This is a genomic window from Lysobacter enzymogenes (genome assembly GCF_023617245.1).
GTDB lineage: Bacteria > Pseudomonadota > Gammaproteobacteria > Xanthomonadales > Xanthomonadaceae > Lysobacter > Lysobacter yananisis.
The window spans coordinates 1,692,608-1,750,278 of record NZ_CP067396.1 but is presented as its reverse complement, the minus strand read 5'-3'; the positions used below and the strand labels follow the sequence as shown (position 1 = coordinate 1,750,278).

Annotated in this window: 41 protein-coding genes and 1 pseudogene (2 of these 42 running past the window's edge); 22 read left to right on the top strand and 20 right to left on the bottom strand. The window is 70.0% G+C overall.

Going from position 1 to position 57,671, the window contains the following annotated elements:
• The 3 genes from JHW41_RS07485 to JHW41_RS07475 form a co-directional block, all read left to right on the top strand.
• A protein-coding gene (locus JHW41_RS07485; RefSeq protein ID WP_250449504.1) for a non-ribosomal peptide synthase/polyketide synthase crosses the window boundary here: on the top strand, positions 1-2,764 show its final stretch. Its footprint begins 19,448 nt before the window's first position; only the last 2,764 of its 22,212 coding nucleotides appear in the window; its start codon lies beyond the left edge, outside the window; its stop codon occupies positions 2,762-2,764.
• A 99-nt stretch (positions 2,765-2,863) separates the two neighbouring features.
• Entirely contained in the window at positions 2,864-3,082 is a 219-nt protein-coding gene (locus tag JHW41_RS07480; RefSeq protein WP_057948463.1) for an MbtH family protein, read from the top strand.
• A 346-nt stretch (positions 3,083-3,428) separates the two neighbouring features.
• Positions 3,429-5,642: a TonB-dependent siderophore receptor gene (locus JHW41_RS07475; RefSeq protein ID WP_250449503.1), complete on the top strand. Its 2,214-nt coding sequence runs from the start codon at positions 3,429-3,431 to the stop codon at positions 5,640-5,642.
• 238 nt (positions 5,643-5,880) lie between these two features.
• On the opposite strand, the gene JHW41_RS07470 is transcribed toward JHW41_RS07475, so the two are convergent.
• The 7 genes from JHW41_RS07470 to JHW41_RS07440 all read right to left on the bottom strand — a co-directional run bounded on the left by JHW41_RS07470 (position 5,881) and on the right by JHW41_RS07440 (position 12,192).
• A complete protein-coding gene (locus JHW41_RS07470; RefSeq protein WP_057948465.1) occupies positions 5,881-6,162 on the bottom strand; it encodes a hypothetical protein in 282 nt (93 codons plus the stop codon).
• A 391-nt stretch (positions 6,163-6,553) separates the two neighbouring features.
• The gene (locus JHW41_RS07465) at positions 6,554-7,066 is read right to left on the bottom strand and encodes a hypothetical protein (RefSeq protein ID WP_250449502.1); all 513 of its coding nucleotides are present in this window, start codon (positions 7,064-7,066) and stop codon (positions 6,554-6,556) included.
• Positions 7,067-7,334: 268 nt separating this feature from the next.
• Complete coding sequence (locus JHW41_RS07460; RefSeq protein WP_250449501.1) at positions 7,335-7,601, bottom strand: hypothetical protein; 267 nt, start codon at positions 7,599-7,601, stop codon at positions 7,335-7,337.
• A gap of 48 nt (positions 7,602-7,649) precedes the next feature.
• Positions 7,650-8,063: a hypothetical protein gene (locus JHW41_RS07455; protein ID WP_250449500.1), complete on the bottom strand. Its 414-nt coding sequence runs from the start codon at positions 8,061-8,063 to the stop codon at positions 7,650-7,652.
• Positions 8,064-8,467: 404 nt separating this feature from the next.
• Positions 8,468-8,704 (bottom strand): hypothetical protein, encoded by a 237-nt coding sequence (locus JHW41_RS07450; RefSeq protein ID WP_250449499.1) that lies wholly within the window; start codon positions 8,702-8,704, stop codon positions 8,468-8,470.
• A 265-nt stretch (positions 8,705-8,969) separates the two neighbouring features.
• The gene (gene uvrA / locus JHW41_RS07445; RefSeq protein WP_250449498.1) at positions 8,970-11,603 is read right to left on the bottom strand and encodes an excinuclease ABC subunit UvrA; all 2,634 of its coding nucleotides are present in this window, start codon (positions 11,601-11,603) and stop codon (positions 8,970-8,972) included.
• Between the two features lie 82 nt (positions 11,604-11,685).
• On the bottom strand, positions 11,686-12,192 hold the full coding sequence (locus tag JHW41_RS07440; protein WP_250449497.1) for a dihydrodipicolinate synthase family protein: 507 nt from the start codon (positions 12,190-12,192) through the stop codon (positions 11,686-11,688).
• On the opposite strand from JHW41_RS07440, the gene JHW41_RS07435 reads away from it, so the two are divergent.
• Entirely contained in the window at positions 12,191-12,346 is a 156-nt protein-coding gene (locus tag JHW41_RS07435) for a cupin domain-containing protein (RefSeq protein ID WP_250449496.1), read from the top strand. The genes JHW41_RS07440 and JHW41_RS07435 overlap by 2 nt on opposite strands.
• A 96-nt stretch (positions 12,347-12,442) precedes the next feature.
• Here the strand turns inward: JHW41_RS07435 and JHW41_RS07430 are convergent, their stop codons facing one another.
• Complete coding sequence (locus JHW41_RS07430; protein ID WP_250449495.1) at positions 12,443-14,929, bottom strand: BNR repeat-containing protein; 2,487 nt, start codon at positions 14,927-14,929, stop codon at positions 12,443-12,445.
• 122 nt (positions 14,930-15,051) lie between these two features.
• The gene (locus JHW41_RS07425; protein ID WP_057948474.1) at positions 15,052-15,414 is read right to left on the bottom strand and encodes an ArsR/SmtB family transcription factor; all 363 of its coding nucleotides are present in this window, start codon (positions 15,412-15,414) and stop codon (positions 15,052-15,054) included.
• A gap of 41 nt (positions 15,415-15,455) precedes the next feature.
• Here JHW41_RS07425 and arsH point away from each other — a divergent pair, with 41 nt between their 5' ends.
• From arsH to JHW41_RS07400, 5 genes are all read left to right on the top strand, one after another.
• On the top strand, positions 15,456-16,250 hold the full coding sequence (arsH, locus tag JHW41_RS07420; protein ID WP_250449494.1) for an arsenical resistance protein ArsH: 795 nt from the start codon (positions 15,456-15,458) through the stop codon (positions 16,248-16,250).
• 7 nt (positions 16,251-16,257) lie between these two features.
• Positions 16,258-16,689 (top strand): arsenate reductase (glutaredoxin), encoded by a 432-nt coding sequence (gene arsC / locus JHW41_RS07415; protein ID WP_250449493.1) that lies wholly within the window; start codon positions 16,258-16,260, stop codon positions 16,687-16,689.
• Positions 16,690-17,225: 536 nt separating this feature from the next.
• The gene (locus JHW41_RS07410; RefSeq protein ID WP_250449492.1) at positions 17,226-19,421 is read left to right on the top strand and encodes a catalase; all 2,196 of its coding nucleotides are present in this window, start codon (positions 17,226-17,228) and stop codon (positions 19,419-19,421) included.
• Positions 19,422-19,496: 75 nt separating this feature from the next.
• Positions 19,497-20,255, top strand: a complete 759-nt coding sequence (locus tag JHW41_RS07405; protein ID WP_250449491.1) for a DNA-formamidopyrimidine glycosylase family protein — start codon at positions 19,497-19,499, stop codon at positions 20,253-20,255.
• Between the two features lie 282 nt (positions 20,256-20,537).
• On the top strand, positions 20,538-20,918 hold the full coding sequence (locus JHW41_RS07400) for a hypothetical protein (RefSeq protein ID WP_250449490.1): 381 nt from the start codon (positions 20,538-20,540) through the stop codon (positions 20,916-20,918).
• An 85-nt stretch (positions 20,919-21,003) separates the two neighbouring features.
• Here the strand turns inward: JHW41_RS07400 and JHW41_RS07395 are convergent, their stop codons facing one another.
• The 6 genes from JHW41_RS07395 to JHW41_RS07370 form a co-directional block, all read right to left on the bottom strand.
• Positions 21,004-21,351: a hypothetical protein gene (locus JHW41_RS07395; RefSeq protein ID WP_250449489.1), complete on the bottom strand. Its 348-nt coding sequence runs from the start codon at positions 21,349-21,351 to the stop codon at positions 21,004-21,006.
• Positions 21,352-21,362: 11 nt separating this feature from the next.
• Positions 21,363-21,848, bottom strand: a complete 486-nt coding sequence (locus JHW41_RS07390) for a pyridoxamine 5'-phosphate oxidase family protein (protein WP_250449488.1) — start codon at positions 21,846-21,848, stop codon at positions 21,363-21,365.
• A 225-nt stretch (positions 21,849-22,073) separates the two neighbouring features.
• The gene (locus JHW41_RS07385; RefSeq protein ID WP_250449487.1) at positions 22,074-22,985 is read right to left on the bottom strand and encodes a Ku protein; all 912 of its coding nucleotides are present in this window, start codon (positions 22,983-22,985) and stop codon (positions 22,074-22,076) included.
• A gap of 83 nt (positions 22,986-23,068) precedes the next feature.
• Positions 23,069-25,711: a DNA ligase D gene (gene ligD / locus JHW41_RS07380; protein ID WP_250449486.1), complete on the bottom strand. Its 2,643-nt coding sequence runs from the start codon at positions 25,709-25,711 to the stop codon at positions 23,069-23,071.
• Between the two features lie 288 nt (positions 25,712-25,999).
• The gene (locus tag JHW41_RS07375; RefSeq protein ID WP_250449485.1) at positions 26,000-26,980 is read right to left on the bottom strand and encodes a mechanosensitive ion channel family protein; all 981 of its coding nucleotides are present in this window, start codon (positions 26,978-26,980) and stop codon (positions 26,000-26,002) included.
• Positions 26,981-26,990: 10 nt separating this feature from the next.
• Positions 26,991-27,437 carry a hypothetical protein gene (locus JHW41_RS07370; protein WP_250449484.1) on the bottom strand — a complete coding sequence of 149 codons (447 nt, stop codon included), beginning with the start codon at positions 27,435-27,437 and terminating at the stop codon, positions 26,991-26,993.
• 341 nt (positions 27,438-27,778) lie between these two features.
• On the opposite strand from JHW41_RS07370, the gene JHW41_RS07365 reads away from it, so the two are divergent.
• From JHW41_RS07365 to JHW41_RS07355, 3 genes are read left to right on the top strand one after another with little or no spacing between them, the layout of a single operon-like run.
• Positions 27,779-29,185 (top strand): sigma-54-dependent transcriptional regulator, encoded by a 1,407-nt coding sequence (locus JHW41_RS07365; RefSeq protein WP_250449483.1) that lies wholly within the window; start codon positions 27,779-27,781, stop codon positions 29,183-29,185.
• The gene (locus tag JHW41_RS07360; RefSeq protein ID WP_250449482.1) at positions 29,182-29,451 is read left to right on the top strand and encodes a hypothetical protein; all 270 of its coding nucleotides are present in this window, start codon (positions 29,182-29,184) and stop codon (positions 29,449-29,451) included. Before JHW41_RS07365 ends, JHW41_RS07360 begins: the two co-directional genes overlap by 4 nt.
• 2 nt (positions 29,452-29,453) lie before the next feature.
• Positions 29,454-32,720 carry a hybrid sensor histidine kinase/response regulator gene (locus JHW41_RS07355; protein ID WP_250449481.1) on the top strand — a complete coding sequence of 1,089 codons (3,267 nt, stop codon included), beginning with the start codon at positions 29,454-29,456 and terminating at the stop codon, positions 32,718-32,720.
• A 299-nt stretch (positions 32,721-33,019) separates the two neighbouring features.
• On the opposite strand, the gene JHW41_RS07350 is transcribed toward JHW41_RS07355, so the two are convergent.
• The 4 genes from JHW41_RS07350 to JHW41_RS07335 all read right to left on the bottom strand — a co-directional run bounded on the left by JHW41_RS07350 (position 33,020) and on the right by JHW41_RS07335 (position 36,619).
• Complete coding sequence (locus JHW41_RS07350) at positions 33,020-34,471, bottom strand: BON domain-containing protein (protein WP_250449480.1); 1,452 nt, start codon at positions 34,469-34,471, stop codon at positions 33,020-33,022.
• Positions 34,464-35,327 (bottom strand): SDR family oxidoreductase, encoded by an 864-nt coding sequence (locus tag JHW41_RS07345; RefSeq protein ID WP_250449479.1) that lies wholly within the window; start codon positions 35,325-35,327, stop codon positions 34,464-34,466. The genes JHW41_RS07350 and JHW41_RS07345 overlap by 8 nt, the downstream gene beginning before the upstream one ends.
• A 249-nt stretch (positions 35,328-35,576) precedes the next feature.
• A complete protein-coding gene (locus tag JHW41_RS07340) occupies positions 35,577-36,236 on the bottom strand; it encodes a UdgX family uracil-DNA binding protein (protein ID WP_250450824.1) in 660 nt (219 codons plus the stop codon).
• Positions 36,237-36,238: 2 nt separating this feature from the next.
• Entirely contained in the window at positions 36,239-36,619 is a 381-nt protein-coding gene (locus tag JHW41_RS07335; protein WP_250449478.1) for a VOC family protein, read from the bottom strand.
• Positions 36,620-36,922: 303 nt separating this feature from the next.
• Here JHW41_RS07335 and otsB point away from each other — a divergent pair, with 303 nt between their 5' ends.
• From otsB to JHW41_RS07300, 7 genes and pseudogenes are all read left to right on the top strand, one after another.
• On the top strand, positions 36,923-37,678 hold the full coding sequence (gene otsB / locus JHW41_RS07330) for a trehalose-phosphatase (protein WP_250449477.1): 756 nt from the start codon (positions 36,923-36,925) through the stop codon (positions 37,676-37,678).
• Position 37,679: 1 nt separating this feature from the next.
• A pseudogene (locus tag JHW41_RS07325) lies at positions 37,680-39,038 on the top strand (alpha,alpha-trehalose-phosphate synthase (UDP-forming)); the annotation flags it as partial.
• 158 nt (positions 39,039-39,196) lie between these two features.
• A complete protein-coding gene (locus JHW41_RS07320; RefSeq protein ID WP_250449476.1) occupies positions 39,197-40,264 on the top strand; it encodes a glycosyltransferase family 4 protein in 1,068 nt (355 codons plus the stop codon).
• Between the two features lie 16 nt (positions 40,265-40,280).
• Positions 40,281-42,398, top strand: a complete 2,118-nt coding sequence (locus JHW41_RS07315) for an amylo-alpha-1,6-glucosidase (RefSeq protein WP_250449475.1) — start codon at positions 40,281-40,283, stop codon at positions 42,396-42,398.
• Between the two features lie 237 nt (positions 42,399-42,635).
• Positions 42,636-42,875, top strand: coding sequence for a hypothetical protein (locus JHW41_RS07310; RefSeq protein ID WP_250449474.1), 240 nt, complete (start codon positions 42,636-42,638; stop codon positions 42,873-42,875).
• Positions 42,876-42,903: 28 nt separating this feature from the next.
• Positions 42,904-43,086: a DUF3606 domain-containing protein gene (locus JHW41_RS07305; RefSeq protein ID WP_057948494.1), complete on the top strand. Its 183-nt coding sequence runs from the start codon at positions 42,904-42,906 to the stop codon at positions 43,084-43,086.
• Positions 43,087-43,101: 15 nt separating this feature from the next.
• Entirely contained in the window at positions 43,102-44,796 is a 1,695-nt protein-coding gene (locus JHW41_RS07300) for an ABC1 kinase family protein (protein ID WP_057948495.1), read from the top strand.
• 208 nt (positions 44,797-45,004) lie between these two features.
• Here JHW41_RS07300 and ssb read toward each other — a convergent pair whose 3' ends face one another.
• Complete coding sequence (ssb, locus tag JHW41_RS07295) at positions 45,005-45,598, bottom strand: single-stranded DNA-binding protein (RefSeq protein WP_250449473.1); 594 nt, start codon at positions 45,596-45,598, stop codon at positions 45,005-45,007.
• A gap of 292 nt (positions 45,599-45,890) precedes the next feature.
• Between ssb and JHW41_RS07290 the strand changes: the two genes are divergently transcribed.
• From JHW41_RS07290 to JHW41_RS07280, 3 genes are all read left to right on the top strand, one after another.
• Positions 45,891-46,175, top strand: coding sequence for a DUF6959 family protein (locus tag JHW41_RS07290; RefSeq protein WP_250449472.1), 285 nt, complete (start codon positions 45,891-45,893; stop codon positions 46,173-46,175).
• A 239-nt stretch (positions 46,176-46,414) separates the two neighbouring features.
• Positions 46,415-54,166 (top strand): hypothetical protein, encoded by a 7,752-nt coding sequence (locus JHW41_RS07285; protein ID WP_250449471.1) that lies wholly within the window; start codon positions 46,415-46,417, stop codon positions 54,164-54,166.
• 210 nt (positions 54,167-54,376) lie between these two features.
• Positions 54,377-57,671, top strand: the start of a protein-coding gene (locus JHW41_RS07280) for a putative Ig domain-containing protein (protein WP_250449470.1). Its footprint extends 3,413 nt past the window's final position; only the first 3,295 of its 6,708 coding nucleotides appear in the window; the start codon lies at positions 54,377-54,379; its stop codon lies beyond the right edge, outside the window.

Genomic DNA, 57,671 nt, shown 5'->3' with positions numbered 1-57,671 from the left:
CGGCCTCGCCCGCGGCTACCTCGGACGGCCCGAATTCACCGCCGAGCGCTTCGTCGCCAATCCCTACGCGCCGGCCGCGCATCGCGGCGAACGCATGTACCGCAGCGGCGATCTGGTGCGCTGGCGCGAGGACGGCCGGATCGAGTTCATCGGCCGCAGCGACCAGCAGGTCAAGCTGCGCGGCTTCCGCATCGAGCCGGGCGAGATCGAGAACGCGCTGCAGAACCATCCGGCGGTCGCGCAGGCCATCGTGCAGGTGCGCGAGGACGTGCCGGGCCACAAGCAACTGGTCGGCTACGTGGTGCTCAAGCAGGGCGGCGGCCGCCGCGACACGGCGCAGGAGACGCGCCAGGTCGACGAGTGGGAATCGCTGTACCAGGATCTCTACGACGCCGACACCGTCGACGAGGCCGCGCCGGAGTTCGGCGAGGACTTCCGCGGCTGGAACAGCAGCTACACCCAGGCGCCGATCCCGCTGGAGCAGATGCGCGAATGGCGCGCGGCGACGGTGCGGCGCATCCTCGCCCTGCGCCCGCGCCGGGTGCTGGAGATCGGCGTCGGCAGCGGCCTGATCCTGGCGCCGGTGGCGCCGCAGGTGCAGGTTTACCACGGCACCGACCTGTCGCGCGCCACGGTCGAGCGCCTGCAGCGCCAGATCGCGCAACGGCCGGAACTGGCCGACAAGGTGCAGTTGCTGGCGCTGCCCGCGCATCGCACCCGCCAAGTCGCCGATGCGTTGCCGGTCGGCGAGGGCTACGACGCGATCGTGATCAACTCGGTGCTGCAGTACTTCCCCAGCAGCGATTACCTGCAAGAGGTGATCGAGCAGGCGATGGAACTGCTGGCTCCGGGCGGCGCGCTGTACCTGGGCGACGTGCGCAACCTGCAGCTGCTGCGCAGCTTCGTCAACGCCGTGCAGCTGCATCAGGCGAGCGGCGACACCGACGCGAACACCCTGCGCCGCCGCATCGACCAGACCCTGCTGACCGAAAAGGAACTGCTGCTGGCGCCGGAGTTCTTCACCCAGTTGCCGCAACGCATCGGCAGCATCGCCGCGGTCGACATCCAGACCAAGCGCAGCCGCCACGACAACGAACTGACTCGCCATCGCTACGAGGTAGTGCTGCGCAAGCACGGCCCCGGCGTGCGTTCGGCCGCCGATCTGCCGGCGCAGCCGTGGTCGCCGGCGCTGCTCGATTCCGGCGCCCTCGCCGCGCGGCTGGCGGCGCACCCCGAGGGCCTGCGCATCGTCGACGTGCCGCATCCGCTGCTGCAACCCGAGCTCGACGCGCTGCACCAGTTGCAGGCGGGCCGCCGCATCGCCGAGGTGCGCGCGCGCCTGCTGGCGGCGCAGGGCGGCGAGCTACCGCCGGCCGAAGTCCTGCATGCGCTGGGCGAAGCGCTGGGCTGGGAGGTCGCGGTGACGTGGTCGGATTTCGAACGCGGCCTGGAGCTGCTGTTCCTGCCCAGGCACGACGGCCAGGCGATCTGGACCGACATCCACCGCCCCGCCCACCCGCGCGACTTCGACGCCAGCGCCAACAGCCCCGGCAGCTTCGACCGCCTCGGCGAGTTGCGCGAGCACGCGCAGAAGCACCTGCCCGAGTACATGCAGCCGCTGCTGGTGCCGCTGCCGATGCTGCCGCTGACCCCGAACGGCAAGGTCGACCGCAAGGCCCTGCCCGCACCGGACTTCACCTCCAGCCAGCGCCGCGCGCCGACCACGATGCAGCAACAGGCCTTGTGCGAACTGTTCGCCGAAGTGCTGGAACTGGCCGAGGTCGGCATCGACGACGACTTCTTCGAACTCGGCGGCCACTCGCTGCTGGCCACGCGTTTGGTCGGGCGCATCCGCAACACGCTCGGGGTGGAGGTCTCGGCCCGGCTGCTGTTCGAATCGCCGACCATCGCGGCCCTGTCCGAGCGCATGGCCGAACCGCTGCAGGCGCTGACCGCGTTGGAGCCGATCGTGCCGATCCGCACCCAGGGCCAGTTGCCGCCGCTGTTCTGCCTGCCGCCGGGCGGCGGCCTGGGCTGGTGGTACCGCGGCCTGACCCGCTACCTCGATCCGCAACGGCCGATCTACGCCCTGCAAAGCGCGAGCCTGATCGATCCCGACGCCGCGCTGTCGGGCAGCGTCGAAGAAGACGTCGAAGCCCACCTCGCGCAGATCCGCGCGATCCAGCCCGAAGGCCCCTACCACCTGCTCGGCTATTCCTACGGCGGCGCCACCGCCCTGGAAGTCGCGGTGCGCCTGCAACAGGCCGGCCACGACGTCGCGCGCCTGGTGATCCTGGACTCGTGCATCCGCACCTCGATGCCCGGCTTCGACTCCGACACCGTGCCCAAGGGCGACTACCACGCCAGCATCCTGCAAGGCTTCCTGCAGAACATCGCCGGTTGCGAGCTGGGCGACTTCGACCCCGAATCGCTGGACTACGAACGCGCGACCGAACTACTGAAGTACAGCGTGTTCTCCGGCTTCGACGCCGCCCTGCTGCAGCGCTTCGTCGCCACCCAGAACAACGAAGCCAACCTGCTGAACTACTACCGCCCGAGCGCGAAATTCGACGGCAGCATCGTGTATTTCGTCGCCACCGAAGACCTGGGCGCCGAGGCCTACGTGCTCGAACCGGCGACGTTCAAGCACAACATCACCGGCGAACTGCGCAGCTACGACATCGACTGCCGTCACGACCAACTGACCCACCCGCAGAACCTGTCGCGGATCGGCCGCATCCTGGCGCAGGAGTACCGCCTGTGACGTGACGCGCATAACACCGCCGGAAACACGACTGCGGCACCATCGTCGCAAGCCCGTTCCCATCCCCGCATCGCCATTCATATTCAACCGGAGTACGCCATGACCAACCCCTTCGAAGACAACAACGGCACCTTCCTCGTCCTGGTCAACGACGAAAACCAGCACTCGCTGTGGCCCGAATTCGCCGAAGTCCCCGCCGGCTGGCGCACCGTTTTCGGGCCGGAGCAGCGGCAGGCCTGCCTGGATTACGTCGAGCAGAACTGGACGGATATGCGGCCGGCCAGTCTGGCGGCGCTGGACGACGCGCGGGTGGGTTGAGCGCGGCCGAGCGGCTCGCAATCCCGATCGGCTAGATTGGAAAGACGAAGGGCCTGCTTCTGGCAGGCCCTTTTTGTTGGTGGGCGCGGCCTGGGCGCGAGTACCGACTTCGCCATCGGCATCCGGGATCGAACGGGGCGGCTCGCCTCGCAACCCTCGCCCCCAGGGAAGATAGCCCTGGGCAGCGGCGAGCCCCAGCCCAGCCTGCCGAGGCCGGGATTTGCGATGGCTTCGGCGCTTGGCCTATGATTCGCGCGCCGCGCAACCCGCGCGGCGCATCCACGCACACGTGCCCGGCGGCCTCAGGCCCGAGCGGCAGACGGCGCTTTCCTTCTCGGAGCCCGTCATGCGTCTGTCCCTTTCCCATCCGTTCGCCGCGACCATTCCCGTGGCGCCCAAGGCGCGCGCACGCGCGCGGCTGGCTGCGAACACGCGCCGCGGCAGCGCGCTCGCGCTCGCCTTGTCCACCGCCTTGGCGCCGGGCCTGCGCGCCCGCGCCGCCGAGGCCGAAGTGGCGCCCGCCGCCGACGCCGCGACCGGCACGGCGGTCACCCTCGACGAAGTGGTGGTGCGCGGCCAGCGCCGCCGCGAGGCCGGCGCCGCGCTCAAGCTCGATGCGCCGGCGCTGGAAACGCCGCAGGCGGTGTCGACCGTCACCCGCGAAACCCTCGACGCGCAGGGCGCGCGCCGCCTCGGCGAAGCGCTGCGCAACGTCGCCGGCGTCACCAGCAACGACGTCTACGGCTTCTTCGACGGTTTCAATATCCGCGGTTTCAATGCCTCGGCCGACGCGACCTATCTGGACGGCCTGTTGTGGTCGAATTCGATGGCGACGACCGAGCTCAGCGGCTTGGATCGCGTGGAGGTGGTCAAGGGGCCAGCTTCGGGCCTGTATGGGCAAGGACCGCTGTCGGGACTGGTCAATCTGGTCAGCAAACGGCCGCAGGAGCAGCGCTTCGTTACGCTGGATCTGGCCGCCGGCTCCTACGGCCTGCGCGAAGTCGGCATCGACGCCAACAGCCCGCTCGATCGCGACGGCCGGGTGCTCGCGCGCTTGAACGCCGTCTATCGCGACCAGGATTTCTTCGTCGATTTCTCCGGTGCGCAGCGCAAGTATCTGGCGCCGTCGCTGACCTGGAACATCGGCGAAGCGACCTCGATCACCGTGCTCGGCACCTGGCAGCGCGACCGGATCAATCCGTGGTCGCCGATCCCCGCCTACGGCAGCGCGCTGGCGAATCCCCACGGCCGTCTGCCGCGCCACCTCGCGATCAACGAGCGCGACGCGCCGGCGGAGCAGAACCGCGATTACGACGCGCTGGGCTACAGCTTCGAACACCGTTTCAGCGAGCGTCTGGTACTGCGCCAGTCGGTGCGGTACTCCGAATTCCACGACCGCTGGGACCATTGGCTGTTCGTCGCCGGCGTCAGCCCGGACCTGCGCACGTTCGGACGGTTCTATTACGGCCCGTATGAGGAGCGGGGCCACGATCTGCGCTCCGACACCAGCCTGTCCTGGACCATGAGCACGGGCGCGGTGGAGCACCGCTGGTTGCTGGGCTACGACTACAGCGAACGCCGTTCCAGCTACACCAACACCTTCGATCCGGGGCCGTACGACCTGGACGTGTTCGCCCCGGTGTACGGCCGCAGCGGCTTGCGGCCGGCGTTCGTCGACGACACCCGCTACGATCAGGCCGCGCGCCAACGCGGCATCTATCTGCAGGATCACGCCAAGATCGGCGAACGCACCACGCTGACCTTGGGCGGGCGCTGGGACGTCGCCTCCAGCGGCGTCGGCGCCGGCCGCGTCGAAGATCGCCAGTTCAGTCCGCGCGCCGGCCTGACCTACGCCTTGCGCCCGGAGCTGGCGGTGTATCTCAACCATTCGCGTTCCTTCGCGCCGCAAGGCAGCTACCGCAGTTTCGACGGCAGCGCCTTGCCGCCCGAACGCGGCGTCAACAACGAGATCGGCCTCAAGCTGGCGCCGCACGACGGCCGCATCGTCGCGATGCTGTCGATGTTCGAGCTGACCCGCCAGGACATGGCCAGCGAAGATCCGCAACATCCCAATTTCTATGTGACCCGCGGCGAGCAGCGCAGCCGCGGCCTGGAACTGGAAGGGCAATGGCGGCCGCGCGCCGATTGGGAATTGAGCTTCGCCTATGCCTGGACCCAGGCCGAAATCGTCCGCGATCAGGCGCTGCCCGCGGGCGCGCGCCTGGCCGGCGTGCCGCGCCACAGCGCCAATCTGTGGGCGCGCTATACCGTGCCTGCCGGCCCGCTCAGCGGCTTGGGCATCGCCCTGGGCGCGCACGCCGAGAGCGAGCGCCTGGCCAACAACTACGAACCGCTCGATCCGGTGTACCAGCGACCGTTCCGGCTCAAGGGCTACACCACCGTCGACGCCGCGCTCTCGTACGAGGCCGCGCGCTGGGATGCGCGCCTGAACTTCAAGAACCTGTTCGACAAGCGCTACATCCCCGGCGGCGCCAGCAGCGACCGCACCGCGTTCGGCGAGCCCAGGACGGTGGTGGCCAGCGTGCAGTGGAAGTTCTGAGAACCGCGGCGCCCGGGTGTTGCCCGGCTCACCGCGCTTGCCGAGGCATGACGTCATCGGGGCCGGCCTTGCGATTCCCGCGCAGCGAGTCCTTGCTTGTCCACGTCCGTGGAGAAACCGTTGGCGCCCACGGGTGGCCGCACAAAGAACAGGCCCAGGCGGATTCAGCCGCCTGGGCCCGGGCCGGACGCTATCTGGCTTGCCGCGGCCTTCCGACGAATCGAGTCGGATCGCGCGCTCAGTCGTCCGAGAAGCAACCCAGGGACAGCTTCACGTACCAGTAGCCGCTCGACGGCTGGAATTCCTCGACCAGGATGGTCTCTTCCTGGGTGGACTCGCCCCAGCCCAGGTAGCAGCTGCGGTTCGCGTAGTAGGAGGCGGCTTCATAGGCTTGGTCGCGGTCGTGACCATAGCCCTCGCCGATGACTTGATAGTGGTGCCGGGCCGCGAGCGCGGCACCGCTGAACACCATCGACATCAGAACGGCGGCGCCGACGGCGCGATACTTGTTCATCTTCATACATGCTCCTTGCAGGTGAAGTTCGAAGGCTGCGGAGTAAACGTGACGGACGTATTAATCCGATCGATGCAGATGGCGTAAACCGAGACCCATGCCGCGATCTGCTGCGTTTCGCCCGAATGCGGGCGCGGCTTTCGTATCGTTGCGCCAGATCGGTCGACGACGGACGGGGCGGCCATCGACGAACGGGATCGTGTTCTCTCCGCGCTGGAACCGTAGCACGTGCTGCGATCCCGAGGATGCCCCTATCGCTTCTTCCCGCGCGTGACCAAAAGCCGCTCAGGCCTCGCCTGCAACTCATCGTCGTGATGGGATGATGCGGACCCCAGCATGGGCGGAGGCCTTACTTGCACCTGCTGCGCACTCTGCGTCAGCTAGCGCCAATCTCGCCTCAAGTAATCCGTGGGCTCCCACCGACTCGCATCGCGGGGTCTATGCCGAGCGCGATCATGGAAAGAAGGAGTTCGAACTCATCAGCCAATTCCAGACTATTGGCCGACTCGGGCAGAAACGGCGCGGAATTCCGTATCGAATCCCTTGCGCCGACCAGGCTCGCCAACACCTGCTTCGAAACCACGTATTCGTCGGCAAGCAGAGAGGCCTTTCTGCTGATGTGCGCAAACAGCAACGAGAACGCCTCAGCATCAAAGACCTCCGCCGCTCGCAAGCGATGCACCGATCGCTCGAAAAGCTCATTGAGTTCCAGGTCGAATTCGTGCATCTCTTTGCCTTCGCTTCGGTTGCGCATAGGGTTGCCACCAGCGCGCACGGGGCCGTTTTTGGCATACTCGGCGCCATCGATTTCGCATGGACACTGAGAAGAATGACGGACGATAGAAGTTGGTACGGGCCGACAATAGCGATACTGTACTCGCTGCTTTTCGTAAGGGATCTGGAAAAGCATCTCCCGAGAACTTTGCACATGGCCCGGACAGGCTTCGGCAAGTTCTCGCCCGAAGATGTGAAGCTAGCCATCGAGAGGGTGCTGAACTCTTCGGTCGACCTAGCTGAACTGGCCGACGGATTGGGCGACCTGCCTTATTCCAACGCAACTCTTCGTGAGTATTTCGCAAAGGTCTTGCAGAACCTCTAGGCGGGCGACAAGGCGCAACCGGGGATGGCAAGGGGACGTGCGAGGGGAAAAATTCGCAGCCCCGGACCAAACCAGGCGATCAATCCGGAAGGTGCTCCAGGACCTTCGAAAAATATCGGCGGATATCCTCGTCCGAGTGAAGGACACCTTCGAGCTTTGTCAGATCCTCCGATGAGTTGAGCGCCATCTCAATCGCGTGCCGCATCTCCTCCGGGGAAAAAATAATCCCCTCCCCATTCTTCACCTTGGCAAGAGTTCTTGGAAAGAAGCTTTCGAGATCTCTAACACCGATAAGACCATACACCAGCAAGGTAAAGATCCCTCGCCATCTTTCTTCAGTGCGCATCACCACCTCCCGTCCGTTAAATTACGGCCACAAATGAATGACTGGGCTTCATTCCCGGAACCATGCCGACTCGAAGCTGCGCTCCGGATTCCGGACGAGAAAATCAGCGGAGTAGGATCTGGCGAAGTCCAGCCAAGCATCGAAGCCTGCAAACTCTCGGTAATATCTAAATCTCTCGTCGGATTCCCAAGGATTTGCAAGCACCACCCTGGAACCGCCGTCTGCGACGAAATAGGCAAGCAAATCCTGCTGCACAGCCTGCGCGAAAGGCACCAGGGCCAATCCGAACATGTCCAGTGATTCCTGGGCCGCCCAAGCCAGATTGCCAGAGAATATCCATGGCGGAAGGCCCGGTATGGCTGCGACATCCGGGGGGCATGCATCCACGAGAGCTCTGTACGCGGCGGGATAGATAAATCCGACCGGCAGTTCACTAACCGCAAGGTAGTGGCGATTTTCCATGAGCCGGCCGCCTGAGCAAGGCCGAGTCGCAAAGCGGATTCGGCTTGAATGAATCGTCAGGCCTTAGCTTGCCCTGGCAGCACGTGAGAGCGCAACTCTTGATCAAGCCAATGGCTGACGCTGAAATAGCGCGGCAGCTGACCAGCCACGCTGCGTGAAGCCTCGCGTTATATCCGCCAGGTCTCCGAAGCCGTACTCGCTGGCGCCCGACATCGCGCGTGGCGCCTCCCGCATCCACGTGTTTCGGGGGCGCGATGGAAGCGCTGTCTCAGGCCGACTTGGCCGAACCGTCATGAGGAACGCCCGAATGAGGATCGGATCCGAGTATAGGAGAAGGCCGGATTCGGGTTCGCCACGCCATACTGCCGCTAGCAACGCCTGCAGAATCAAGACGGCTCAAATAATCAGTTCGAAAGGCCCCGCAAAATCCTGGAGAAAAAGTCCCGAAGAACCTCGTCTGAATGCGGCAATCGCCCCCAAGCCTGCAGGTCTTCCGAAGATCGAAGCGCTTCCTCTATGGCAAACTTCAACTCCTCCGGAGAATAGATGATGCCAGATCCGGTTTTGACCATATGCAGAGTTTTGGCGTACTGATCATCCCAAGACCGTACAAAATTGAGCGTGTAGAGAAGCAGAATCATCGGCCCTCTCCATTTCGTGTCACCCATGATCAGCTTCCCCTATTTCAATTCGAGTTTTGCGAACGCCCATCAAGCCTACACCGATCGACTCCAGGCACTGCCTCCCGACATACATTTGCCCACACGATCAAGCGCTTGCGCATGAGACAAAAAAAATCGAGCCGCCGGTCGCGCCCGACACCCAGCGCTCGGACCTCGCAGAACTCCAAATGATGGTCAGCGAAGAACAGCGCCACCTCCCGCGATTCCAGCCGGCGCCCCACCCTCACCCCGTCGCACGCAGCAAGTAAGGCCCCGTCCGACTGGCGCCGATCCGCGCAACCTCCTCAGGCACCCCAGCCGCCACGATCGCCCCACCCTCCTCGCCCGCGCCCGGCCCCATATCGATCACCCAATCGCTATCGGCCACCACCCGCATCTCGTGCTCGATCACCACCACGGTGTTGCCGCCGTCGACCAAGCCGTGCAACTGCGCCATCAGCTTGTCGACGTCCGCCGCGTGCAGGCCGGTGGTCGGCTCGTCGAGCACGTACAAGGTATGCCCGCGCTGGCTGCGGTGCAGTTCGGTCGCGAGCTTGATGCGTTGGGCTTCGCCGCCGGAGAGTTCGGTCGCCGGTTGGCCCAGGCGCAGGTAGCCCAGGCCGATGTCGCGCAGCACGGTCAGCGGGCGGACGATGCTGTCTTCGTCGTGGAAGAACGCCAGCGCTTCGGCCACGGTCATCGCCAGCACTTGCGCGATGTTGCGTTCGCGCCAGGTCACTTCCAGGGTTTTTTCGTTGTAGCGCTGGCCGTGGCAGGTCGGGCACGGGGCGTAGACGGTCGGCATGAACAGCAGTTCGACCTGGACGAAGCCTTCGCCTTCGCAGGTTTCGCAGCGGCCCTTGGCGACGTTGAAGGAGAAGCGGCCGGCGTCGTAGCGACGCGACTTGGCCAGTTGGGTCTGGGCGAACAGCTTGCGCACCGGATCGAACAGGCCTGTGTAGGTGGCGAGGTTGGAGCGCGGGGTGCGGCCGATCGGTTTCTGGTCGACGTTGACCAGGCGCTTGATCGCGTCGGCGCCGCGGCCCAGGCGCCCGGCGGTGGGGCGCACTTCGCTGGGTTGCGGCGGGCCGTCGTCGCTGGCTTCGTCTTCGGGCTCGTGGCCCAGGCGCGCGCCCATCAGTTCGACCAGGGCCTGGCTGATCAGGCTGGATTTGCCCGAACCCGATACGCCGGTGACGGCGGTCAGCACGCCGAGCGGGATGCGCGCGTCGATGCCGTGCAGGTTGTTGCGGTGGATGCCGTGCAGTTCCAGCCATTGCGCCGGCGCGCGCCGCGCCTGGGCGCGCTCGCGGGTTCGTTCGCCGAACAGATAGCGCGCGGTCTGCGAATTCGCGACCGTGCGCAGGCCGTCCGGCGGGCCGCTGTAGAGCACTTGCCCGCCCTCCTCGCCCGCGCCGGGGCCGACGTCGACGATCCAGTCGGCGCGCCGCATCATCTCCAGATCGTGCTCGACCACGAACACCGAGTTGCCGGTGCCCTTGAGCTGGTCCAGCGCGTGGTGCAGCGCTTCGCTGTCGGCCGGATGCAGGCCGGCGGAGGGTTCGTCGAGCACATAGACCACGCCGAACAGATTGGAGCGGATCTGGGTCGCCAGACGCAGGCGCTGCAGTTCGCCGGGCGACAGCGTCGGCGTGGTCCGGTCGAGCGCGAGGTAGCCCAGGCCCAGCGCCTGCAGCGCGGCGATGCGCTCGACCAGATCGTGGGCGATGCGTTGCGCGGCGATGCGCTTTTCCTCGGACAGGTCCGGCGTGCGGCGCACGTCGGTGCCGCCGGCATGGGCGGAACCGCCGCGGGCGACGCGGCGCGCGGTGTCGCCGCGGCTGGCGGCGCGGCTGCGGGTGGCGCCGCGCGCCGGCGCGTCGAAACGACCGGCCGCGGCCGGCGCCAGGGTCTGCGCGATCGCGTTCAACGACAGCCGCGACAGGCTGCCGATGTCGAGGCCGGCGAAGGTCACCGACAGCGCTTCGGGTTTCAACCGGCGCCCGTCGCACACCGGGCAGGCCGCGCCGGTCATGAAGCGGGCCACGCGCTTCTTCATCAGCGCGCTCTGGGTGGTGGCGAAGGTGTGCAGGATGTAGCGGCGCGCGCCGGTGAAGGTGCCCATGTAGCTGGGCTCGGCCTTGCGCCGCAGCGCGGCGCGGGTCTGCGCCGGGGTCATGCCGGCGTAGACCGGCGCGACCGGCTGCTCTTCGGTGTAGAGGATCCAGTCGCGGTCTTTCTTCGGCAGCTCGCGCCAGGGGATGTCGACGTCGTAGCCCAGCGTCACCAGGATGTCGCGCAGGTTCTGCCCGTGCCACGCCGGCGGCCACGAGGCGATCGCGCGTTCGCGGATGCTCAGCGACGGGTCCGGCACCATCGAGCGCTCGGTCACTTCGTAGACGAAGCCCAGGCCATGGCAGTTCGGACACGCGCCCTGCGGCGTATTGGGCGAGAAGTCCTCGGCGTACAGCATCGGCTGGTTCGCCGGATAGGTGCCGGCGCGCGAGTACAGCATGCGCAGCAGGCTCGACAGCGTGGTGACGCTGCCGACCGTGGAGCGGACGTTCGGCGTGCCGCGCTGTTGTTGCAGCGCGACCGCCGGCGGCAGGCCCTGGATCTCGTCGACGTCGGGCACGCCGACCTGGTCGATCAGCCGCCGCGCATACGGCGACAGCGATTCCAGGTAACGGCGCTGGGCCTCGGCGAACAGCGTGCCGAAGGCGAGCGAGGACTTGCCCGAGCCGGAGACGCCGGAGAACACCACGAACGCGTCGCGCGGGATGCGCACGTCGACGTCCTTGAGGTTGTGTTCGCGGGCGCCGCGCACGCGGACGAAGGCGGCGTCGCCGGTTTGCGGGGAACGGGAATTGGAGGCCATGGGCGGTGGCGCGACAGCGCGTTGCATCGGGGGCGCATAGTGTGGACCCAACGACGTCGACGCGGCATCGCGCCGTGCCCTTTCACGCCGCCGAACGCGCCTCGCCGGACGCGACCTGGCCCAGGATCGTCGCCAGCGCGCGGCATCCGGCCTCGTCCAGCGGCAGCACCGGATGCCGCGGCGCGCCGACGTCGAGCCCCTGCAAGCGCAAGCCGGCCTTGACCGTTTTCGGCAGCCCGCCCTTGAGGATGAACTGCAGCAGCGGCAGTTGCCGGTAGAACGTCTGGCGCGCGGCGGCCAGATTGCCGGAGCGCACCGCGGCGTACAGGCTCAGGGTCTGCTCGGGGATCAGGCAGGCGGCGGCGGTGCACCAGCCGGTCGCGCCGGCGGCGAAGGCTTCCAGCGCCAGCGGATTGCTGCCGTTGAAGAACGGCACCGTGCCGCCCGACAGCTCGTGGATGCGGTGCATGCGCTGGATGTCGCCCGAGCTCTCCTTGATCATGCAGACGTTGTCGATCTCGCGGACCATGCGGATCATCAGCTCCGGCGACATGTCGATGCCGCTGGTGGCCGGATTGTTGTAGGCCATGATCGGCAGCCGCGTGGCCGCGGCGATGCGCGCGTTCGGCGACAGCCTCTATTTCGACGCGCAGATCCCGCACCGGGTCCGCAGCGCCGGCGCGCAGCAGGCGCAGGTGCTGATCGTCGTGCACGATGCGCAGGCGGAGGCGGAGCGCGACTGAAGCGCGGCGGCGGGACGACGGCGGCGCGTCGGCGGCTTCGCGACATGTCCGCTGAGACTCGCGCGGCCTTGCTTCACCCGCGCGATGTCGCGGCGCTCAATCGCAAGCGCCGCCGGCGCCGACCGGGCGCTTGAACATCAACATGAAAGCGTCCAGCCGCGCACCGCTTTCCCGCCCGGCGAGCTTCAAGGCCAGCGCGCCGGGTTCCAGCAGCAGGTTGTCGCCGCCTTGCGCGATGCGCCAGGTCCACTCCGCGCCGTTGGGCAGGTTCCAGGTCTGCGCCGGAGCGTAGGCCGAATCCTGCGGCCGCTGATAGGACAGATAGAAGCTGTCGGCCGACGGGTTCGGCGCCTGGGTCCTGCCGAGCAGCGCATAGCAGCCGCGCACCGGAACCGGCAGGCGGTAGCTGGCCACGCCGGTGTTGGCCGCACTGCCCTGCGGCAAGCCGACCGCGTGGCCTGACACCGCGCGGATGTCGGGCGTCTCGACGAAACCGTCGGCGATCTCGCTGGCGCCGTAGCTGGGCGGCAACTTGTTCCGGCCGACCTTGCTCAGCCACAGGTATTCGAGCTTCGCCCCCGGTTCGCGCGCGTACACGCGCAAGGTGTGGGTCGCGTCGCCGGACAGCGCGAACGCGGTCGCGGCATGGGTGGGGCCGGCGCTGACCGGTTCGTAGTTCCAGACGTTGCGGCCGGTCAGGTGCCAGTCCAGCAGCGGCCCGCCGTCGATCTGGACATAGAAGCTGTCGTCGTTGGCCGATTGCGCGAACGCGGCGCCGCCCAGGGCGTAGTCGCCTTTTTGGCCCGAGGCGATGTCGAACGTCCAACTGGCGACATTGGCCGGCGCATAGCCGGCGGTACTGACCAGATGATCGCCGAAGGCGCCCGCGTCCGTCCGCCGCGTCATGCTGCCGGACAGGGTCGCCGCCGAGGGTTTGAACATGAAACCCAGCACCTCGTTGCCGGCGTTCACCGTCGGCGCGACCCGGCCCGACGCCGTCGGCCGCGGAAACTCGCACGCGGTCCGGTACAGCAGAAGATCCGAAGCGGGCGGCAGGATTTCCGAGCCGTCTTGCGTCGTCCTGGCTGTATCGCCTTTCGACGGCAGCGTTTCCCAACGCAGGTAGTAGTGGAGCCTCGACAGGACCGGGTAGTTGTGCACTTCGGCCGGCGGCGGATAGACGATGGGGCTGCGCCGCACCAGCATCTTGGCCGGGGTCGGCTCCGGCGTTTGGTAGGTGCTGGCCGAATCGTTGCTGTCGCCGGTGGCCGGTCCGCTGACGCACAACGGGGTGTTGGGCGCGGTGTAGATCAAAATCGAGCCCGGCGGCGAAAACAACGGGGTCAGGGTCGTGTCGTCGATGATGTACGGGCCGCTGCTCGGATCCTTACCGTTCGATGTCTCGATCTGCACGTCGACCGTGCTCACGCCGTCCAGCGGATCGTCCGTGGCGAAACTGTTGTCGGCCTTGTTGGCTTCGCTACTGATCGTGCCGCCGCCGCTGAACTGCCAGCGCGAGACCGAACGGGTCAGCTGCACGCTGCGCCAGGCGCCGGTCGCCGCGACCGGACGCGCGACATGGATCTGCGATTTTCCGCCGGCGTCGTACTTGTGGTACGCGAGCATCGGCACGCCGTTGCGATCGAACGACAGCGCCGGCTGGCCGTTGGCGAGGCCGCCCTTGCGCGGGATGTCGTCGACCGTCGTCAGCGTCGTGGCGGGCGTCACCGGCAACGCCACGGATCGACCGAACGCGTCGGTCCAGTTCGCCAGATCGGCGGTGCGCATGTAGGACAGCCGATAGTTGTCTTCGGCCAGACCGATGTCGCCCTTGTCGGTCAGCCCGCGCCACATGAAGAAGCAATGCAGGTAGCCGCCGTGGGCGACGCATTCGGGATAGGCGCTGTACGCGCCGCTCCACGAAAACAGCGCGGGGCCTCCGGTCGCCGAGGAAAAGGTGCGGGTCGCGGCGTCGTAGCGCGCCAGGTACAGGCTTCCGGCCTTGAGGCCGACGTCGCTGTGGTTGCGATAGGAAAACAGGAACTCGCCGTTCGGGCCGGTCAGGAAGGTCGGATAGGTCAAGCGGGTTTCCTGCGCGGGGTTCAGCACGCTCGCAACCCGCTGCATGAAGCCCGCGCCGATCTGCGCAGCCGCCGTCATCGGCTGCGCGGAGCGGTAATAGATCATCGTATCGGAGTAGTGCATGTTGCCCGACAAGTGCACGTAACCGGCCGAATCGATCTTCACCGCCAGATAGTTGTGGCTGTCCCAGCCGACCGCGCGGGTGTCGCTCAGCGTGGTGCGGGACCAGGTATCCGAATCGAGATCGCGGGCCGCGAGCGTGATGCGCCGGTCGACGCCGTTGTAATAGGCCGCGAGCTGGAACGTCTGCGTGGTGACCAGGGCGAAGCCGACCGGATGCCCGGACCACACCGTGTCGACCGGCGTGGCCAGGCGCTGGTTCTTGCCGAGCACATCGTCCGGGAAGTCGCCGCTCGCCGAAGCGGATGCGGCGAACAGGCCGGCGCACAGCGCCGCCGCCAGTACCCGCCACCGACGGCGGACGGATCGATGACGCGTCATGCAACACCTCCCTGGCGATCGTGCCGGTCGCGGGCGGCGAACGCCCGTCCTCGCTCGATACTATGCCAGCCGGCGCCCGAACGACCGCACCGCGGCCCGCGGCGATGCCGCGCCGGCCCGGTTCAGCGCTGCGACCGCGCTTTCGCGGCCGCCGCCCGACGCGGCGGGCGCGCCGGCGCCGCGGTCCCGCAACCTTGCGCATCGCCCGCGCAACAGTTGCGGGTGAGGAAGGCGATCAGCTCGTTCATCGCGGAAAAATCGGCGCGGTAATTGACGTAACGGCCTCGCGCTTCGCCGAGGATCAACCCCGCGGCGACCAGTTCCTTGAGATGGAACGACAGCGTGGCGCCGGGCATCGACAGCGCCTGCGCCAGTTCGCCGGCCATGCGGCCGCCGTGCCCGGCTTCCACCAACTGCCTGAAGATCGCCAAGCGCGAAGCGTGGCCCAGCGCGGCCAGCGACCGGCTTGCGTTCAATATTTCCATATTTCTAGAATAGTAGAACAACAGACCGCGAGCAATCCGCCATGACCCCGCCGCCCCTGCCCCTGCTCGACCCCGCCGCGCTGCAGATCCCCGAGCCCGCCCGCCTCGGCGCCGCCGCGCACGCGCCGCGCATCCTGATCCTGTACGGCTCGCTGCGGCCGCAGTCCTACAGCCGCAAGCTGGCGTTGGAGGCGCAGCGGCTGCTGCAGCGCTTCGGCGCCGACGCACGCGTGTTCGATCCGCACGAACTGCCGATGCTCGACAGCGTCGCGGCCAGCCATCCCAGGGTGCAGGAGCTGCGCGAGCTGTCGCGGTGGTCCGAAGGCCAGGTCTGGGTCAGCCCGGAGCGGCACGGCGCCGTCACCGCCGTGTTCAAGAACCAGATCGACTGGCTGCCGCTGGAAGACGGCAGCGTGCGCCCGACCCAGGGCCGCACCCTGGCGGTGATGCAAGTCTGCGGCGGATCGCAATCGTTCAACGTGGTCAACGCCTTGCGCGTGCTCGGGCGCTGGATGCGCATGATCGTCGTGCCGAACCAATCGTCGGTGGCGAAGGCGTGGCAGGAGTTCGACGAGGACGGGCGAATGAAACCTTCGTCCTACTACGACCGGGTGGTGGACGTGATGGAGGAACTGGTCAAGTTCACCCTGCTCACCCGCGGCCACAGCGATTACCTCACCGATCGCTACAGCGAGCGAAAGAACGACGCGGCCGCGCATCGGCTCGCCGCCGCGGCGGGCGCCATCGAAGCGACCACGGCGAACGCAACGACCCTGCCTGCATCCGCTCCCGCACCGACCGCCAAAACCGCCTGCTGCGCGGGCGCTTGCACCTGAGGCTCGTATGCGCGCCGTCATCTATCACAACCCCGACTGCGGGACCTCGCGCAATACGCTGGCGCTGATCCGCCATGCCGGCATCGAGCCGCAGGTGATCGAGTATCTGCGCCATCCGCCCGAACACGGCCGCCTGCTCGAACTGATCGCGGGCGCCGGGCTGAGCGTGCGCGAGGCGATCCGCACCAAGGGCACGCCGTATTTCGAACTCGGGCTGGACGACCCCGACGCGACCGACGCTGCCCTGATCGATGCGATGCTCGCCCATCCGATCCTGATCAACCGCCCCTTCGTGCAGACCGATCTGGGCATCCGCCTGTGCCGGCCTTCGGAAGCGGTGCTCGCGCTGCTGCCGCCGATCGTCGCCCCGTTCGCCAAAGAGGACGGCGAAATCGTCATCGACGGGCACGGGCGACGCCCGCTGCGCGAAGAACCGTGAGCGCAATGGGCGCGGCCGGCGCGGTCGACGTCCCACGGACCAGCCGCTGCCACGGAGGCATGCGCCACGCGCGCTTGAGATGGCCGGCCCTCGCGGTCCACGCCGCACCGGCATATCCGCCGACGCCTGCGTTGCGGCAGCGGCGATCGATGCGCATGTCCGCGGTCTCGCGATAGCGCTACCCCTGCTCACGTCGCCGCCAACCCGCCGACGGATCCTCGCTGCCCTGTTCGTATTCGAACGGCCATTGCATGTGCGCCGCACCTGACCGCATTCGATCCGGCCGCGATTCGTTGTACGGCCGTGAGTTTTCGCCGACGCATCGCCGACGCATCGTTAACCGATCAGCCCGCACTGTCTGGATAAGCATCCGATATTCGTCGCCCCGCTACGCCGCGCGTGCACGCTCGTGGGTTCGCGCCCGCGCGGCGTCGTGGCGAACGCACGCCGCACCCGGAACCGGGCGCTCCGCCGGACTTCGAGGCTCTGCCGGTCGCTCGAGCCACCTCATAGCCAGCCGCTACAGGATCGTCCCCATGGCCAGCAAATCCCGCTCCACGCCACGTCACCTCGGCGCCGCCAGCAAGACAGGCAAGCGCTCGCCCGCAGACGCGAACGCCGCACGATCGACCGCGACGCACGACTCGACGAAAGCGCCGGATCGCCGCCCCGCCGCCGGCAAGCGCGCTGATTCGCGCGGCACTGGCGACGAACTGCACCAGCAAGCCGCTGGCGAACACCAGACCTTGACCACCAATCAAGGCGTGCCGTTGTCGGACAACCAGAACTCGCTGCGCGCGACCGAGCGCGGTCCGACCCTGCTGGAAGACTTCATTCTTCGCGAGAAGATCACCCACTTCGACCATGAGCGGATTCCAGAGCGCATCGTCCACGCGCGCGGTTCGGCCGCGCACGGCTACTTCGAGCTAACCCGTTCGCTCAAGAAGCACACCACCGCGCGCATTCTGACCGAAGTCGGCGAGCGCACTCCGGTGTTCGTGCGTTTTTCCACCGTGGCCGGCGGCGCCGGCTCGATCGACACCCCACGCGATGTGCGTGGGTTCGCGGTCAAGTTCTACACTCAGCAAGGCAACTGGGATCTGGTCGGCAACAACATTCCGGTGTTCTTCATCCAGGATGCGATGAAGTTCCCGGACGTGGTGCACTCGGTCAAGATGGAGCCCGACCGCGGGTTTCCCCAGGCCGCCAGCGCCCACGACACGTTCTGGGACTTCATCTCGCTGACGCCCGAAGCGATGCACATGATCATGTGGGCGATGTCCGACCGCGCCATCCCGCGCTCGTTGCGCATGATCGAAGGCTTCGGCGTGCACAGCTTCCGGCTGGTGGACGCGAAGGGGCGATCCACCTTCGTCAAGTTCCACTGGCGGCCCAAGCTCGGCCTGCAGTCCACGCTGTGGGACGAGGCGGTCAAGCTCGCCGGCGCCGATCCCGACTTCCACCGGCGCGACCTGTTCGAAGCCATCGAACGCGGCGATTACCCCGAGTGGGAACTGGCGGTGCAGCTGTTCGACCAGGAACAGGCCGATGCGCTGCCGTTCGACCATCTGGACCCGACCAAGCTCATTCCCGAGGAAACCATCGGCCTGACCGTGATCGGCCGCATGGTGCTGGACCGCTGGCCGGACAATTTCTTCGCCGAAACCGAGCAAGTGGCGTTCTGCCCCTCGCACGTGGTTCCGGGCATCGATTTTTCCAACGATCCGCTGCTGCAGGGGCGTCTGTTCTCTTACCTGGACACCCAGCTCTCGCGCCTGGGCTCGCCCAACTTCCACCAACTGCCGATCAATGCGCCCAAGTGCCCGTTCGCGAACCTGCAGCGCGATGGCCATATGCAGATGGGCGTGCCCAAGGGCCGGGTCAACTACGAGCCCAGTTCGCTGGACCCGACTTCGCCGCGGGCGACGCCGTCGGGCTTTCGCAGTGCGGCGATCGCCGCCGACGACGGCGTCAAGGGACGCGTGCGCCCCGCCAGCTTCGCCGACCATTACAGTCAGGCGCGGCTGTTCTTCCGCAGCCAGACCCCGCCCGAACAGGCCCACTTGGCTTCGGCCCTGGTGTTCGAGCTGTCGAAGGTGCAGACGCCGCACGTGCGCGAGGCCATCGTCGGACATCTGCGCCACGTCGATCCGGATCTGGCCCGGCGCGTGGCCGACGGACTGGGCCTGCAACGGCTGCCGCCCGCGCCGCCGGCCGCCGTGGAGCCGGTCGACCTGCCGCTGTCGCCGATGCTGCAATTGATCGGCAAACGCAAAGACACCCTCGCCGGACGCTGCGTCGGCGCGCTAGTGGACGAAGGCTCGGACGCGGCCCTGATCGCGGGCTTGCGCGAGGCGGTGGAAGCGGCCGGCGCCCAGTTCAAGATCGTCGCGCCCAAGCTGGCCGGGGCCAAGCTCAGCAACGGCCGTTCGCTGCCGGCCGACGGCCAGCTTGCGGGAACGCCGTCGCTGATCTTCGACGCGGTTGCCGTGGTGCTCTCGGACGCGGCCGCGGGACGGCTGGCGAACGAAGCGGCGGCGCTGGATTTCGTCCGCGACGCGTTCGGCCACCTCAAGGCATTCGCGGTCGACGCGGGCGGACGCGCGCTGTTGCGCGCCGCGGGCATCGAGGCCGATGCCGGCGTGGTCGCCGCGCAACGCGCGGACGCCTTCGTCAAGCTGGCCAAGAACCGCCAGTGGGACCGCGAGCCGACGCTGCGGACCCTGGCCTGACACCGCGCGGCGCGGCCGGCGTGCGCGGTCGGCTGCGCCGGCCCTGGAAGCACGCCCCGCGCCGATGCTTAGCCCATGCCTGAAGGCCCCACGATCGTCATCCTGAAAGAAGAAGCCGCGGCGTTCGACGGACGCGTGGTGGAGCGCGTGGCCGGCAACAGCACCCAGGACATCCAGCGGATGCGCGGCCGCAGAATCCGCGCGATCCGCTCGTGGGGCAAGCATTTCCTGCTCGAGTTCTCCGGCTTCAGCCTGCGCGTGCACCTCATGCTGTACGGCAGTTACCGCATCAACGAACGGCGCGAGGCCGCGCCGCGCCTGAGCCTGCAGTTCGCCGGCGGCGACGAACTGAATTTCTACGCGTGTTCGGTCAAGTTCATCGAAACGCCGCTGGACGAGGTCTACGACTGGTCGGCCGACGTCATGAACCCGCATTGGGACCCGAAGTCCGCGCGCGCGAAGCTCAAGCAGATGCCGCAGGCGCTGGCCGCCGATGCGTTGCTGGACCAGAACGTGTTTTCCGGTGTCGGCAACATCATCAAGAACGAGGTCCTGCACCGGATCCGCCTGCATCCCGAGAGCCCGATAGGCGCGCTGCCGCCGCGCAAGCTCGGCGAGCTGATCGCCCAGGCCCGCGACTACAGCTTCGACTTCTATCGCTGGAAGAAGGCTTACGAGCTCAAGCGGCACCTGCAGGTGCACACCAAGACCCACTGCCCGCGCGACGGCGCCCGGCTGAGCTTTCGCAAGCATCTCGGGCGCTACAAGCGACGCGCGTTCTTCTGCCCGCTGTGCCAGCGACTGTACGCGCCCGCGACGGACGCCGCCGGCTAGCGCACGGCCCGCCGCCTTTGTCGATCGCATCCTTCGGCGAAACCGCCCGGGCGCCCGGCGCGCGGGCGGCCCACATCTCCGCCATTCGAGCGCGGACGGCAACCGCCTGGGCGAGCCGCCAGCGTGAGCGGTTTCCTACTTCGGCGCTGAACGGTTAAGCGCCGGCGGCGAATGAAACATCGTCGCGCGCGAATGCCGCTTTATTCACGTTTCGGCGACTTCGCGCTGCTTACGGTCGCCCACCTGGGGGGACATCCTCTTCAACGCTAAGGAACGCTCACGATGGGTATGCAAGCTTTCGAGACCACGCAAGAAATCGCATTGGTAGTGGACGCCGACGCCGAACTGGCGCATTGGCGTTCCGGCTTTCGCGAATTGCCGCATTGCCGGTCGCTACGCTGGGATGAGGTCAAGCCGGCGCTGAAGCTCGGCATCGATGCCTGCCTCAAGGCCAATGGCCGCGACCTGACCGAAATGGTCGAGGAACTGGAGACCCGTTACCAACGCACCGGCAACGAATCGCGCCTGAGCTGGAGCCAGGCGCGCGAAATCGTCGCCATCGTGTGGGTGCGCATCTGGGAGCAAAGCAGGAGCCGGCCTGCGACCGCGGCGCTGGCGCCGGTTCCGGCCGGCAGGATGTCGATGGGCCTGCGCGCCCGCTGATCCAGGCAGGACGATCGCGTTGCGGCGCCGGCGACCGGCGCCGCGGCGCATGGCGGTCCCCGCACGCCGCGAGGATGGCCGGGTTTCAGCGCTCGCCGTCCCCGCCGGGCGCGTCGCCTTCGGACTCGCCCGCGCTGGTTGCGGCATACCAGGCGGCGTAAGGGCTGCGCTGGACCGTGCGCCGGTTGTAGTCGGGCGCTCCGTCGGTCCACCACACCGGGCCGCGCTCGCCGAGCGCGCGTTTGGCCTGATCGACGCGCCGGCGCGCTTCGCGCAGCGCGTCGGCCCGCCCCGCCGCGGCGGCGACCGCGCGCCGGGCCGCCATCAGATCGCCGACCGCCTGCGCCTTCTGCGTCGCCGACAGATGCGGCGACGTCGCCCGCCACAGCCGGCCTCTGACCACGATGTAGCGTCCGTCCGGCGTGGTCAGCACGCGCGGCCGCCTCAGCGCTTCAGATCCACTTCGCCGACCTTGTCGGCGTATTCGCGCTTGGGATCCATGCCCAGCAACAGCTTCATGCCGGCGAGCAGGCTGTTTTCGTTCAACCAGACCTCCGCGCTGCTCGCATCGAACCGCAGCAACGCCAAGTTCGGATCGTCCTTGCCGCCCTCGTACCAGGCCGCGATGAACGGGTTCCACAAATGGTCGATCACGGCGCGATCGATGTCCAGGTGCAACTCGCCCTCGATGCTCGCGAACACAGAGTGATCCTTCGCCACGAACGCCGCGACGGCGCGGGCCGGCCGCTCCAGGCGGCGGACCAGTTCGTTGTCGCGCGCGGTGAAGATCCACAGCGGCGAGCGGTCGCCCTCGGCCAGCGCGGTCATCGGCCGGCTGTGGCCGTTTTCGCCTTCGACGCCCAGCATGATCGTGCGGTCGTCGTGCAGGTGCTTCCACAGTTTGCGTTCCAGCGCTTGGGAATCGGTCATGTCGTTCTCCTGAAAGCGCCGGCAGACGGCTCTATCGCATGTCCAGGCTGCCTGGGCGCGTGGTGGGATGGGTCTGAAACGGACACCACGAGACTGGCAGCGGCGGCGTTAACGGCGCGCCTGAGCCGCGCGAAGAGGGCGCAAACCTCGCGCTCGCACGGCCGGCGGCGAACCCGAGCGCGATCGGGTTGCGCCGAGTCCCGTCGATGGCGCGCCGCCGCCCGCTCAGGCGCGCTTGGTCGCCCGCGAACGCGCCGCCGGCTTGGCCGGCTTCTTCTTCGCAGCCTTGGCGGTCTTGGCCGCGCGCTTGCCGGCCGCCTTGGCCGGCGCTGCGGCGCCTTTCTTCGCCAGGCTGCGCTTGAGCAGCTCGGCGAAGTCGATGACGTTGGTCGCGGCGTTCTCCGGCAATTTGGATTCGTCGGCCTGCTTGCCGCGCACCACCTTCTTGGCCTTGACCCGTTGCTCGATGACCTTGTGCAGGCGCTGGCGGAAGTCGTCCTTGTAGGATTCGGGTTTCCACGGCGCGGTCATGGATTCGATCAACTGCTGCGCCATTTCCACCTCGCGCGCGGAGATCTTCCATTTCGCCAGGCCGCCTTCGGGCAGCTTGTAGTCTTCCGGGTCGACCAGTTCCTGGGCGTAGCGCAGGATCAGCAGGACCAGCGCGTTGCCCTTGGGCGCCAGCGCGGCCAGGTATTCGCGGGTGCGGATGACCACCCGGCCGATGCCGACCTTGCCGGTTTTCTCCAGCACCTCGCGCAACAGCACATAGCCCTTCTCTGCCTTCTTGCCCGGCTCCAGGATGTAGGGCTTGTCGTAGTACTCGCTGCCGATCAGGGCCGCATCGACGAAGGCATCGATGTCGACGGTTTCGGTGTGGTCCGGCGCGGCGGCCGCGATGTCGGCCGCTTCCAGCACCACGTAACTGCCCTTGTCGTATTCGAAGGCCTTGACGATCTCCTTCCACGGCACTTCCTCGCCGGTCTCCTCGTTGACCCGCTCGTAGCGGATCGGCGCCTTGTTGCGGCTGTCGAGCATGCGGAAATGCAGGTCGACCCGGCGCTCGCCGGCCATCAGCTTGACCGGGATGTTGAGCAGGCCGAAGGAGATCGTGCCGGTCCAGATCGGGCGTGCCATGGTGCGGACTCCTGACAGTGGGCGGTGAAGTGGCCGGACTGTGCGCCGGCCCGGGTTCAATCGCGGTGAAAACGCGAGTGCGCTCAATCGTCCGGCCGCAGCCGCTGCAGGCGTTCGGCCAGGCGGTCCAGGTCCTGGCGCACCGCGTCGATCCCCGCCCATGGATGCCGGCGCAGGCGCTTGACCCGCGCCTGCGCGGAGCGGATGTCGAACGCGTGGCCGCTCTTGACCCGGCCCAGTTCCTCCCAGCGCAGCGGCATCGCCACCGGCGCGCCCTCGCGCGCGCGCAGCGAGAACGAGGCCACGCTGGTGGCGCCGCGGCCGTTGCGCAGGTAGTCGACGAATATCTTGCCGTTGCGGAATTTCTTGGTCGCGGTGGCGATGTACTTGAGCGGCTCCATCTGCGCCAGGGTCTCGGCGAAGCTGTGCGCGAACGGTTTGACCAGGTCCCAGTCGCAGCCGGGGTTCAGCGGCACCACCACATGCAGGCCCTTGCCGCCGGAGGTGCGCACGAACGACTGCAGTTCCAGCTTGGCCAGCAGCGAGCGCAACTGGCGCGCGGCGGCGATCACCTCCGTCCAGGGCACGCCGCTGCCGGGGTCGAGATCGAACACGATGCGGTCGGCGCGGTCGGGCCGCTGCGCCGTCGCGCCCCACGGATGGAACTCCAGTGCGTTGAACTGGACCAGGTTCATCAGTCCGGCCAGATCGCGCACCACCAGATAGTCGGCGCGCTGGCCCGATTCCTCTTCCAGGCTGACGCTGTCCACGTCGTCTAGCCCGGCGGTGTGGTGCTTCTGGAAGAAGCACGGCCGCGCCGCGCCCTGGGTACAGCGCACGATCGACAGCGGCCGGTCGACGATTTCCGGCAACAGCCAGTCGGCCATCGCCAGATAGTAGGCGGCGACGTCGCGCTTGCTCGCGCCGATGTCGGGATAGACCACGCGTTCGGGGCTGGTGAGGCGGAAGTCGTCGAGGTCGGCGGCAGCCTGGGACTTGCCGGTGCGCGTCTTGCCGGCTTTGGCCTTGCCGGCGCTGGCTTTGGCGGCCTTGCGGGTCATGGCGGTTCGCTTCGGTGGCGGTTCGGAGTTGGAGTTGGAGTTGGAGTTGGAGCGAAGCCGGGCCGCGGCGCCCGGACCGCGGTCGCGGTCGGCCAGCGCGGCGGGCGTCTTGTCCTCGCGCAACGTCTTGAACGAGGCCTGCCGCAGCAGGCCGTGGCCGCCGACGCCGCGATAGAACGCCTCGACCACCAATGCCGGCGCGAACCAGCGCGCCGCGCGCAGGTCGGTGTCGTGCGGCGGCACGTGCACCGTCGGCGCGGCGGCGCCCCTGGGCAGGCGCTTGCTGATCCGCGCCAGCAAGTCGGCGGAAAAACCGCTGCCCACGCGGCCCACGTAGGACCAGCCGTGCGCCGGGTCCGGCCGCGCCAGCAGCAACGCGCCGAACCCGCTGCGCGCGCCCTTCGGCGGCGTGTAGCCGACCACGGCGAATTCGTCGCTGGCCAAGCGCTTGCTCTTGCGCCACTCGTCGCTACGGCCGGGATGGTGGGCGCGGTCGGCGCGCTTGGACACGATGCCTTCGAAGCCCTGTTCGGCGGCCAGCGCGTAGGCGCGCTCGCCGTCGCCGAGGATGTGCGAGCTGTAGCGCAAATGCGGCCCGGCCCGCTGCAGCAGCTGTTCCAGCAGCGCCTTGCGTTGCAGCAGCGGTGCGGCGCTGAGGTCCCAGCCGTCCAGGTGCAGCAGGTCGAACACCACCAGCGACAGCGCGCCCTGTTTCTCGCCCGACAGCGTCGCCTGCAGCAGGTTGAAGTCCTCGCGCGCGCCGCGGCCGGCGATCAGTTCGCCGTCCAGCGCCGCGCTGTCCAGGCCCAACGCTTCGACCGCGGCGGCGATCTCGGGAATCTTCCGGGTCCACTCCAGCGCGTTGCGCGACCACAGCCGCGCGCGGCCGGCGGCGACGCCGACGCCGATCCGGTAACCGTCCCATTTGAGTTCGTGCAGCCATTGTTCGCCCGCAGGCGGCGCTTCGACCAAGCGCGCCAACTGCAGCTCGAACGCGCCGCCATCGAACGGCGCCCGCCGCGCGCCGGGCAGCTTGCGCGCCGCCGCGGCCCAGTCGCGGCGCCGCGCGCGCGCCGGCGCGACTTCGGCCAGGCGGCGCTTGCGCGGCTTGCCGCGGCCGGCGCGCTGCGCGTCGGCCGCCGGCGGCGAGGCGACGTCGGCGAGCAGGTCGTCGGCTTCGAGCGTGCCGGCGTATTCGTCGCGGTCCTTGAACAACAACCATTGCGGCTGGCGCGCGGGCTTGCCCGAACGCACCAGGTGCCAGCCGCCCTTGAGCTTGCGCCCGAACAGTTCGAAGCGCAGGTGGCCCTTGGCCAGTTGCGCCTGCGGATCGCCGTCGGTCGCCCACACCCCGGTGTCGAACCGCGCGACGTGGCCGCCGCCGTATTCGCCGTGGGGAATTTCGCCTTCGAAACCGGCGTAGCCGAGCGGGTGGTCCTCGACTTCCACCGCCATGCGCTTGACCGCCGGATCGTAGGACGGCCCCTTGGGCACCGCCCAGCTCTTGAGCGCGTCGCCGACCTGCAGGCGGAAGTCGTAGTGGCGATGGCTGGCGTGATGCAGCTGGACGACGAAAATCGCGCGCTCGCCGCGCGGCGGCGCGCCCGGTTCGGGCTCGCGGGTGCGGTCGAAGCGCCGCTTGCGCCGGTATTCGTGCAGGCTCATGCGCGCCGGTGCCGTTGCGTTCGCCGGCGCTCAGGCCGGCCAAGCCCGAGCGCGCCGCGGCGAAACGGCGGCGGCGATCGAAGCGACCGCGGTGAAGATCGGAGCGTAGCGCGGCATGTCGCATCCTCCACATCGCTGGGGCCGGAACGCGGCGCGAGCGGTCCGGCAGCGCGCCGGGCCGGGGCTTGCGGCGCCGTCGCCCCACGCTAGGCATCGCGGCGCTAGCGCCGCGTCGTCGCCGTCGGGCCGCGGCCTTGATCGCGCGCTAACGAATGCCTGCCGCCCGCGTCATTCCACCGGCGCGGCGGGATCGAGCAGATCGCGCGAACCGGCGCCAGCCTCGCCCGCGCGCAACAGATGCTGGCGGGTGCGCTCCGGCGCACCGGGGCGGGCCGACGCGGCCGCCGCGGCCGGCGCCGGCGCGGCCGCATCGGCCTGCAATGCCGCGGTCGCGGCGCGCAGCGCGGCGCTGCGCACTTGGTCGATATCGCTGCGGCGCTGGTCGATCCAGCCGCGCACGCGCACGCCGGCCTTGCCGTCGCCGCTGGAGACCAGCAAGACCTCGGCGTCGGGCTCGCGCAACACGCCGTCGACCGCTTCCACCCGCCTTCGGATCCGCGCCTGCGTCGCCTCCAGGGCGCCGTCGAACGGCGCGCTGAGGTCGAACTCGAAGCGCCGGCTCGGGTTCTGGCTGAAGTTGAGGATCACGCTCTTGAACACGATCGCGTTCGGCACCCGCAGCTGGTTGCCGTCCAGGGTCATCAGCACGGTCGCGCGCGCGGTCATCGCCATCACCAGCCCTTCGTGCTCGGCGATGCGGACATGATCGTGCGGGCGGAAAGGTTGGCGCAGGCTCAGCAGCACCCCGGCGATGTAGTTCTCGATGATGTCCTTGAACGCGAAGCCCAAGGCGATGCCGACCACGCCGGCGGTGCCCAGCAGCGCGCCGACGATCGCGGTGGCGTTCATCAGCTGCAGGCCCACGGCCAGGCCTAGCAAGGCGCAGCCGCCGCGCAGCGTGGTCGCCAGCAGGTTCTTGAGGAACGGGTTGGCGCCGGCCAGGCGGTCGATCAGCGCGCGCCGCGCCAGCCATCCGCCGAACCACCATGCCGCCAGGGTCAGCAGCAGCGCGAGCAGCAGCAGCGGCGCGGCGGCGACGAACCGGTAGAGCTCGGCCAGCAAGCGCCCGCGCACCGCGCTCCAGTCGAACGACGCCGCCGCCGGCACCGCCGCGGTGGCCAGGATCGACGCCGCGGCCGCGCCCGTCATCGCCCTGCCCTCACGCCTTCAGACCGCGCAGGTGCAGATGGTTCCAGGCCAGCCGCACGACCGCGCGCGCCTGCTGCCAATCCAGCCGGCTGAGGCCGCGGGTGCGGCGGTAGCAGGCCTCCAGTTCGTCTTCCATGTCGTCGATGCCGCGGCCGCGGCTGCGCATGAAGGCGTCCATGCCGAGCTTCACCGCCGGCTCGTAGTCGCCGTAGCGCAGCGCGCTGCCGCCGGGCAGGCCGCGGTAGTGGCCGCGCCAATAGCCCAATTCCGACTCCATGTCGATCACCTCCGGCGCCATGGGGTAAACCGATGCGCGCAGTTCGTCGATGCTGTGCGCGGCCTGCGCCACGCCGTCGCCGGCGGCGGTCTGGCCGGCGCGCTGCGACAAGCCCGGCCCCAGCGGCACGGCCGCCGGCAGCGGAATGAAATCGTTACGATCGAGCGGCAGCCTGTGCATTGAGCCTTCCTCGGTGACGCAGCCGATGCAGGAATGCGCGGCTCGCCACCAGGACCACGCAACTCCCGTGCCAGCCGCGCCGGCGGCCGCGCATCGCCATAAAAACTTGCGCGCTCACCGGGCTCGCGGGTTCGCCGCGGCCGGCGCAGCGAAACGTGACGGCGCAAATGTTTCATCACGCGCGAATCATTTTCCGCCAACACCCGCTTAACCGGCGCGGCGCTACGGTGCCCTGTGAGCGTCCCGCGCCCTGTCTCGCGATGGCTCAGCGCCCAGATAGGGCCAGCACCCAGACAGGGCCAGCCCCCAAACAGGGTTTCCCCAGACAGGATCGCCAGCCCGTGCCCAACGACCTCGCGTACACCGGTACGCCGGCATCGCCCGCCGGCGCCGCGCCGACGGTGCTGATCGTCGACGACGACCAGGACTTCGCCCGCTCCGCCGCGGACTTCGCCCGCTCGCACGGCTACACCCCGTATCTGGCGCATTCGCTGGAGCAGTCGCGCGGGTTCGCGCAACTTGCGCTGATGGACCTGTTGCTGCTCGACCTCGACCTGCCCGACGGCAGCGGCTTCGAACTGCTCGACGAAGACGCCCTGCCCGAGTCGGGCCAGATCGCCATCGTCACCGGGCATCCGTCGGTGGAAACCGCGGCGCGCGCGGTCGCGCGGCCGGTCATGGAGTACCTGGTCAAGCCGCTGGTGCCGGAACAGTTCGGCGAATTGCTCGACCGCGTCGCCGCGCGCGGACGCGAGGAACGCAGCGCCGATCCGCTCGGGATGATCGGGCGCTCGCCGCCGATGCAGCGGCTGGGCGCGGACCTGCGGCGGATCGCGCCCTCGACGCTGTCGGTGTTGCTGAGCGGCGAAAGCGGCACCGGCAAGGAACTGGCCGCGCGCGCCCTGCACCGCCTCAGCGGCCGCGGCGGCGCCTTCGTCGCGGTCAACTGCGGCGCGATCGCGCCGGACCTGCTGGCCAGCCACCTGTTCGGCCACGAACGCGGTAGCTTCACCGGCGCCGCGGGCCGCCACAGCGGCTATTTCGAGCAAGCGCACGGCGGTACGCTGTTCCTCGACGAAATCACCGAGATGCCGGCGGCGCTGCAGGTTTATCTACTGCGCGTGCTCGAATCCGGCGCGCTGACCCGGGTCGGCGGCGCCGGCGAGATCGCGATCGACGTGCGCGTGGTCGCCGCCTGCAACCGCGATCCGCTGCGCGCGGTCGAGGAAGGCGCGTTGCGCGAAGACCTTTACTACCGCCTCGCCGACGTGCACCTGGAGTTGCCGCCGCTGCGCAACCGCAGCGGCGACGCGGCTTTGATCGCGCGCGCCGTCCTGGACGAGCTCAATGCCGAACACGGCGCGCGCAAGCGCCTGGCCGGCGGCAGCGAGCGCGCGTTGGCCGCGCATCCCTGGCCCGGCAACGTGCGCGAGTTGCGCAGCGCGGTCCGCCGCGCGTTCCTGACCGCGCCCGGCGACGAAGTGCGCATCGTGCCCGGCGCGCGCCGCCTGCGCGCCGCCGCCGAGGATCCCGCCACGGTCCGCTTCAGCGTCGGCATGAGCTATGCCGAGATCGAGCGCGAGATGCTGCTCAAGACCCTGGCCCACTTCGGCCAGGACCGCACCCGCACCGCCCGCGCCCTCGGCGTGAGCGTGCGCACCGTGCACAACCAGATCGCGCGCTTGCGCGAAGCCGGTTGCGAGGTGGATGCAACGATCTGGACCGAGCGAGGTGGACCCAGCAAGTGAACGCACACGATCCCGAGCGGCCCGATCCGCAATCCGGCGCCCAACCGCCCGCGCCCGCCGAACAGGCGCCCGCGCCCGCGCTCGACCCCGCGCGCTGGATCCACCGTCTGCGCAACGAACTCAACACCGCCAGCATGGCCTGCGCCGCGGCCCAGGCGGTGCTCGCCGGCGGCGCGGTGGTCAAGGCGCAGGAAAACCTCGAACGCGCGCGCGGCGCCTGCGCGCGCGCGGCGGCGCTGCTTGAGCAGGCGCCGCCGCGCGGCTAGCCATGTCCGCTTCCAACCCGGCCGCGCTGCGGCCGCGCGAACTGCTCGCCGCCGCCGCGTTGGCCGCGGCGCTGGCGTTGGGGCACGCGCGCTTCGGCCAGGACCTGCACGACGTCCTGCCGCTGCTCGGCCTGTACCTGCTGGCCGCGCTCGCGGCCTGGTACGACGGCGTGCGCGGCGGCGCCGTGGCGGTGGCGGCGGCGCTGGCGGCGATCGTGTTCTGGCCGGGTTTGCGGGTGCAGATCGGGCTGGCCGGTTGCGCCTTGTTCCTGGCCGGCGCCAGCGCGCTGGTATGGATCGCCGCGACGCTGCGGCGGCGGCGCAATCGCCTGCGCCTGCAGCAGGAACAGTGGTCGGCGGTGCTGGCCGGGGTCGGCGACGGCGTCGCGCTGATCGGCCGCGACGCGCGCGTGCTCTATCTCAACCCTGCCGCGGGGCGGCTGCTCGACGTCGCCCCCGAACATGCGCGCGGGCGCCTGGCCGGCGACGTGTTCGACGGCTGGCCGCAAGCCTTGCCGGACCGCGCCGGGCCGCTGCGATTGCGCGGCGCCGGCGACAAACCATTGCAGGCCGAGGCGGTGCCGCTGCAGGGGCCGCGCGACGCGTTCTCCGGCCACGCGGTGTTCTTGCGCGAACCGCGCGGCGCCGAGGAAGGCATGAGCGAACGGCGCCTGCGCGCGGTGTTCGACACCGACCTGTGGGGCGTGTGCTTCGCCGATGTCCAGGGCGGGCGCTGGTGGGCCAACCCCGGCTTCGAGCGCATGCTCGCGCCGGCGGCCGACGAGTCCGCGCCGATGCGCACGCAGTCGCTGGAGCAACTCGGCGTCCCGGCGGAGCTGCTGCAGCGGCTGCGCAGCGAAGGCGCGTTCGAACCGGTGGAAGTGGCCCTGCCCGAACGCGGCGGCGAGCCGTCGTGGATGCTGCTCGCCGGCGAGGCCCTGTCCGAACACGACATCGCCCTGCTCGCGCTGGACATCGGCGAACGCAAGCGCAGCGACGCGGCGCTGCGCGCCCAGCGCCTGCTGATGCGCGCGCTGATCGACCGGATTCCGGCGCTGGTCGCCTACGTCGACGCGCGCCAGCGCTACCGCCTGTGCAACCGCGCCTACCGCCGCTGGTTCGGCGACCGCCGGCTGCAGGGCCTGCCGCTGCGCGATGCGCATCCGGCGCCGGAGCTGGCGCCGTACCTGCCGTTGCTGGAACGCGCGTTCGCCGGCCAGGCCGTGCGCTTCCCGGTGGAGCTGTCGCGGCGCGGCGCGCAGCGGCACTTCGATGTGCAGTTCGTGCCGCACCGGCCCGAGGGCGACGGGATCGAAGGCGTGGTGGTGCACGCGCTGGACGTGACCGCCCGGGTCGAGGCGGCGCGCCGGGTAGAGGCCAGCGAACGCCGTTTCCGCAGCCTGGCCGTGGCCGGCGCCGGCATGGTCTGGTACGCCGACGCCGCCGGGCGCCTGCTCGACGCGCCGGGCTGGGAGGACCTGACCGGCCAGGCGCGCGCGCAGGCGCGCGGCGAGGGCTGGCTCGGCGCGGTCGATCCGCTCGACCGCGAACGCGTGCGCTCGGCCTGGCACGAGCATCTGCGCGCGGCCGAGCCGGAACTGCTCGACCTGGAGTTCCGCGTGCTCAGCGCGCACGGCGAGGCGCGCCACGTGGTCCTGCGCGCGGTGCCGGTGACCGACAACGCCGGCAAGGTGCTGGAATGGATCGGCGGCCTGCGCGACGTGCACGAGCGGCGTCTGTTCGAAGAACAGCTGCGCCACGCCGAAGCCGAACAGCACGCGCTGCTGGACAACCTGCCCAAGATGGTCTGGATCGCCGAGCCCGACGGCTCGATCCGCTACCAGAACCGCCGCTGGTACGAATACACCGGCCTGGGCGGCGACCAGGACTGGCGCGACATCTGCCACCCCGACGATCTCGCCGACGGCCTGCGTAGCTGGGACGAAGCCATCCGCAACGGCCGCCCGCTCAACGTCGAACTGCGCTTCCGCCGCGCCGGCGACGGCCAGTACCGCTGGCACATCGTGCGCGGGCAGCCGCTGCTGGACCCGCACGGCCGCTTGCGCTGCTGGTACGGCGCCAGCACCGACATCGAGGACCAGAAGCGCGCGCTGGAGATGATGGCCGCGGCCAACCAACGCGTCAGCCACTTCCTCGCCGTGCTCAGCCACGAACTGCGCAATCCGCTCTCGAGCGTGGCCGCGGCCGGCGAACTGCTGCAGCGCACCGACCTGGACGCGCCGCAGCGCGAACGCGCGCTGGCGACGCTGGCGCGGCAGAACCGCCATGTGCAGCGCATGGTCGAGGACCTGCTCGATATCGCCCGGGTCACCCAGGGCGGCATGGAACTGCGCCGCGAGCCGCTGGATCTGCGCGCCCTGCTGGAAGAAGTGCGCGAGGACAACCTGGCCCGCGCCGACGCCGCCGGCGTGGTGTTCGACCCGATCGAGGGACTCGACCTCGCGCCCGTTTACGGCGACCGCGCGCGCCTGCGCCAGGTGTTCGACAATCTGGTCTCCAACGCGATCAAGGCGAGCGAGCCGGGCCAGCGCATCGGCGCGTCGCTGCAGCGCGCGCCGCTGTCCGACGGCGCCGCCGGCCTGGGCGTGCAGGTATGCGACCAGGGCCTGGGCCTGGACCGCGATATCGCCGGCAATCTGTTCGAACCGTTCGTGCAGACGCCGGACTGGCGCTCGCGCGGGCTCGGGCTCGGCCTGAGCATCGTCAAGACCCTGGTCGAGCGCCACGGCGGCCAGGTCGCCGCGCGCAGCGAGGGGCCGGGCTCGGGTTCGTGTTTCGAGGTGCGCCTGCCGCTGGCTGCGGCGCCCGCCGCCGATTCCGCCGATTCCGCCGATTCCGCGCCCGCGCCCGCCGCGGCCGCGCCGGCGCGGCGCGGCCGGGTGCTGATCGTCGACGACGAAGCCGACACCGCCGATGCCCTGGCCACCCTGCTGGCGCTGGACGGCCACCGGGTGCGCGTCGCCGGCGACGGCGAACAGGCGCTGTCGCTATGGAGCGAGGAGCCGGCCGAGGTGGTGCTGTGCGACCTGGAACTGCCGGGCCCGCTCAACGGCTACGACGTCGCGCGGGCATTGCGCGCGGCGCCGCGCACGCCGTACCTGATCGCGTACAGCGGCTACGGACAGGCCGAGGACCGCGAACGCACCCGCGAGGTCGGTTTCGACGAACACCTGATCAAACCGGCGTCGATCGACCGCATCCAGGCGGCGCTGCAGCGCGGACTGGGCCAGGCGTCGTCGAAGTCCTGAGCGCGGGCGGCAGGGCGGGACATCGCGTTGTGTCGCTTGCGCGGCGTTCTTCAGGTGCGCAGAGGACGCGAAGGCGGCGCGACGCAATCAATCCACAGTTTCACACCGCCGCGAACGAGCTGCGGCTATGGGCGCGATCACTCGATACGCGACCGCCGCCATGCCGACGCGGACATCAGGCCGGAGCGGTGGCGCGCAGTTGTTCGCTCGCCCCGCCGGCCCCACGAACAACTGCACTCCGCGAACGGCACCGCGCCGCGGCCGGTTGCGGCCGCGGCGCGGATCGTGCGGCCGCCGCATCAGTGCTGCGGCATAGAACCGCCACCGGCCGGCGCAGCGCCGCTGGTGCCGGCGCCGGTGCTCGGATTGCTTCCCGCACCGGCGTTGCCGCCGGCGGCGCCGCCACCGCCCTGGGCCGCGGACGCCGGACCCGCCGGCATCTTGGCCGCCGGCGTCGGGCCGAAACGGCCGGCGTTTTCGCCGCGCCCGCTGCGGTGCGGATCCGCCGCGAGCGTCGCGCTTTCGCGGCCGCGCACGCGCAGGCGGTTGTCCACGTCCTTGACCCCGCCGCAAGCGTCGGCGATGTCCTCGGCGCGGTGCTTCATCCAGCGATCGTCGACTTCGCCGCTCAGCACCACCTTGCCCTGGCTGCAGCTGACCTCGATGTCGCTGGCGTCGACCAGCGCGTCTTCGGTCAGGCGCTCGTTGAGCTCCTCCTCGATGCGCGGGTCCGGCCGCGCGTAGTTGCGCGGGCCGCGTCCGCGGTGGCTGGGCATGCCCTGCTCCCGATACGCCGACTGCGCATCGAAGGCGCGTTCGCGCGACCACTCGCGGTTCGGCTCGAAGCCGGCTCCGTAGCCCGAACCGGCGAACTCGCCGCCGGCGTAGCCGGACGACTCGCCGTAGCCCTCGCCCATGCGCCGGCGGCCGGGCCGGTAGTCGTCGTGGCGGCCGCGGCGCGGATCGAATTCGTCGTAGTCGTGCCGACGCTCGTGCTCGCCGCCGTAGACGTAGTAGCCGTGGCGCGGATCGCCCTGGCGCGGAGACGAGCCGCCGGGCGCATCGCCGCGATCGTCCTCCCAGCCCACCGACTGCGAGCGCTCGTCGAAGCCGCGCGCGCGCCAGCCGCTGTCGTAATGCGCACCGCCGCGCGGATCGGCCGGCCGTACGCCCGGACCATGGGCGCCGTAAAGCCCGCGCTCGCCGGGCTCGCGCGCGTACGCCGCGCGCTGGCCGCGCTCGCGCGGCGCGCCGTCTTCGCGCCAGCTGCGGTCGTAGTCGCGCGGCATGCGCGAACCGGAACGCGCGTCCGATTCGCCGGCATCGGCGCCGTATTCGCGCGCATATTCGCCGCCGCGCCCGTGGTCGTCGGCGCTGGCGTGGCCGTACTCGCGGCCGCGGCCGCGCGCGGGATCGTAGGCGTAGTCGGCGTAACCGGTGCGCGCAGCCTGACGTTCCTTGTCGTGCATCCACGACTCGCCTTCCTCGCTGCGCGGCGCGCGGCGGCGGTATTGCTCGTCTTCGCCGCCGGGGCGGCGCCGGGATTCGCTGTCGCGGCCGTTCGAATCTTGTCGCTGAGTCATGTCTTCGCTCCCGAGGTCGTCGGATCCGATGTGGTTCAACCAGGCGCGGCCCTTGTCGAGCGCGCGCGCCCCCAGCCGCAGCGCCTCGTGCGCGACGGCCTTGAATTCCGCGGTGCCGGCGACTTGGTCGCTACGGCCATCGTCGCGGGCTTGCTTGCGCTTACGCACTGATGTGTCCTCCGCCGTTGATGTGGATGGTCTGTCCGGTCACGAACGACGCCTCCTCGCTGGCCAGGTACACGTAGGCCGGCGCCACTTCGGCCGGCTGGCCGGGGCGCTTCATCAACGTGGACTTGCCGAACTGCGCCACTTCGTCGGGCGAGAAACTGGCCGGTATCAGCGGCGTCCAGATCGGCCCGGGCGCGACTGCGTTGACCCGTATGCCGCGGTCGGCGACCGCCTGCGCCAGCGAGAAGGTGAAGGCGTGGATCGCGCCCTTGGTCGCGGCGTAATCGATCAGCTTCTCGTGCCCGCGCACGCCGGTCACCGAGCCGGTGTTGATGATGCTGCCGCCCTTGGGCAAGTGCTCCAGCGCGGCGGTGGCGAGGTGGATGAAGGCGAAGATGTTGGTGCGGAAGGTGCGTTCGACCTGCTCGGGCGTGAGCTGCTCGGGCTCGTCCACTTCGTGCTGTTCGCCGGCGTTGTTGACCAGGATATCGAGCCGGCCGAACGCGCCGACGGTCTTGGCGACCGCCTCGCGGCAGCGCGCCGGGTCGCCGAGATCGCCGCGGATCAGCATGCAATCGCTGTCTTCGGCGATCACCAGTTCGCGGGTGCGCTCGGCGTCCTCGTCCTCGTTCAGGTAAGCGATGGCGACCTTGGCGCCCTCGCGGGCGAAATGCTGCGCAACCGCGCGGCCGATGCCGCTGTCGCCGCCGCTGATCAAGGCGACCTTGCCGCGCAGGCGGCCGCTGCCGCGATAGCTTTCGCGGATGCTCAGCGGCGGCGGAACCATCTGCGATTGCTGCCCGGGCTGTTGGTCCTGGGCCTGCGGCGGCGGCGTGCGGGAAGCCTGCTCGTTCATGTGGAACCTCGCTGTGATGAGCGGCCGTGGTTGTCTCCGATTCGCCTCCGGCGATCGTCGCGATGCGCATGCGCGTCCAAGGCCTGTAATAGGAGCTACCGCAAGTCGCGTGCCAATCCAGGCCGCCGTCGTCCGGGCGACGACGACGCCGGCGCGCGGGAACTGTTGCGCATCCGTGCAGATTGTTCGCGGCCGCGCCATCGGTTGCCGCATCGCCCGCCGCGCACAGGCGCTTGCGAACCGCTGCGATCAGTCCTCGTCCAAGGCCTGCGCCAGGCGGCGCAAATCCACGACCAGTTCGCAGTAACGCCGCTCGCGGACGGACGACGGCGAGCGCAGGATCGCGGACGGATGCCAGCTCGCCATCGCCCGCGTGCGCGCGTCCAGCGCGATCCAGCGCCCGCGCTGGCGGCTGAGCCGGAACGCGGCGCCGAACAAGGTCTGCGCCGCCATCGCCCCCAGCGCCAGCGCCCAGCGCGGTTTCAGCCGCAGCCACTCCGCCGCCAGCCAGATCCGGCAAGCCTCCCGTTCGTGCGCGTTGGCGCGATCGTGCATGCGGCGCTTGCCGCGGCGTTGGAACTTGAAATGCTTGACCGCGTTGGTGAGATAAAGCGTCTTGCGGTCCAGTCCGGCATCGGCCAGGGCGCGGTCGAGCAGGCGTCCGGCGGGGCCGACGAAGGGCCGCCCGCTGCGGTCTTCTTCGTCGCCCGGCTGCTCGCCGATCAGCATCGCCCGCGCCCGCGCCGGCCCTTCGCCGAATACGGTGGCGGTGGCCTCGCGCCACAGCGGACAGGCGCGGCATTGCGCCGCCTGCGCGCGCAACGCGCGCAGGCTGGCGCGCGGCACCGGCGCCTTGATCGGCTTGGCGAACGGCGGCGCCGCCGTCCGGCGTGGCGCCGCGGCCGCCATGCTCAACGCCACACGTTGCTGTGCGCCGGAAAATCCTGCCGTTGCGGCGGCAACACGCAGAAGCGCTGCCCGGTCGGCGCGGCCATCACCCACCAGCGCTTGACCTGGGCGATGCGCGCCGCGCCGAGTCGTTCCAGCCGCACCACTTCGGCCTCGACATCGTCGGTCTCGATGTCCAGGTGCACGCGGCTGGCGTGCGGCACCGCCTGCACCAACAGGCAGGGCTGGTTGGCGTGCACCAGCAGGCGGCGGTACATCTCGTCGGCCGCGTCGCCGATCGCCTGGATCCGGCAACCCAGCGCCTGCGCCCAGAATTGCGCGGCCCAATCGGGATCGGTGGTCTCGCAATCGATCACCAGTTGCGCCAGTCGGCTCCTGTGCATGAGGTTTCCTCCGTCTCGAATGAAGGCGTATCGGTGCGCGCGGATGCGCGAACGAAGCATCCCGACGAAAGAGCGACGCAAACGGTGTGCCACCTCGCCGAGCGTCCGCGCCGTCGCCGCGCGCAGCAATCGGCGCGCGGCGACGGGCCAGGCCGCGGCCGCGAAACAATTTCGCGCTGCGGAAAAAGCTTCGCGCAGACACTGCCGACACCGTCGTTTTCGCGCGGATTTCCGCGGTTTTCCGTGCGTTTTCGGGCGAATCCTTGAACCGATCCATTACATCCGCGGGGTTAGGATGAATTCATGGCTTCGATACGCACTCTGCGCACCGCGCCGCCGGCGCCTGCGCCCGACTGGGCTTTGTTCCTCGACGTCGACGGTTGTCTGCTCGAACACGCGCCCGCTCCCCATCTCGCCCGCGTCCCGGCGCAGTTGCCGCAGCGATTGCTCCGCTTGGCCGCGGAACTCGACGGCGCCCTGGCCCTGGTCAGCGGCCGCTCGCTGCAATCGCTGCAGGCCTTGTTCCCGGACTGCGCCGACCTGTGCCTGAGCGGCATGCACGGGCTCGAGCGGCGCAGCGCGCATGCGCCGCTGCGCGCGCCGGCGCCGCCGGAATCGATGCTGGCGCTGGCTGGCGAAGCCGCGCGCTTCGCCCTCGACTATCCCGGCGCCTGCATCGAAGCGCACGGCCCCTGCCTGAACCTGCATTGGCGCGCCGCGCCGCAGGCGGCCATGGCGATGAGCGAGTTCGCCGATGCCGCGCTGACCCGCCTGCCCGGCTATCGCCAGCACCGCGGCGCGCACGGCATCGAGATCCGTCCCGACGGCATGGACAAGGGCCGCGCGATCGCCGAACTGCTGGGGCTTGCGCCGTTCCGCGGCCGCATCCCGGTGTTCGCCGGCGACGATCTCGCCGACGAGCCCGGCTTCGCCATGGTCAACGCGCACGGCGGCATCAGCGTGCTGGTCGGCGAACGCGCCGACACCGGCGCGCGCCACCGCCTCGCCGATCCGGCGCAGGTGCGCGACTGGCTTGGCGTGGCCGCGGAGGCCGGCTGACATGCCCCGCACCGTGATCGTGTCCAACCGCGTCGCCCTGCCCGGCGCGCAACGCCCCGGCGGGCTGGCCATCGCCTTGCAGGCCGCGCTGCGCGAGAGCGAGGGACTGTGGTTCGGCTGGAGCGGCCGCAGCGGCGCCGCCACCGAGATCCCGCAGCGCTGCCGCGAACGCGGCATCGACTACGCCACGCTCGATCTCAGCCCGGACGACGTCGACGACTACTACCGCGGCTTCGCCAACCGGGTGCTGTGGCCGCTGCTGCATTCGCGCGTCGATCTGGTCGATTATCGACGCGAGTGCAGCGACGGCTACCAGCGGGTCAACGCCGGCTTCGCCCGCGCGCTGGCGCGCGAGCTGCGCGGCGACGACGCGATCTGGGTCCACGACTATCACTTGATCCCGCTGGCCGCGCAGTTGCGCCGGCTCGGCGTGGACAACCGCATCGGCTTCTTCCTGCACGTGCCGTTCCCGCCCGCGGATCTCGCCGCGACCCTGCCGCACCACCGCGAGTTGTTCGACCCGCTGCGCGCCTACGACCTGATCGGCCTGCAGACCCGGACCGACGCGGCGCATCTGGCCGAATACCTGCAAACCCATGCCGGCCTGCGCGCGCTCGGCGGCGGCCGCTGGCGCGGCGACGAGGGCCGCACGACCCGCATCGGCGCCTTCCCGATCGGCATCGACACCGACGCCATCGCCGCGCAGGCCGCCGACGCCGCCGCCCTGGCCGAAGTGCGGCGCCTGCGCGACAGCCTGGGCGGCCGGCGGCTGGTCATCGGCGTCGACCGGTTGGACTATTCCAAGGGCCTGCCCGAGCGCATGCGCGCGTTCGAGCGCCATCTGCAGCGTCATCCGGACCTGTGCGGCCAGCTCACCTACCTGCAGATCGCACCGCTCTCGCGCAGCGACGTGCCCGAATACCGCAGCCTGCGCGCCGAGCTCGAAGCGCTGGCCGGCCACGTCAACGGCGCGCACGCGCGCCCGGACTGGACCCCGATCCGCTACGTCAACCACGATTACCCGCACAGCGCGCTGACCGGCTTCTACCGCAGCGCCGCGGTCGGCCTGGTCACGCCGCTGCGCGACGGCATGAACCTGGTGGCCAAGGAGTACGTCGCCAGCCAAGCCGCGGCCGATCCCGGCGCGCTGGTGCTGTCGCGCTTCGCCGGCGCCGCGGACCAACTCGGCGAGGCCTTGCTGGTCAATCCGCACGACGCCGACGAAGTCGCCGACGCGGTGGCCGCGGCCGCGCGCATGCCGTTGGCGCAACGGCGCGAGCGCTGGGCGGCGATGATGGCGAGCCTGCGCGCCAGCGACATCGGCGCCTGGCGCCGCGGCTTCCTGCAAGCGCTGGCCGAGACCGCGCCCGCGCCGGCCCAGGACGGCGTCCGCGGCGAAGCCCGCGCCGCGCCATCGCCATCGCCATCGCCATCGCCCAGCATGGCCGCGCGCGGCCTGGCCGCCCTGGCGCCCGCGCCGCTGCTCGCCCCCGGCTCCCTGCTCAGCAAAGGCACGCTATGAAGATCGCGCAGATTTCCCCGCTCTACGAAGCGGTCCCGCCGCGCTTGTACGGCGGTACCGAGCGCGTGGTCGCGCACCTGTGCGATGCGCTGGTCGAGGCCGGCCACGAGGTGACCCTGTTCGCCTCCGCCGACGCCGACACCCGCGCCGAACTGGCGCCGGTGCGCGACTGCGCGATCCGGCTGGACACCGGCGCGTTCGCGTCCAACACCGCCAACCTCGCCGCGCACTTGAGCCAGATGCACGAAGTGCGCCGCCGCGCCGCCGAGTTCGACGTGCTGCACTTCCATGTCGACCTGCTGCACTTCCCGTTCTTCGAAGACTGCGCCGACCGCACCCTGACCACCCTGCACGGGCGCCTGGACCACAAGGACATGGCGCCTGCGTACAAACGCTGGCCGCGCTATCCGCTGGTGTCGATCTCCAATCACCAGCGCCGGCCGCTGCGCCAGGCGCGTTGGCTGGGCACGGTCTATCACGGGCTGCCGCCGCAATTGTTCGCGTTCGCGCCGCGACCGGCCGGCGGGTATCTGGCCTTCCTCGGCCGCATCTCGCCGGAAAAGCGCGTGGACCGCGCGATCGAGATCGCGCGCCTGGCCGGCTGGCCGCTCAAGATCGCGGCCAAGATCGACCGCGCCGACCGCGACTACTTCCGCGACGTCGTCGCACCGCTGCTGGACGCGCCGGGAATCGAGTTCGTCGGCGAGATCGGCGACGCCGACAAGGCCGACTTCCTCGGCCAGGCCGCCGCGCTGTTGTTCCCGATCGACTGGCCCGAACCGTTCGGTCTGGTGATGATCGAGGCGATGGCCTGCGGCACGCCGGTGATCGGCTGGAACTGCGGTTCGGTGCCGGAGGTGATCGACGAAGGCGTCACCGGTACGGTGGTGGATTCGGTCGAGGCCGCGGCCGCGGCGGTGCGCACGGTCGTCGGCTACGACCGCGCGCGCATCCGCAGCGTATTCGAACGGCGCTTCTCCGCCGCGGCCATGGCCCACGACTACCTCGACCTGTACGCCGGCCTGGCCGGACGCGGCGGCCGCGCGCTGCAGCTGAGCGCCTGAGCGCGGACGCCCGCCGATGGACGCCGCCGCCACCGCCGCCCTCTACACCAGCCATGTGCTCAAGGACGGCGACAGCTTCCTCATCGCCAACGGCTACGGCGACATCGCCGGCCCGGCCGAAGGCCTGTTCCACAACGACACCCGCCTGCTGAGCGTGTACCGGCTCGGCATCGGCGACGGCCGCCCGGCCCTGCTCAGCGCCGCGGTCTCGCGCGACAACGCGTTCTTCGTCGCCCACCTGACTAACCGCGCGCTGTCGCCGATCGGCGACACCGGCACGCCCGAGGGGCTGGTGCACATCGCCCGCACCCGCCTGCTGCTGGGCGAGCGCATGTACGAGCGCATCGCCTGCACCAACTACGATTCGCGCCCGGCGCTGCTGCCGCTGCGGTTCGAACTGGCCGCCGATTTCCGCGACATGTTCGAAGTGCGCGGCAGCGTGCGCAAGGCCCGCGGCGAGATGCTCGCCACCCGCGACGACGGCAGCCGCCGGCGCTTCCAGTACCGCGGCCTGGACGGAGTCCTTCGCAGTTCGTTCATCGCCTTCTCGCAGGCGCCGCGCGCCGAGGACGGCGCCGGCCTGGACATCGAACTGCGGATCGAGCCCGGCGGCCACGGCGAGCTGTACGTCGAAGCCGGCATCGACAGCGACGACGCCGCGCCCTCGCGCGCGCGCTTCCGCCAGGCCGCGACCCAGGCGCGCCTGCGCATGCGCCACCGCCGCCGCCGCGGCGCCCACATCGGCAGCAACGGGCCGCTGTTCGACGAATGGATGCGGCGCTCGCGCTCGGACCTGGCGCTGCTGACCAGCGAACTGCCGAGCGGGCCATACCCTTACGCCGGCATCCCGTGGTTTTCCACGCCGTTCGGACGCGACGCAGTGATCACCGCGCTGCAGACGCTATGGCTCGATCCGGGCCTGGCCCGCGGCGTGCTGCAGTTCCTGGCCGATCACCAGGCGCAGGAGGATTCCGCGTTCCTGGATTCGGCGCCGGGCAAGATCCTGCACGAGACCCGCAAGGGCGAAATGGCCAGCCTGCGCGAACTGCCGTTCGGCCTGTACTACGGCGGCGTCGACACCACGCCGTTGTTCGTGATGCTCGCCGGCGCCTACGCCAAGCGCAGCGGCGATCGCGCCTTCATCGACCGGCTGTGGCCGGCGCTGCGCGCGGCGACCGCGTGGATCGAACGCGTCTGCGACGCCAATCCCTGGGGCCTGCTCGACTACGCCCGCGCCGAGGCCAGCGGCCTGGCCAACCAGGGCTGGAAGGACAGCGGCGATTCGGTGTTCCATGCCGACGGCCGCATCCCGGCGGGGCCGATCGCCCTGGTCGAGGTGCAGGGCTACGCCTTCGCCGCGCTGCGCGCCATGGCCGAACTCGGCCGCCGCCGCGGCGACGCGGCCGCCGACGCGTGGGACGCCCGCGCCGAACGCCTGCGCGCCGCGGTCGAGGACAAGTTCTGGATGCCCGAGGCCGGCTACTACGGCCTCGCGGTGGACGGCGACGGCCGCCTGTGCGAAGTGCTGGCGAGCAATCCCGGCCATCTGCTCTACACCGGCCTGGCCGATGCGCAGCGCGCGCATGCGGTGTCCGAACGGCTGCTGTCGAACGCGTTCTACACCGGCTGGGGCCTGCGCACCCTGGCCAAGGGCCAGCCGCGCTACAACCCGATGTCCTACCACAACGGCTCGGTGTGGCCGCACGACAGCGCGCTGTGCGCCAGCGGCATCGCCCGCCAACACGGCCGCGAGACCGCCGCGCGCCTGCTGCGCAGCGCGTTCGAGACCGCGGTGCACTTCGACATGCGCCTGCCCGAACTGTATTGCGGCTTCGCCCGCCGGCCCGGCGCGCCGCCGATCCCCTACCCGGTCGCCTGCCTGCCACAGGCCTGGGCCGCGGGTTCGCCGTTCATGCTGTTGCAGGCCTGCCTCGGCGTGGAGATCGACGGCGAGCACGGCGTGGTCCACGTCGACCGCCCGCGCCTGCCGCCAGGCATCGACGATGTGCGCGTGCGCGGGCTGGTTGTCGGCGAGGAACGCGTCGATCTGGTGTTCAAGCAGTTCGGCGAGCGCGTGGGCGTGTTCAGCGAAAGCCGTTACGCCAATGCGATTCCAGTCAACTTGCGCAGCTGAGCGGCGGTTGGCGCGGCAAGGATTGCGCAGTGCGAAAAATATTCCGGGACCCGCGCGGCTGGGCTCGGCGCAGATCGCTCAGGCGACGCGCGTAGCACGGTCTTTTCCGCGATTTGCGCAGCGCGTCGCGCGCCCGGCGCTGGCGTCGAGGCATTCCGGCGCTGGCACGCGGTTTGCTTCGCCTGTTCATGCCGCAGGCCGCCGCGCCTGGCCTGGGCCGTCATGCATCGTAGCGCCATGGATCGCGAAGACCGACCCGCCCGCGCCGAGCTCGAACGCGCGCTCGACCGGCTCGACAGCGCCGTGCAGGCGTGGATCGACGATCCGCCGGAGCGCGAAGTGCTGGAGGTCGAGTTCGAGCAGGCCGTGGCGCGGGTGCTCGAACAGGCCGGCGCGATCGACTACGGCTACGTCGGCGCGCGCATCCGCGGCAGCATCGAGCGCCTGTTCGACCACGACCGGCCGCAGCGGCAGTGAGTCCTCCCCCTACCCACAGGAGACCGGCATGAGCGACGACAGCGACCGGCGCGGCCCGCAGGACCGCGCACGCATCAGCCTGGAGCAGGCCCACGAGCTGCGCTACTGGACCGAGCGCTTCGGCGTCGACGAACGCCGCCTGCGCGAGGCCGTCGCCGCGGTCGGCGTATCGGCCGACGCGGTGGAACGGTATCTGCGTGCGAACGGCTGATCCGGCGGCGCGCCCATGAGCGAGACTACCGGCCGCACCGGCGGCGACAACCGCGCCTTGCGCGCGGCGCGCATCCTCGGCTTCGTCGCCAAGTACCGGCACATCGCCGCGTTCTCCGAGTTGGCGTCCGCGCACGGCAACGCGCTCGCGCCGCAGCCGGGCGCGGCGCCGGACGCCGAAGCGTTCGTGCGCGATCTCGAACAACTCGGCCCGGCCTTCGTCAAGCTCGGCCAAGCGCTGGCCACGCGCCCCGACCTGCTGCCGCCCGACGTGCACCGCGCGCTCGGCCGCATGCACGACCGGGTCGAGCCGCAATTGCCCTACGACGTGGTGCGCGCGCGGATCGAGGACAGCCTGCAAGTGCGCCTGACCAAGGCGTTCAAGGACTTCGATCCCGAACCGCTGGGCAGCGCCTCGCTGGCGCAGGTGCATCGCGCGCGCCTGCGCGACGGACGCGAGGTCGCGGTGAAGGTGCGCCGGCCCGGCATCGAACAGGTCATCGCCACCGACCTGGACATCCTCAGCCGGCTCGCGCGCACCGCCGACAAGGTCACCCAGACCGGCCGCCGCGTGCACTTCGCCGACTGGCTCGACGAATTCCACCGCAGCCTGCTGGGCGAACTGGATTACTGCGCCGAAGCGCGCAACCTGGAACGGTTCGCCCGGCATCTGGCGCCGTACCCCGGCCTGTACGTGCCGCAACCGGTCTGGAGCCTGTGCGCGCCGGCGGTGGTGACGATGGACCTGGTGCACGGGCGCAGCGTGCTCGCGCTGTCTGGACTGCTGCGCACCGAGCGCGACTTCTGCGGCCTGGCCGCCGACCTGCTGCGCGCCTACCTCGACCAGACCTACCTGCACGGCGAGATCCATGCCGATCCGCATCCGGGCAACGTCCTGCTGGCCGGCGACGGCCGGCTGGCGGTGATCGACCTGGGGATGATCGTGCACGTGCCGCCGCAGCGGCGCGAGCGCCTGCTCAAGTTCATGCTCGCCGCGCTCGACGGCCGCGGCGAGGACGCCGCCAGCGAGGCCATCGGCGTGGCGGTGCGGCTGGAGAGTTTCGACGAGGTCCGCTACCGGCGCGAGATCGGCCACTTGGTCGGCCGCTACGCCGTGCGCCAGGCCGACGACGGCCTGGCCGAGGGCAGCCTGCTGATCGAAGTGGTGCGCATCTCGGTCGCTTGCGGGCTGCGGCCGCCGGCCGAACTGGGCCTGCTCGGCCGCACCTTGTTGAATCTGCAACAGGTCGCGCACGCGCTCGCGCCGCAGCTCGACATCGAAGCGGTGGCGCGCCCGCACCTGCAGCGGCTGATGCGCCAGCGCCTGACCCGTTCGCTGTCGTTGTCCGGACTGGCGGCCGAGTCGCTGGAACTGCAAGGGCTGCTGCGCGACGGACCGCGCAAGCTGCAGGCGCTGCTGTCGCTGCTGGCCGACAACCGCCTGCAGGTCTCTGTGGCGGGCCTGGAGGAATCGCGGCTGATGGAAGCGCTGCAGAAGATCGCCAACCGCATCAGCACCGGAGCGATTGCTTCGGCGTTGATCATGGCCTCGGCGATCATCATGCGGATCGACACGCCGTACACGCTATTCGGCTATCCCGCTCTCGCCTTGATCCTGTTCCTGGTTGCGTGCGTGCTGGGCCTTGGATTGATCGCCAGCGCCCTGTTCGGCGACCGCAAGGCCCCATCGCGCAAGTTGCCGCCGCCTTAGATTCGTTGCGTGCTGCAGCGGCGCGTCGGGCTCGGCAGTCTTCAACAGCCACCTGTGAATCGCGATTATTTTTGAAGGCTTCAAACGCTAAAAAAGCCGCCACCGACCCTACGGTCGGCGGCAGCTCCTTTTGCTCGAAACCGCTTGTTTTCCGGTATCGGCCAGCAACTACCTGGAATCGACAACCGGCATCCGAGCCATGCAAACCTCAGAACGGAATATCGTCGTCCGCGAAATCGTCGCCGAAATCGTTCGACTTGGCCGGGGGCGCCTCGCGGCGCTGGCCGGAGTCGCGGCCGCCGCCGTAACCACCGCCGCCGCCACCGCCGCCGCCACCACCGCCGCCACCGCCATAACCGCCGCCGCCCGCGGCACGGGCCGGACGTTCGCCGCCGCCACCGCCACCGCCGCCGCGGAACTCGCCACGGCCGCCGCCTTCCGAACGACCGCCGCCACCGCCGCCCTCACCGCCGCCACCGAGCATCTGCATCTCGTCGGCGATGATGTCGGTGAAGTACTTCTCGACGCCGTCCTGGCCGGTGAACTTGTCGTAGCGGATCGAGCCTTCGATGTAGACCTGGCGGCCCTTGCGCAGGTACTCGCCGGCGATCTCGCCGAGCTTGCCGAACAGCTTGACCCGGTGCCACTCGGTGCGTTCCTGGTTGTTGCCGTCGCGGTCCTTGCGGACGCTGGTGGTGGCCAGGCTGATCGTGGTCACGGCCATGCCGCCCTGGGTGTACTTGGTCTCCGGATCGTTGCCGAGGTTGCCGACCAGGATGACTTTATTGATGCCGCGTGCCATGGGGTTCCTTGCTGACTGCCGTTCTTGGACGGCCTAAGAGTGGATTATAGCCCCTCCCCCCGCCATCGGCCGGGCGACCGCGGGCGGGTCGGAACACCCCGCGCCCGGCCCCCGGGATTCGGCTGGAACGCTTGTGGGGCAAGGCCTTGGACCGACGACCGCCGCGCTCGTGCGGGCCGTCGCCCGATCGGACTTGCCCCCGGCGGACCAGCCGGGCGCCGCGCCCTGAGAACGTCCGCCGGCTAGTCTCGGCCCGATGCCGCCACCCGGCGGCGCTCCATGGGACGCCTCCATGCACGACGACACCCCGCCGATCACCGCCGAGGTCCTCGACCCGGTCGTCAATTGCGCCATCGTCAAGCTGTCTTCCCGTGCCTTCCCCGGCGTGCTGCTGCAAGGCGACACGCTGTACACCATGTATTGCCGGGCCCAGCACGCGCTCGCCGGCCTGGACCCGGCGACCCACGAGGACGAGCACGACACGCTCGCCGATCTGGTCGAGCACCTGGGCGAGTGTCTTGGCGTCTACGAGCGGACGCTGGCGCGGTGCGGGTATTCGTACTACACCGGGGCGTAAAGGCCGCAGGCGGGTGTCGTCGCGGTCGCCAGGATGCGCCGTCGCGGGGAGTGCGCGGTCGCGGCTTGCGCCGCTCCTACAGGAGGCAGCCGGTGGTGAGATGGCACATGAAAGGCACCCGCACGTCACCCATCGCAGGGAGGCGGTAGCCGGTCGCTAAACTTTTCCGAAAATCTGCCGAGTAGCTCCCAATATGGGCCTTCCGAAGCGGGAGGGCCGTCCACAGGGAGCAACACGGCATGTCGGCAATCGTTTCGGGGACCGGTCTGGGTCTGTTCAACGGCTCGCTGGGGCAGATCGGGCGCGGTCTGGGCGGCAGCGCGCGGCTCGGCCAGGGCCAGGACGAGCAGTACGTCAATATCGCGACCGGCAATCTGGTGCTGCGGACCCAGGACGAGTTCCTGACCTTCCGCGGTCTCGGCATGGCGGCGGTGCGGACTTACAACAGCCGCGGCCAGCTCTCCGACAGCGGCGCCGATGCCTGGATCACCGGGTTCGAGCGACGGGTGGAGTTGGTCGGCGGCACCGTCGATACGGCCGGCAGCGTGATGCGCCGGCATACCGGCGACGGCGCGTACCAGGACTTCGCCTATGTGTCGCCCGGCCTGTATCGCTCGAACGTCGGCGACGGCGCCCACGACACCCTGGTCCGCGACACCAGCGACAACAGCTGGGTCTGGACCGAAGGCAGCAGCCGCCGCGCGGAGCGCTACGCCAGCCACGCCGACGCCGCGCTCAAGGGCCGCCTGATCCGCATCCGCGACCTGAAATCCGATCAGGCCACGGCGATCTACTGGAACGTGCTGTACGACGCGGCCGGCCGCATCGTCGAGATCGCCGCGGGCGAAAGCGGCAGCGCCGACGCACTGCTTTACGCCTACGACGGCAACGGCCGGCTGACCTCGCTGTCCACGCGCAGCGACGGCACGGTGCGCGAGCAGACGCTCTACCGCTACGACAGCGCCGGCCGGCTGACTTCGGTGCTGACCGACCTGACGCCCGACGATCCGGCCGGGGATCGCGACAGCTGGGACGCCGTCAACTTCGCCAACAACGACGGCTACTGGCTGCACACCGTCTACACCTACGCCGACGCCAGCAGCCTGCGCATCGCCCAGGTGCGCCAGAGCGACGGCACCGTGGTCAGCTACACCTACGACGCCCAGGGCCGGGTGCGCACGCTGACTCGCGGCGATACCAACGCCGACGACAGCGACGGGGTCGGCCAGACCCTGACCTTCAGCTACGACGACGCCAACCGCAGCACCGAGGTCGCCGATTCGACCGGGCGCTCGTGGGGCTACGCCTACGACGCCGCAGGCCAGTTGATCGAAGTGCGCGCGCCCGCGGTCGCCGGCCTGCGCGAGCTCACTCAATACAGTTACGACGCGGCCGGCAACGTTACCCGGATCAAGAGCGTGCGCGGCAGCGCGGTGCTGGCCGAGACCGTCTACCAGTACGACGCCAACGGCAACGCGCTGTGGCAGTGGGACACCGTCGATCCGGCCAGCGGCACGGCCGCGACGGCGATCCAGCGCACCTGGACGGCGACGAATCAGCTCGCCAGCCAGACCGTGTACACCGGCCTGGACCCGGACCGCGAGCTCGCCGCGCAGGCACCGAGCGGTGGCTCGACCACGTATTACGTCTACGACACCGTGGACCGCCTGCGCTTCGTCATCGGCGCCGACGGCGCGGTGCGCGAGTTCGAGTACGAAACCGTCGGCGCCGGCGCGGGCCAGGTGGCGAAGGCGCGCCAGTACCTCGGCGCCGCGTACTCGGGCGCGGCCACGCTGGCGGCGCTGAGCGCCTGGGCCACGGCCGCGCAACGCGTGCAGGGCACGCTGGTGGAATCGAGCTACGACCTCAAGGGCCGGCTGGCCGGCACCAAGTCGTACGCCCAGGTCGACGCGTCCGGCAACGGCGTGGAGAACGACGCCGCCGAGCTCGTGCAGTACCGCTACGACGCCCACGGCCAGCTGCTGCAGCGCCGGGTGCTGCGCAGTTCCACCGTCGCCGCCGACGATGCCCGCGACGTGGTCCAGACCACCAGTTACGCCTACGACGGCGCCGGTCGCCTGCTGTCGGAGATCGTCGCCGAGAAGACCGGCAACGGCGCCGAGCAGGTCCGGCGCAGCGTCAGCCAATGGAGCTACCTGGCCTCGTCGAACACGGTGCGGATCGTCGTCGAAGGCGGCGCGGTGAGCGACGGGATCGCCGGCAACGACCGCGTCCGCCTGGAAGTGCGCGACGCCAGCGGCCAGTTGCTGCGCGTCACCGAGTCGGCGGTCGGCGGCGGCGACTCACGCACGCTCGCGCGCCACTCTTACGACAGCGCCGGCCGCCTGCGCGCGAGCGAAGACGCCGGCGGCGCGCGGCGTTATTTCTTCTACGACGAAGAAGGCCAGCTGCAGGCCGAGGTCGACGCGACCGGCGCGGTGCTCGAGTACGTGCGCGACGATCTCGGTCGCATCCAGCAGACGCTGGCCTACGCGACCCGCGTCGACACCAGCACCTGGCTCGCCGCCGGCGCCGTGGTGCCGACGGCGCTGTCGGCGATCCGACCGGCCGTCCACGCCGACGACCGCAGCGCCACCCGCAGCTACGATGCGCTCGGCCGCCTGACCCGCGAACGCGAAGGCGACGGCGCCACCGCGACCTACAGTTACGACGGTGCCGGCCGCCTGCTGCAGGTCGCGCGCCAGGACACTGCCGGCAACCGCCGCGTCGCGCGCTCGTTCTACGACGCCGCGGGACGGTTGGCCGGCGAACTCGACGCCGAAGGCTATCTGGTCGAACACCGCTACGACCTCGCCGGCCGCCGCATCGCCAGCACCGCGTACGCCACGGTCACCGCCGACGCGCAGCGCGCGACCGGCACCCTGGCCCAACTGCGTCCGGCCACGGACGCCGCCAACGACCAGACCACGCGTTGGTTCTTCGACGGCCGCGACAACCTCGTCGGCCAGCTCGATGCCGAAGGCTACCTGACCGAATCCGTCTACGACGAAGCGCGCAACGAGCGCGCGGGCAAGGCCTACGCGCTGCGCCTGACCGGTTTGTCGGGCAACGAGACCCTGGCCGCGCTGCGCAGCGCCGCGGCCGCCGGCGAAGTGCGCGAGACGCGACGCAGCTTCGACGCGCTCGGCCGCTTGATCGCCGAGCGCAACGCCGAAGGCACGCTGACCCGCTACCACTACGACGTGCAAGGCAACCTGCTGCGCGCCGAGCGCGCCGCCGACACCAGCGAACTGCGCGAGAGCCGGCTGCGCTACAACGTGTTCGGCGAGCTCATCGGCGAACTGAGCGGCGAAGGCGCCGCGCGCGTGCTGCCGAACATGACCGAGGCCCAGCTCGACGCGCTGTTCGCCCAGTACGGCGTGCGCCATAGCTACGACGCGCTCGGCCGGCGCACCGAGAGCATCGACGCGGCCGGCCACAAGACCTGGACCTTCTACGACGCCGCCGGCCGCGCGACCTTCGTGGTCCGCGGCGTCGCCGACGCCAACGGCGTGGCCAACGCGCTCGGCGAAGTCAGCGAAACCCGCTACACCGCTTTCGGCGAGGTGCGCGACAGCACCGCCTACACCGGCCGCATCGTGCTGGCCACCGCCGGTAGCCGCGACAGCGCCGCCAGCGCGATCGCCACGCTGGCCTATGTCGCCGCCAGCGACAGCCGGCGCAGCTACACCTACACCCCGCGCGGCCTGCTCGCCACCGCCAGCGACGCCGAAGGCCAACTGCGCCAGTACACCTACAACGCCTTCGACGAGCGCGTGCGCGAGGCGGTGACCAACGCCGGCGCCGCCACCACCTGGGAGACCGACTACGACCGTCGCGGCCTCGCCGTCGCCCGGCGCGACGGCGTCGGCACGGCGCAGGCGCGCGCGAGCGCGGCGATCTACGACGCCTTCGGCCGGCTGGTGCGCGCCACCGATGCGCGTGGCGTGGCGACGGCCTACGCCTACGACCGCCTCGGCCGCCAGATCGGGACGTTCCAGACCGTGCTCGGCCGGGTGCAATCGGTGCGCCAGGCCTACGACGCGTTCGGCCGCACGATCAGCTCGACCGACGGGCTGGGCCGCGTCACCACCACGACCTACGACACCGTCAACCGCAGCACCACGGTGACCACGCCCGAAGGCGTCGCGGTCAAGACCCGCTTCGACCGCCACGGCCAGCAGATCGACGTGAGCACGCCGCTGCCGGGCGGCGCGGTCGCCACCACCGGCTACGTCTACGACCGCGACGGACGCCTGCTGTCGAGCACCGATCCGCTCGGCCGCGCCGCGACCAACGAGTACGACGCGCGCGGGCTGCTGGCCGCCACCGTCGACGCCAGCGGCCGCCGGGTCGAACTGCGCTACGACGCCGCCGGCCGCCTGCTGCGGCGGATCGAGGACCCCGCCGGCCTGGCCCTGACCACGACCCATCGCTACGACGGCCAGGGCCGCAAGATCGAGACCGTCGATGCCAGCGGCCGCGTCGTCGCCTACGCCTACGACCGCGAAGGCCGCCTGACCCAGACTGCGCAAGACCCCGCCGGGCTGAACCTGCGCACGACCTATGCCTACGACGCGCAGGGCCGGCAGATCCGCGTGGTCGAAGGCGCCGGCACCGCCGCCGCGCGCACCGTGCAGTACGACTACGACGTGCTCGGCCGCCGCGTCGCCGAACGGGTCGATCCCGACGGGCTCAACCTCGCCACCCGCTATGTCTACGACGCCGGCGACCATCTGATCCGGCGCATCGACGCGAACCTCAGCGTCACCCGCTACTACTACGACGAAGCCGGGCAGCTGATCTACACGGTCGATCCGTTGGGCGTGATGACGCGCAACTGGTACGACACGGCGGGACGGGTGGTGGTGAACCGGACCCTGATCGTCGCCACCAACGCGTCCACGCTGACCGACGCGACGACCATCGCCGAACTCGACGCGCGCATCGTCTGGGATCCGCTCGACCTGCACACCTACACCGTCTACGACCGCGACGGCCGCGCCCGTCTGGTTTTCAACGGCCAGGGCCAGATACAGGAATACGTCTACGACGCCGCCGGCCGGGTCGCGGCGGTACGCCGCTACGCCGCGCTGTGGCCGGACTTCAGCACCCCGCGCGTGGAGAAACTGTTCGCCGGCACCGCCTTGCCCGGCGAGTTCGACCTCGCCCCGCTGCGCAACGACGCCGCCGACCAGATCGTCTACAACGTCTACACCGCCGCCGGCGAACTGCGCACCACGGTCGACAACGCCGGTGCCGTGGTGTCCTACGTCTACGACCGCGCCGGCCGCGTGGTCGCGCACAAGCGCTACGCGCACGCCGCCCAGCTCAATCCGACGATCCGCGCCAAGCTGACCGCCGGCACCGCCTCGCCGCAGGACGTCGTCGACGTCACCGCGGTCGACAACGCCACCGACCGGGTCGCCTACACCAGCTACGACGGCGCCGGCCGCGCGCGCTACGCCGTCGACGCCAATGGCGGCGTGGTGGAAACCCTGTACGACGCCGCCGGCCGCGTCGCCGGCACCCGCGCCTACGCCGTCGCCGTGGTCCTCGACGCCGCGCTCAAGCCGCAGTTGCTCGCCGGCGACAGCGCCGCCTTCATCGCGCTCGGCGCGCGCCTCGCCGCCGTGGCCGACGATGCGCGCGACCTGCGCGAGTACCGCGTCTACGACGCCGCCGGGCGCCTGGCGGCCGCCATCGACGGCGCCGGCTACGTCGCCGTGCGCAGTTACGACGCCGCCGGCCGCGTAGTGCAGGAACGCCGCCACAGCCAGGCCGCTGCGGTGTCCGCCGCGCTGCGGGCCAGACTCGTCGCCGGCACCGCCGGTGTCGCCGACATCGTCGCGATCGCGGTGCAGAACGACAGCACCGACGCCCTGATCCGGCGCGCCTACGACGCCGCCGGCCGCGAACGCTTCACCCTCACCCGCAGCGGGCTGAACCAGAGCGGCGTCGGCCTGTACACGGTCGACGAGCGCCGCTACGACGGCGTCGGTCGGGTCGCGTCGACCGCGCGCTACGGCAGCGCTGTCGCGTTCGGCGAGGCCGCGGGCGTGAACGACATCGACGCCGCGCTCGCCGCCGCCGGCCTGTCCGCCCCGGAGCGCAATCGCCAGACGCGCTACGTCTACGACCTCGCCGGCCGCCTGCGCTTCACCGTCGACGACCTCGGCGCGGTCGCCGAGCAGCGTTACGACGGCGCCGGGCGCGTGCTGGAAACGCGCCAGTACGGCGCGTTCGTCGCCGCCGGCACCGCGATGAGCGAATCCGCGCTCGCCGCCGCCGTCGCCGGCATCGCCCAACTGCGCAAGACCGTCACCACCTACGACGCCGGCGGCCGGCCGCTCAGCGTCACCGACGCCCTCGGCCAGGTCCGCCGCTACGGCTACGACCACCTCGGCCAGCTGCGCAGCTACACCAACGCCAACGGCCACACCTGGAACTACGACTACGACCTCGCCGGGCGCCGCGTCGCCGAGCGCAGCCCGAGCGTGCACGTCGCCGGCTTCGACGCCGCCGGCGTCTTCAGCGAAACCGACCGCCGCCTCGTCGTGCGCACCGTCTACGACGCCCTCGGCAACGTCCTCGCCCGCACCGAGAACGCCGACACCGACCAGGCGCGCACCGTCCGCTACGACTACGACAACCGCGGCAACCGCATCCGCACCACCTGCCCCGACGCCGGCCGGATCAACGCCAGCGGCGTGCTGGTCGCCACCGGCACCCAGCCGACCCTGGACATCGCCTACGACGCGTTCAACCGCGCCACGGTGCAGAAGGACACGCGCGGCAATTACCGCTACACCGTCTACGACGCCCAGGGCCGGGTCGCCTACGAAATCGATCCCGAAGGCTATGCCACCGCCTACGGCTACGACGGCTTCGGCCAGCGCACGTCGTTGCGCCGCCACGCCCAGCGCATCGACACCGCCGCGCTCGCCGGCTGGAGCGCCGGCCAGCCGCTGAGCCTGGCGCAGGCCCAGACCGCCGCGGTCGCCGGCGCCGCCGACCGCCGCCTGCTCACCCGCTACGACCAACGCGGCCTGGTGGTGCAGGTCGAACAGAGCGCGGTGAGCTACTACACCGCCGCCGGCGCGCTCGCCACCGGCAGCCCGACCGTGCGCAGCGACTACGACGGCTACGGCCAGAAGGTGCGCGAATCGACCCTGCTCGAAGGCGTCGCCGGCCAGCCCGGCGCGGTCTGGGCCCATACCTACACCTATTACGACGCGCTCGGCCGCGTCGCCATGACGGTCGACGCCGAGGGCTACCTCACCCGCCGCAGCTACAACGCCACCGGCGAACTGGTCGAATCGATCGACTACGCCAAGCCGGTCGCCACCGCCGACCTCAGCGCGACCGCGCCGCCGGCGCTACCGCCGGCCGGCGATGCGCTCAGCGGCTACGACCGCGTGCTGCGCTGGGGCTACGACGCCCTCGGCCGCAAGACCCGCGAGGCCGCCACCCGCCACTTCCAGCGCAGCGACGGCAGCGGCGGCCTGCGCGAGGTCGTCTCCAGCTTCGGCTACGACGGCGAAGACCGCCTCGTCCGCCTCGACAACGACGCCGGCACCACCACCACCGTCTACGACGCGCTCGGCCGGGTCGTCAACGTCACCGAGCCGGCCCGGCGCGTGGTCAACGACACCACCGCCGGCGTCCTCGCCGGCAACGTCAACCACGACCTCGCCACCTCGTGGATGCACGAAACCGCCGCGCCGTACACCGAAATGCTCTACGACGGCTTCGGCAACCTCATCCGCACCTACCGCTACGCGCTCGGCAAGCGCGACTCCGGCGTGGCGCTCAACGCCGGCGACCGCATCGACCTGATCCGCTACGACTACCAAGGCCGCGCCATCGCCACCATCGCCGGCAACGGCGACACCGTCTACAGCGAATACGACGCCGCCGACAACCTCGTCCACCGCTGGTACAAGCTCAGCGGCAGCCAGCCCGGCTTCGATGCCGTCGTCCACGTCTGAAACGAATACGACAAGACCGGGCAGCTGCTGCATGCCAGCCAGCAGCGCCAGCTCGCCGGCGCCGCCTCCCCGGTCGTCGATCTCAACCAGTGGACCGCCTACAACGCGTTCGGCGAAATCCTGCGCCGCGTCCACGTCGGCCTGCAGGGCACCCTGGTCAACACCTACGACAACGCCGGCCGCCTGATCGACTCCAACGAAACCGGCGGCGTGCGCAGCTTCGGCTACAACCTCGCCGGCCACCAGGTGCGCGAGCACCGCCTCGTCGCCACCAGCGACGGCCAGCGCGTCGACGCGGTCACCTGGAACAGCGTCGACCGGCTCGGCCGCGTCGTCGCCACCCGCATGCCCGCGCACACCGCCGATCTCGCCGCGACCAGCCTGGTCCAGCAGCGCCGCGACCGCTGGGGCAACGTGCTGGAGACCGTGGATACGCGCGGTTACCGCACCAACTACCGCTACAACGAACTCGACCAGGTCGTCCGCGACGAGCGGCCGCTGGTCGAAGCGGTGTCCGAAACCGGCGCCAGCACCTGGATCCGGCCGGTCAACGAATGGTTCTACGACGCCCTCGGCCGCCTGATCGGCACCCGCGACGCCAACGGCAACACCCGCCTCAACGAGTACGACGCCGCCGGCCAACTCGTGCGTTCCTTCGACGCATTCGGCCAGGCCACCCTCTACGCCTACGACGCGCTCGGCCAGCAACGCCTCGTGCAGAGCCCGGTCGGACGCCTGACCTACCAGGACTACGACAAGCGCGGCCGCATCGTCGAAACCGGCGATTTCCTCAACGGCCCTTACACCCGCACCCGCGTGCGCCTGCAAGGCTACGGCCTGAACCAGAACGGCGACCGCCTGTCCGTAACCGACGCGCTCGGCCAGCGCACCGACTACGACTATTCGAGCGCCGGACTGGTCTCCCGCATCCAGACCGCCACCGGCCAGATCACCTGGTACGGCTACGACATGCTGGGCCGCAAGACCTGGGAGAACTACAACAGCTTCAACGGCCCCACCGTGCAGGACCGCGACGGCGAAACCGTGCGCCTGGACGAGCTGACCTGGGACTACGACGTGTTCGGTCGGTTGATCGATCACAACAACCTGAGCGGGCGCGATTTCGATTACGCGTACGACGCGGTGACCGGGCAGTTGTCGACCGACTCCCAGCGCGGCGGCCCGGTCGGCGACGCGGTGCGCCGGTACACCTACTATCCCAACGGCCGGATCAAGGCGATCTACGAGAACGGCGCGGATCCGACCTACCGCTACGAGTACGACGCCGCCGGCAACCGCACGCTTGAAGAGGTATTCACACGCGACGGCAACATGACCACGTGGACGCGCACCATCACCCGCACCTGGTACGACAGCAACAACCGGGTGCAGCGCGTGGTCCAGGACGATCTCTCCAGCGGCGCCTCCAAGCGCGTCCTCGACCTGCGCTACAGCTACGACGCCGCCGGCAACCGCCGCCGGGTCAGCGCCGGCGCCAGCTACGGCAGCGACGCCACCGGCGTGCCGGCCGGCAACAACGCGCCCGTCGCCGTGCAGGCGCCGCCGCCGCGCTCGGTGCCCAAGGGCCTATCCAGCGAATTCTCGATCGTCTTCAGCGAAGTCTTCCGCGACCCCGAGCAAGACCCACTGACCCTGCAGATCGCCCTCGCCGACGGCAGCGCACTGCCCGCCTGGCTGACCGCCACTCGGGACGGCACCAGCGGCCGCATCGTGTTCGTCGCCAACCCCGGCGCCGGCGTGCCCGACCAGGACCTGACGATCCGCCTGATCGCCTCGGAAACCGGCAACCCCGCCAACGCGGCGGCGACGACGTTCGTGCTGTACGTGCGCAGCAACCGCCCGCCGCAATTGCTCGACGCCGCGCCGACGCCGCTGCGGCTGAAGAGCGCCGGCGACTGGACCCTGCCGCTGGCGGCCATCGATTACTTCAACGACACCGACATCGGCGACGAACTGCGCCTGAGCGTGGACAACGCCGCTTCGCTGCCCGCCTGGGTACAGTTCGACGCGGCCACGATGCGCCTGCGCGCGGTCGCCCCCGCGCCGGGCCAGACCTTCGCGCTGTTCCTGCGCGCGACCGACCGCGCCGGCCAATCAACGGTCAAGACCCTGCACCTGAGCGTCGGCGCCAACACCGCCCCGACCGGCCCGTCGCCGCTGCCGGCGCAGGCCATCGTGATCAACCAGGATTTCGTCTGGTCGAATCCGTTGCCGAGCGTGTTCGCCGATGCGGACGGCGACTATCTCGAAGTCGCCGCCAGCGGCTTGCCCGCATGGATGTCGTTCCAGCGCATCGCCAATCCCAACCGCCCGGAGTTGCGCCTGATCGGGCGGGTGCCGTCTAACGTCCCCGCGGGCACGGTCTACACCATCACCTTCACCGCCAACGACGGCTTCGGCGGCAGCAAGACCACCACGCTGACCTTGACCGTGCGTGGCGGCAACCGCGCGCCGGACGCTCCCGGCAGCTTCTCCATCCCGCGCGTCACCGTCGGCCTGTGGTACAGCTACCAGCTGCCCGCTTTCGTCGATGCCGACGGCGATGCGATCGCATACCGACTCAGCGCACTGCCCGCGGGGCTGAGCTTCGATGCGCAGACGCGCACCATCAGCGGCGTAGCGACCGCGGCCGGCAACGTGCCGACCGTCTATACCGCCACCGATCCGTTCGGCGCCAGCAAGAGCCTTTCGCTCGGCTTCAACGTCGTCGTCAACGACCCGCCGGCGCCGACCTGGATTCCGAACCAGAGTGCAGGCGTGGGCGCCTATTTCGCCTACCAGATCCCCCTGTTCACCGACCCCAACGGCGATACGGTCACCTACGACGCCGGCGGCCTGCCGCCCGGCCTGAGCATCTCCAGCGGCGGCATCATCAGCGGCACGCCCACCGTCGCGGGCAACTACGAAGTCGTCATCGTCGGCATCGACGCGCGCGGCGCCAAGGGCTACACCAGCTTCGTCATCGCCGTGAACGCGACACCGCCGCCGAACAACGCGCCGGTGCGCAACTACACGCCGACCAACTGGTCCATGGAGATTTCCGAAGCGTCCGTCGGTTTCGAAATGGTGTACTGGCCGGCGAACGCATTCGTCGACCCCGACGGAAACCCGATGACCTATCAACTGGTCGGCTCGCCATCGTGGGTGGTCTATCACCCGTCGACCGGACCGAACAGCCATCACCGCTTCGACCTGTCGCCGCCCGCGCAGACCCGCAGCTACACGATCACGGTACGCGCCACCGACAGCCTCGGCGCGTCCGTGGACATGAGCTTCGGGTTGTACGTGGTCTACCGCAAGGGCGGCGGCGTGGCGAATGCCGCACCGGACCAGCCGCTGAGTTTCGATATGGGACCGGGCGAAGCCGCAGGCGACGCCGCGCCGTCTGCCGGCGACGCGCTCGCCGCGTCGGCCGGCGCCGCGACGGCTACGCTGCAGTACCGCGACAGCTGGTTCACTTACGACGCCGAAAACCGCATCGCGA

Bases quoted from the DNA above. Each gene is read 5' to 3' on its own strand.
- JHW41_RS07480 (WP_057948463.1), top strand. From the start codon at position 2,864: ATGACCAACCCCTTCGAAGACAACAACGGCACCTTCCTCGTCCTGGTC.
- JHW41_RS07475 (WP_250449503.1), top strand. From the start codon at position 3,429: ATGCGTCTGTCCCTTTCCCATCCGTTCGCCGCGACCATTCCCGTGGCG.
- JHW41_RS07470 (WP_057948465.1), bottom strand. From the start codon at position 6,162: ATGAAGATGAACAAGTATCGCGCCGTCGGCGCCGCCGTTCTGATGTCG.
- JHW41_RS07465 (WP_250449502.1), bottom strand. From the start codon at position 7,066: ATGCTTTTCCAGATCCCTTACGAAAAGCAGCGAGTACAGTATCGCTAT.
- JHW41_RS07460 (WP_250449501.1), bottom strand. From the start codon at position 7,601: ATGCGCACTGAAGAAAGATGGCGAGGGATCTTTACCTTGCTGGTGTAT.
- JHW41_RS07455 (WP_250449500.1), bottom strand. From the start codon at position 8,063: ATGGAAAATCGCCACTACCTTGCGGTTAGTGAACTGCCGGTCGGATTT.
- JHW41_RS07450 (WP_250449499.1), bottom strand. From the start codon at position 8,704: ATGATTCTGCTTCTCTACACGCTCAATTTTGTACGGTCTTGGGATGAT.
- uvrA (WP_250449498.1), bottom strand. From the start codon at position 11,603: ATGGCCTCCAATTCCCGTTCCCCGCAAACCGGCGACGCCGCCTTCGTC.
- JHW41_RS07435 (WP_250449496.1), top strand. From the start codon at position 12,191: ATGATCGGCAGCCGCGTGGCCGCGGCGATGCGCGCGTTCGGCGACAGC.
- JHW41_RS07440 (WP_250449497.1), bottom strand. From the start codon at position 12,192: ATGGCCTACAACAATCCGGCCACCAGCGGCATCGACATGTCGCCGGAG.
- JHW41_RS07430 (WP_250449495.1), bottom strand. From the start codon at position 14,929: ATGACGCGTCATCGATCCGTCCGCCGTCGGTGGCGGGTACTGGCGGCG.
- JHW41_RS07425 (WP_057948474.1), bottom strand. From the start codon at position 15,414: ATGGAAATATTGAACGCAAGCCGGTCGCTGGCCGCGCTGGGCCACGCT.
- arsH (WP_250449494.1), top strand. From the start codon at position 15,456: ATGACCCCGCCGCCCCTGCCCCTGCTCGACCCCGCCGCGCTGCAGATC.
- arsC (WP_250449493.1), top strand. From the start codon at position 16,258: ATGCGCGCCGTCATCTATCACAACCCCGACTGCGGGACCTCGCGCAAT.
- JHW41_RS07410 (WP_250449492.1), top strand. From the start codon at position 17,226: ATGGCCAGCAAATCCCGCTCCACGCCACGTCACCTCGGCGCCGCCAGC.
- JHW41_RS07405 (WP_250449491.1), top strand. From the start codon at position 19,497: ATGCCTGAAGGCCCCACGATCGTCATCCTGAAAGAAGAAGCCGCGGCG.
- JHW41_RS07400 (WP_250449490.1), top strand. From the start codon at position 20,538: ATGGGTATGCAAGCTTTCGAGACCACGCAAGAAATCGCATTGGTAGTG.
- JHW41_RS07390 (WP_250449488.1), bottom strand. From the start codon at position 21,848: ATGACCGATTCCCAAGCGCTGGAACGCAAACTGTGGAAGCACCTGCAC.
- JHW41_RS07385 (WP_250449487.1), bottom strand. From the start codon at position 22,985: ATGGCACGCCCGATCTGGACCGGCACGATCTCCTTCGGCCTGCTCAAC.
- ligD (WP_250449486.1), bottom strand. From the start codon at position 25,711: ATGAGCCTGCACGAATACCGGCGCAAGCGGCGCTTCGACCGCACCCGC.
- JHW41_RS07375 (WP_250449485.1), bottom strand. From the start codon at position 26,980: ATGACGGGCGCGGCCGCGGCGTCGATCCTGGCCACCGCGGCGGTGCCG.
- JHW41_RS07370 (WP_250449484.1), bottom strand. From the start codon at position 27,437: ATGCACAGGCTGCCGCTCGATCGTAACGATTTCATTCCGCTGCCGGCG.
- JHW41_RS07355 (WP_250449481.1), top strand. From the start codon at position 29,454: ATGTCCGCTTCCAACCCGGCCGCGCTGCGGCCGCGCGAACTGCTCGCC.
- JHW41_RS07345 (WP_250449479.1), bottom strand. From the start codon at position 35,327: ATGAACGAGCAGGCTTCCCGCACGCCGCCGCCGCAGGCCCAGGACCAA.
- JHW41_RS07340 (WP_250450824.1), bottom strand. From the start codon at position 36,236: ATGGCGGCCGCGGCGCCACGCCGGACGGCGGCGCCGCCGTTCGCCAAG.
- JHW41_RS07335 (WP_250449478.1), bottom strand. From the start codon at position 36,619: ATGCACAGGAGCCGACTGGCGCAACTGGTGATCGATTGCGAGACCACC.
- otsB (WP_250449477.1), top strand. From the start codon at position 36,923: ATGGCTTCGATACGCACTCTGCGCACCGCGCCGCCGGCGCCTGCGCCC.
- JHW41_RS07320 (WP_250449476.1), top strand. From the start codon at position 39,197: ATGAAGATCGCGCAGATTTCCCCGCTCTACGAAGCGGTCCCGCCGCGC.
- JHW41_RS07315 (WP_250449475.1), top strand. From the start codon at position 40,281: ATGGACGCCGCCGCCACCGCCGCCCTCTACACCAGCCATGTGCTCAAG.
- JHW41_RS07310 (WP_250449474.1), top strand. From the start codon at position 42,636: ATGGATCGCGAAGACCGACCCGCCCGCGCCGAGCTCGAACGCGCGCTC.
- JHW41_RS07305 (WP_057948494.1), top strand. From the start codon at position 42,904: ATGAGCGACGACAGCGACCGGCGCGGCCCGCAGGACCGCGCACGCATC.
- JHW41_RS07300 (WP_057948495.1), top strand. From the start codon at position 43,102: ATGAGCGAGACTACCGGCCGCACCGGCGGCGACAACCGCGCCTTGCGC.
- ssb (WP_250449473.1), bottom strand. From the start codon at position 45,598: ATGGCACGCGGCATCAATAAAGTCATCCTGGTCGGCAACCTCGGCAAC.
- JHW41_RS07290 (WP_250449472.1), top strand. From the start codon at position 45,891: ATGCACGACGACACCCCGCCGATCACCGCCGAGGTCCTCGACCCGGTC.
- JHW41_RS07285 (WP_250449471.1), top strand. From the start codon at position 46,415: ATGTCGGCAATCGTTTCGGGGACCGGTCTGGGTCTGTTCAACGGCTCG.